General features: G+C 67.5%; 51 protein-coding genes and 1 tRNA gene (2 of these 52 cut by a window edge). 25 read left to right on the forward strand and 27 right to left on the reverse strand.

Going from position 1 to position 57,671, the window contains the following annotated elements; genetic code table 11:
- The 3 genes in view from nhaA to IU448_RS12650 are tightly spaced (at most 48 nt apart) and all read left to right on the forward strand, a layout consistent with a single transcriptional unit that may run on beyond the window.
- Positions 1–957 carry the 3' portion of a Na+/H+ antiporter NhaA gene (gene nhaA, locus IU448_RS12640; protein ID WP_195056276.1) on the forward strand. It extends 255 nt beyond the left edge of the window, so 957 of the gene's 1,212 nt are visible here — the last part of the coding sequence; the start codon falls outside the window, past its left edge; the stop codon is at positions 955–957.
- A 37-nt stretch (positions 958–994) separates the two neighbouring features.
- Entirely contained in the window at positions 995–1,492 is a 498-nt protein-coding gene (locus IU448_RS12645) for a phage holin family protein (protein WP_195055731.1), read from the forward strand.
- 48 nt (positions 1,493–1,540) lie between these two features.
- Positions 1,541–2,533 carry an alpha/beta fold hydrolase gene (locus tag IU448_RS12650; RefSeq protein ID WP_195055732.1) on the forward strand — a complete coding sequence of 331 codons (993 nt, stop codon included), beginning with the start codon at positions 1,541–1,543 and terminating at the stop codon, positions 2,531–2,533.
- Positions 2,534–2,860: 327 nt separating this feature from the next.
- Here the strand turns inward: IU448_RS12650 and IU448_RS12655 are convergent, their stop codons facing one another.
- From IU448_RS12655 to nth, 4 genes are all read right to left on the reverse strand, one after another.
- Positions 2,861–4,054 (reverse strand): MarP family serine protease, encoded by a 1,194-nt coding sequence (locus IU448_RS12655; protein ID WP_195055733.1) that lies wholly within the window; start codon positions 4,052–4,054, stop codon positions 2,861–2,863.
- Positions 4,051–4,683, reverse strand: coding sequence for an NUDIX hydrolase (locus tag IU448_RS12660; protein WP_228813022.1), 633 nt, complete (start codon positions 4,681–4,683; stop codon positions 4,051–4,053). Before IU448_RS12660 ends, IU448_RS12655 begins: the two co-directional genes overlap by 4 nt.
- Positions 4,684–4,819: 136 nt before the next feature.
- The gene (locus IU448_RS12665) at positions 4,820–5,473 is read right to left on the reverse strand and encodes a TlpA family protein disulfide reductase (protein ID WP_195055734.1); all 654 of its coding nucleotides are present in this window, start codon (positions 5,471–5,473) and stop codon (positions 4,820–4,822) included.
- Positions 5,470–6,177, reverse strand: coding sequence for an endonuclease III (gene nth, locus IU448_RS12670; RefSeq protein WP_228813026.1), 708 nt, complete (start codon positions 6,175–6,177; stop codon positions 5,470–5,472). Before nth ends, IU448_RS12665 begins: the two co-directional genes overlap by 4 nt.
- A 232-nt stretch (positions 6,178–6,409) precedes the next feature.
- Here nth and IU448_RS12675 point away from each other — a divergent pair, with 232 nt between their 5' ends.
- Together IU448_RS12675 and IU448_RS12680 are read left to right on the forward strand one after the other, a co-directional pair.
- Positions 6,410–6,649: a hypothetical protein gene (locus tag IU448_RS12675; protein WP_081595241.1), complete on the forward strand. Its 240-nt coding sequence runs from the start codon at positions 6,410–6,412 to the stop codon at positions 6,647–6,649.
- A gap of 154 nt (positions 6,650–6,803) precedes the next feature.
- Positions 6,804–7,478, forward strand: a complete 675-nt coding sequence (locus IU448_RS12680) for a Crp/Fnr family transcriptional regulator (RefSeq protein ID WP_033243926.1) — start codon at positions 6,804–6,806, stop codon at positions 7,476–7,478.
- A gap of 566 nt (positions 7,479–8,044) precedes the next feature.
- Here IU448_RS12680 and IU448_RS12685 read toward each other — a convergent pair.
- The 3 genes from IU448_RS12685 to IU448_RS12695 form a co-directional block, all read right to left on the reverse strand.
- The gene (locus IU448_RS12685; protein WP_195055735.1) at positions 8,045–8,839 is read right to left on the reverse strand and encodes an MBL fold metallo-hydrolase; all 795 of its coding nucleotides are present in this window, start codon (positions 8,837–8,839) and stop codon (positions 8,045–8,047) included.
- Between the two features lie 411 nt (positions 8,840–9,250).
- Positions 9,251–9,736 (reverse strand): RidA family protein, encoded by a 486-nt coding sequence (locus tag IU448_RS12690; protein WP_324188579.1) that lies wholly within the window; start codon positions 9,734–9,736, stop codon positions 9,251–9,253.
- 5 nt (positions 9,737–9,741) lie between these two features.
- Positions 9,742–9,906: a DUF4177 domain-containing protein gene (locus IU448_RS12695; protein WP_086007639.1), complete on the reverse strand. Its 165-nt coding sequence runs from the start codon at positions 9,904–9,906 to the stop codon at positions 9,742–9,744.
- Positions 9,907–10,076: 170 nt separating this feature from the next.
- Here IU448_RS12695 and IU448_RS12700 point away from each other — a divergent pair, with 170 nt between their 5' ends.
- Both IU448_RS12700 and IU448_RS12705 read left to right on the forward strand, forming a co-directional pair.
- Positions 10,077–11,096 (forward strand): ArsA-related P-loop ATPase, encoded by a 1,020-nt coding sequence (locus IU448_RS12700; RefSeq protein ID WP_195056280.1) that lies wholly within the window; start codon positions 10,077–10,079, stop codon positions 11,094–11,096.
- Positions 11,093–12,232 (forward strand): ArsA family ATPase, encoded by a 1,140-nt coding sequence (locus tag IU448_RS12705; protein WP_195055736.1) that lies wholly within the window; start codon positions 11,093–11,095, stop codon positions 12,230–12,232. The genes IU448_RS12700 and IU448_RS12705 overlap by 4 nt, the downstream gene beginning before the upstream one ends.
- Before the next feature lie 94 nt (positions 12,233–12,326).
- Here the strand turns inward: IU448_RS12705 and IU448_RS12710 are convergent, their stop codons facing one another.
- Positions 12,327–12,650, reverse strand: coding sequence for a WhiB family transcriptional regulator (locus IU448_RS12710; protein WP_062971942.1), 324 nt, complete (start codon positions 12,648–12,650; stop codon positions 12,327–12,329).
- Between the two features lie 349 nt (positions 12,651–12,999).
- On the opposite strand from IU448_RS12710, the gene IU448_RS12715 reads away from it, so the two are divergent.
- The gene (locus IU448_RS12715; protein WP_280456688.1) at positions 13,000–15,387 is read left to right on the forward strand and encodes a penicillin-binding protein; all 2,388 of its coding nucleotides are present in this window, start codon (positions 13,000–13,002) and stop codon (positions 15,385–15,387) included.
- A gap of 31 nt (positions 15,388–15,418) precedes the next feature.
- Here IU448_RS12715 and IU448_RS12720 read toward each other — a convergent pair whose 3' ends face one another.
- Positions 15,419–15,883: a GatB/YqeY domain-containing protein gene (locus IU448_RS12720; RefSeq protein ID WP_195055738.1), complete on the reverse strand. Its 465-nt coding sequence runs from the start codon at positions 15,881–15,883 to the stop codon at positions 15,419–15,421.
- Between the two features lie 203 nt (positions 15,884–16,086).
- Between IU448_RS12720 and IU448_RS12725 the strand changes: the two genes are divergently transcribed.
- Positions 16,087–17,049, forward strand: coding sequence for a metallophosphoesterase (locus tag IU448_RS12725; protein WP_195055739.1), 963 nt, complete (start codon positions 16,087–16,089; stop codon positions 17,047–17,049).
- An 84-nt stretch (positions 17,050–17,133) separates the two neighbouring features.
- A tRNA-Pro gene (locus IU448_RS12730) sits at positions 17,134–17,207 on the forward strand.
- Between the two features lie 31 nt (positions 17,208–17,238).
- Here the strand turns inward: IU448_RS12730 and IU448_RS12735 are convergent.
- Positions 17,239–17,847 carry a TetR/AcrR family transcriptional regulator gene (locus IU448_RS12735; protein ID WP_195055740.1) on the reverse strand — a complete coding sequence of 203 codons (609 nt, stop codon included), beginning with the start codon at positions 17,845–17,847 and terminating at the stop codon, positions 17,239–17,241.
- Between the two features lie 105 nt (positions 17,848–17,952).
- Between IU448_RS12735 and IU448_RS12740 the strand changes: the two genes are divergently transcribed.
- Positions 17,953–19,212 carry an FAD-dependent monooxygenase gene (locus tag IU448_RS12740; protein ID WP_195055741.1) on the forward strand — a complete coding sequence of 420 codons (1,260 nt, stop codon included), beginning with the start codon at positions 17,953–17,955 and terminating at the stop codon, positions 19,210–19,212.
- A gap of 416 nt (positions 19,213–19,628) precedes the next feature.
- On the opposite strand, the gene IU448_RS12745 is transcribed toward IU448_RS12740, so the two are convergent.
- From IU448_RS12745 to IU448_RS12765, 5 genes are all read right to left on the reverse strand, one after another.
- Positions 19,629–20,927 (reverse strand): glycerate kinase, encoded by a 1,299-nt coding sequence (locus IU448_RS12745; protein WP_195055742.1) that lies wholly within the window; start codon positions 20,925–20,927, stop codon positions 19,629–19,631.
- 33 nt (positions 20,928–20,960) lie between these two features.
- Entirely contained in the window at positions 20,961–22,559 is a 1,599-nt protein-coding gene (locus IU448_RS12750) for an SLC13 family permease (protein WP_324188580.1), read from the reverse strand.
- A 121-nt stretch (positions 22,560–22,680) separates the two neighbouring features.
- A complete protein-coding gene (locus IU448_RS12755) occupies positions 22,681–23,343 on the reverse strand; it encodes a response regulator transcription factor (RefSeq protein ID WP_195055744.1) in 663 nt (220 codons plus the stop codon).
- A gap of 3 nt (positions 23,344–23,346) precedes the next feature.
- Positions 23,347–24,762 carry a sensor histidine kinase gene (locus tag IU448_RS12760; RefSeq protein ID WP_228813031.1) on the reverse strand — a complete coding sequence of 472 codons (1,416 nt, stop codon included), beginning with the start codon at positions 24,760–24,762 and terminating at the stop codon, positions 23,347–23,349.
- Between the two features lie 1,168 nt (positions 24,763–25,930).
- Positions 25,931–26,347, reverse strand: a complete 417-nt coding sequence (locus IU448_RS12765; RefSeq protein ID WP_195055746.1) for a hypothetical protein — start codon at positions 26,345–26,347, stop codon at positions 25,931–25,933.
- A gap of 136 nt (positions 26,348–26,483) precedes the next feature.
- On the opposite strand from IU448_RS12765, the gene IU448_RS12770 reads away from it, so the two are divergent.
- Together IU448_RS12770 and IU448_RS12775 are read left to right on the forward strand one after the other, a co-directional pair.
- On the forward strand, positions 26,484–26,627 hold the full coding sequence (locus tag IU448_RS12770; protein ID WP_195055747.1) for a hypothetical protein: 144 nt from the start codon (positions 26,484–26,486) through the stop codon (positions 26,625–26,627).
- 156 nt (positions 26,628–26,783) lie between these two features.
- Positions 26,784–28,130, forward strand: a complete 1,347-nt coding sequence (locus IU448_RS12775; protein ID WP_195055748.1) for a serine hydrolase domain-containing protein — start codon at positions 26,784–26,786, stop codon at positions 28,128–28,130.
- A gap of 49 nt (positions 28,131–28,179) precedes the next feature.
- Here IU448_RS12775 and IU448_RS12780 read toward each other — a convergent pair whose 3' ends face one another.
- From IU448_RS12780 to IU448_RS12790, 3 genes are all read right to left on the reverse strand, one after another.
- Positions 28,180–29,214 carry an aspartate-semialdehyde dehydrogenase gene (locus tag IU448_RS12780; RefSeq protein WP_195055749.1) on the reverse strand — a complete coding sequence of 345 codons (1,035 nt, stop codon included), beginning with the start codon at positions 29,212–29,214 and terminating at the stop codon, positions 28,180–28,182.
- Positions 29,215–29,217: 3 nt separating this feature from the next.
- Positions 29,218–30,483, reverse strand: a complete 1,266-nt coding sequence (locus tag IU448_RS12785) for an aspartate kinase (protein ID WP_195055750.1) — start codon at positions 30,481–30,483, stop codon at positions 29,218–29,220.
- Positions 30,484–30,661: 178 nt separating this feature from the next.
- A complete protein-coding gene (locus tag IU448_RS12790) occupies positions 30,662–31,246 on the reverse strand; it encodes a dihydrofolate reductase family protein (RefSeq protein ID WP_195056281.1) in 585 nt (194 codons plus the stop codon).
- 230 nt (positions 31,247–31,476) lie between these two features.
- On the opposite strand from IU448_RS12790, the gene IU448_RS12795 reads away from it, so the two are divergent.
- Positions 31,477–31,662: a DUF1918 domain-containing protein gene (locus IU448_RS12795; protein ID WP_195055751.1), complete on the forward strand. Its 186-nt coding sequence runs from the start codon at positions 31,477–31,479 to the stop codon at positions 31,660–31,662.
- A 167-nt stretch (positions 31,663–31,829) separates the two neighbouring features.
- Complete coding sequence (locus IU448_RS12800) at positions 31,830–32,288, forward strand: SRPBCC family protein (RefSeq protein WP_195055752.1); 459 nt, start codon at positions 31,830–31,832, stop codon at positions 32,286–32,288.
- Here the strand turns inward: IU448_RS12800 and IU448_RS12805 are convergent.
- The 3 genes from IU448_RS12805 to IU448_RS12815 all read right to left on the reverse strand — a co-directional run bounded on the left by IU448_RS12805 (position 32,273) and on the right by IU448_RS12815 (position 35,813).
- On the reverse strand, positions 32,273–33,103 hold the full coding sequence (locus IU448_RS12805) for an ion transporter (RefSeq protein ID WP_195055753.1): 831 nt from the start codon (positions 33,101–33,103) through the stop codon (positions 32,273–32,275). The genes IU448_RS12800 and IU448_RS12805 overlap by 16 nt on opposite strands.
- A 181-nt stretch (positions 33,104–33,284) precedes the next feature.
- Positions 33,285–34,919, reverse strand: a complete 1,635-nt coding sequence (locus tag IU448_RS12810; protein ID WP_195055754.1) for a GMC oxidoreductase — start codon at positions 34,917–34,919, stop codon at positions 33,285–33,287.
- Between the two features lie 129 nt (positions 34,920–35,048).
- Positions 35,049–35,813, reverse strand: coding sequence for a sulfite exporter TauE/SafE family protein (locus tag IU448_RS12815; protein WP_195055755.1), 765 nt, complete (start codon positions 35,811–35,813; stop codon positions 35,049–35,051).
- A 455-nt stretch (positions 35,814–36,268) separates the two neighbouring features.
- Between IU448_RS12815 and leuA the strand changes: the two genes are divergently transcribed.
- Positions 36,269–38,068 carry a 2-isopropylmalate synthase gene (gene leuA, locus IU448_RS12820; protein ID WP_195055756.1) on the forward strand — a complete coding sequence of 600 codons (1,800 nt, stop codon included), beginning with the start codon at positions 36,269–36,271 and terminating at the stop codon, positions 38,066–38,068.
- 164 nt (positions 38,069–38,232) lie between these two features.
- Positions 38,233–40,542 (forward strand): AAA family ATPase, encoded by a 2,310-nt coding sequence (locus tag IU448_RS29720; RefSeq protein WP_416382992.1) that lies wholly within the window; start codon positions 38,233–38,235, stop codon positions 40,540–40,542.
- On the opposite strand, the gene IU448_RS12830 is transcribed toward IU448_RS29720, so the two are convergent.
- Complete coding sequence (locus IU448_RS12830) at positions 40,536–41,456, reverse strand: LysR family transcriptional regulator (protein WP_195056283.1); 921 nt, start codon at positions 41,454–41,456, stop codon at positions 40,536–40,538. The genes IU448_RS29720 and IU448_RS12830 overlap by 7 nt on opposite strands.
- A gap of 92 nt (positions 41,457–41,548) precedes the next feature.
- On the opposite strand from IU448_RS12830, the gene IU448_RS12835 reads away from it, so the two are divergent.
- From IU448_RS12835 to IU448_RS12855, 5 genes are all read left to right on the forward strand, one after another.
- On the forward strand, positions 41,549–42,625 hold the full coding sequence (locus tag IU448_RS12835; RefSeq protein ID WP_195055757.1) for an EamA family transporter: 1,077 nt from the start codon (positions 41,549–41,551) through the stop codon (positions 42,623–42,625).
- Positions 42,626–42,718: 93 nt separating this feature from the next.
- Positions 42,719–44,527 (forward strand): hydroxysqualene dehydroxylase, encoded by a 1,809-nt coding sequence (locus IU448_RS12840; protein WP_195055758.1) that lies wholly within the window; start codon positions 42,719–42,721, stop codon positions 44,525–44,527.
- A 315-nt stretch (positions 44,528–44,842) separates the two neighbouring features.
- Positions 44,843–46,081 carry a MurT ligase domain-containing protein gene (locus IU448_RS12845; protein ID WP_195055759.1) on the forward strand — a complete coding sequence of 413 codons (1,239 nt, stop codon included), beginning with the start codon at positions 44,843–44,845 and terminating at the stop codon, positions 46,079–46,081.
- Positions 46,078–46,788, forward strand: coding sequence for a type 1 glutamine amidotransferase (locus IU448_RS12850; RefSeq protein ID WP_195055760.1), 711 nt, complete (start codon positions 46,078–46,080; stop codon positions 46,786–46,788). The genes IU448_RS12845 and IU448_RS12850 overlap by 4 nt, the downstream gene beginning before the upstream one ends.
- Positions 46,789–46,954: 166 nt before the next feature.
- On the forward strand, positions 46,955–47,596 hold the full coding sequence (locus tag IU448_RS12855; RefSeq protein WP_195055761.1) for a hypothetical protein: 642 nt from the start codon (positions 46,955–46,957) through the stop codon (positions 47,594–47,596).
- Between the two features lie 95 nt (positions 47,597–47,691).
- Here IU448_RS12855 and recR read toward each other — a convergent pair whose 3' ends face one another.
- Positions 47,692–48,300 carry a recombination mediator RecR gene (recR, locus tag IU448_RS12860; protein ID WP_195055762.1) on the reverse strand — a complete coding sequence of 203 codons (609 nt, stop codon included), beginning with the start codon at positions 48,298–48,300 and terminating at the stop codon, positions 47,692–47,694.
- A gap of 18 nt (positions 48,301–48,318) precedes the next feature.
- The gene (locus tag IU448_RS12865; protein WP_195055763.1) at positions 48,319–48,651 is read right to left on the reverse strand and encodes a YbaB/EbfC family nucleoid-associated protein; all 333 of its coding nucleotides are present in this window, start codon (positions 48,649–48,651) and stop codon (positions 48,319–48,321) included.
- 167 nt (positions 48,652–48,818) lie between these two features.
- Here IU448_RS12865 and IU448_RS12870 point away from each other — a divergent pair, with 167 nt between their 5' ends.
- The gene (locus tag IU448_RS12870; RefSeq protein WP_195055764.1) at positions 48,819–49,172 is read left to right on the forward strand and encodes a VOC family protein; all 354 of its coding nucleotides are present in this window, start codon (positions 48,819–48,821) and stop codon (positions 49,170–49,172) included.
- A gap of 116 nt (positions 49,173–49,288) precedes the next feature.
- Here the strand turns inward: IU448_RS12870 and IU448_RS12875 are convergent, their stop codons facing one another.
- Positions 49,289–49,723, reverse strand: coding sequence for an SRPBCC family protein (locus IU448_RS12875; RefSeq protein ID WP_195055765.1), 435 nt, complete (start codon positions 49,721–49,723; stop codon positions 49,289–49,291).
- Between the two features lie 237 nt (positions 49,724–49,960).
- Here IU448_RS12875 and IU448_RS12880 point away from each other — a divergent pair, with 237 nt between their 5' ends.
- Complete coding sequence (locus IU448_RS12880; RefSeq protein WP_195056284.1) at positions 49,961–51,397, forward strand: FAD-binding oxidoreductase; 1,437 nt, start codon at positions 49,961–49,963, stop codon at positions 51,395–51,397.
- Complete coding sequence (locus tag IU448_RS12885; RefSeq protein WP_195055766.1) at positions 51,394–52,710, forward strand: class I SAM-dependent methyltransferase; 1,317 nt, start codon at positions 51,394–51,396, stop codon at positions 52,708–52,710. The genes IU448_RS12880 and IU448_RS12885 overlap by 4 nt, the downstream gene beginning before the upstream one ends.
- 16 nt (positions 52,711–52,726) lie before the next feature.
- Here the strand turns inward: IU448_RS12885 and IU448_RS12890 are convergent, their stop codons facing one another.
- Both IU448_RS12890 and IU448_RS12895 read right to left on the reverse strand, forming a co-directional pair.
- Positions 52,727–56,359 (reverse strand): serine/threonine-protein kinase, encoded by a 3,633-nt coding sequence (locus tag IU448_RS12890; RefSeq protein WP_228813041.1) that lies wholly within the window; start codon positions 56,357–56,359, stop codon positions 52,727–52,729.
- A 956-nt stretch (positions 56,360–57,315) separates the two neighbouring features.
- A protein-coding gene (locus IU448_RS12895) for a 3-hydroxyacyl-CoA dehydrogenase NAD-binding domain-containing protein (RefSeq protein ID WP_324188610.1) crosses the window boundary here: on the reverse strand, positions 57,316–57,671 show its end. It continues 1,795 nt past the right edge of the window; only the last 356 of its 2,151 coding nucleotides appear in the window; its start codon lies beyond the right edge, outside the window; it ends in the stop codon at positions 57,316–57,318.

Genomic DNA, 57,671 nt, shown 5'->3' on the forward strand with positions numbered 1-57,671 from the left:
GTCGGTGAACTGGCCGACCCCAAACGGGCCGCACTGCCGATCATCGCGGCCGTGGGCGGTGTGGTGACCCCCGCGCTGATCGCCTACGGCATCGGTTTCGGAGTCGACGGTATGGATCGCGGCTGGGCCATCCCGGTGGCCACCGATATCGCCTTCGCGCTTGCGGTGCTGGCGATGACCGGGTCCCGGATTCCCGCCAGCGCCCGGGTGTTCCTGCTCAGCCTGGCGGTGGTGGACGACCTGATGGCGATCGTGCTGATCGCGATCCTGTTCACCGCCGGACTGGCGTTCACCTGGCTGCTGGTAGCGCTCGCCTGCTGCGGTGCCTGGTGGTTCGCCCAGCACCGGCGCTGGACCTCGCCGCTGATCTATATCCCGCTGGCGCTGCTGTGCTGGTACGCGCTGCACGAAGCACATATTCATCCAACCCTCGCCGGTGTCGCGTGCGGTCTGCTCACTCGCGTCCGCGCCGACGAAGATGAGGACGAAGCGCCCGCCACCCGCTGGGAACACACCTTCCAGCCGATATCGGCCGGTCTGTGTGTACCGCTGTTCGCGCTGTTCGCCTCGGGTGTCCCGATCAACGGGGAAGTCCTGGGTGATCTGTTCACCGAACGGCTGTCCCTGGCGATCATTCTCGGCCTGCTGCTGGGCAAGACCGTCGGCATCTTCGGGATCAGCTGGGTCGCGATCCGCACCGGGCTCGCCAAACGTCCCGCGAATCTGGGTTATCGCGATATGTTCGCCCTGTCGGTGCTGGGCGCGATCGGGTTCACCGTTAGCCTGCTCGTGGCGGAACTGGCCTTGGAGGGCTATCCCGCATCCGCCGAATTGGCCAAAGCCGCGGTGCTGGTGACCTCCATGGCCGCATCGCTGATCGGTTCGGCGCTACTGTTGCGGCGTGGGCGTGTCCACCAAGCGCGACGTGACGCGGATGCGCTAGAACCAGAACAGTAAGACCGAGCAGAATCGGGACAGGGAGAGGGTCGACCACGTGAGTGTCACACAGGGCGGTAACGGCGACGGCGCACGAGGCGGCACGGTCACCTCGATTCCGCTGTCCGAGATCGACCCGCATGCCTCGGCCAGTTTCGGCAGCCTGGTCCGCGATGCCTCCGAGCAGGTCTCGACCCTGGTTCGCGCCGAAGTGGCGCTGGCCAAGGCCGAGGTCACCGGTGAGATCAAGAAGGGGTTGCAGGGCAGCGTCTTCTTCATCGGCGCGCTGACGGTGCTGCTGTTCAGCAGTTTCTTCTTCTTCTTCGCGGTCGCCGAAACGCTGGATATCTGGCTCACCCGCTGGGCCGCGTTCTGGATCGTCTTCGCTTTCATGATCTTGGTCACCGCACTGCTCGGATTCCTGGGCTACCGCAAGGTCAAGAAACTGCGGGCGCCGGAGAAGACGATCGATTCGCTCAAGCAGACCCGCACGGTGCTGCCCTCCGGCCTCGGCAGCCACGACAACCCCACCGCGCTGGAGAAGACCGCGCGCTGAGCGGGGCAGACACCGGTGGTTACCGGGCGTTCACTACGCTCGGACGCCGTGGCGTCGAATTTTCCACCGGACCCGTCGAGCGTGCGCTATGACGGGGTCTGGACGCACCGTGATGTGCACGCCAACGGCATAAGGCTGCACGTAGCTTCCGCCGACCCCGGCGACAACCGCGCCGCCGGACCCGACGACCCGGCGGCGCCGCTGGTGGTGCTGCTGCACGGGTTCGCTGATTTCTGGTGGACCTGGCGGCATCAACTCACTGCCCTGGCCGGGCTCGGCTACCACGCCGTCGCGGTCGACCTGCGCGGTTACGGCGACAGCGATAAACCCCCGCGCGGTTACGACGGCTGGACCCTGGCCGGCGATATCGCCGGGCTGATCCGCGCGCTCGGCTACCGCGACGCGACCCTGGTCGGGCATGCCGACGGCGGCCTGGTGTGCTGGGCGACCGCGGTGCTGCATCCGCGGCTGGTGCGCGGTATCGCCGTCGTGTCCTCGCCGCATCCGTCAGCACTGAAGAGCTCGGTGTTGCGCGACAACGCGCAGCGCCGTGCCTTCCTACCGGGTTTGCTGCGCGCCCAGCTACCCCGCTATCCCGAACACCTGCTCACCCGCGAAGACGGCCGCGGCGCCGCCGAAGTGCTGACCGGCCGCAGTTCACCCGCCTGGTCCGAGACCGCGGAATGCACCGATACCGCAGCCCGGATGGCTGCCGCGATCCGGATCCCGGGCGCGGCGCATTGCGCGCTGGAATACAACCGGTGGGCTTTCCGCAGCCAATGGCGTCCCGACGGGCGCCGGTTCATGGCGGTGATGCGCAGCCCCGTCGATATACCGGTGGTCTCGATGCGCGGCGAATCCGATCGCTACATCCTCCCGCATACGGTGCACCGCGCACCGCACCTGTCGCCGCGCCGCCGGGTGGTGACCGTCCGCGACGCCGGCCATTTCGCGCATCAGGAAAACCCCGAAGCGGTCACCGCCGAGATCGCCAAACTCCTCTCCGGCGAAGACCGTGGAAACCGTGACAGCCACGCCTGACCGCCGTTCTGATATCGCAGGCCGGCTTCGCGCCGGTCTGCTCGCCGATCAGACCGCTGAGGCGCAGCAGCGGTCGACAGCGCACAACAGGGGCGCAATCACACAGGACAGACGAGACGAGCTCGCGTCAGCGAATGAAGGTGGCAGCCGGCCGCGCGGGCGGTGCTTGACCGGGATCCCGATATCCTCCGTGCAGGATGCGCCGCCGGGATGTGCCGGTTGCTGCGCCGGCAGACCGGGCCGACACCGGAACAGCTGTCGCCGGGCACGGCCGAGCGCGGGCCGGACCGAGCACCGCGGTCCGGCCCGAGTGACAGTCGGCTGAGCTCAACTCAGCACACAGGGGCCGGTGGCGACCGGCACAGTCGACGAGGGCGCCGCGGTGATCCGTGCACGGATCTCGTTGAGCGTCAGCACATAACCGGTGTCGTCGTCGGTGACGGCGGCACCGAACACCACGCCCAGCACATTGCCCTCGGTATCGACCAGCGGGCCACCGGAGTTACCCGCCCGCACCTGGCCGCGAACGGTGTACACCTCGCGTTCGACGGTCCCGTCGCGGTAGATGGTGGGACCGCTCAGATCCAGGGTTTCCCGGACCCGGGCCGCGCTCGCGGTGTAGCGGCCGCCCCCCGGGTACCCGAGCACGATCGCGCTCTCGCCCGAACCGGCCGCTTCCGGTGCCTGCGGTATCACCGGCGCCGTGAGCCCGGGTACCGACAACACCGCGATATCCATGGACGGATCGAATTCCACCACTGTCGCTTCCAGCGGGCCCACCGCCGAATCCACCGTCACACTGGTGGTTCCGGCCACCACGTGCGCGTTGGTCATCACACGTTCCGGCGCCACCACGAAACCCGAACCTTCCAGCGCGCGCTGGCAACTCGGCGCGACCCCGCGGATACGCAGCACGCTCTGCTGCAGCGATTCGGCCACGGGACTGGCCAGCACGCTCGGGTCCGGGGGCTCCACCGCCGCGATCGGCGCGCGGCCGAACGGCCCGATCACATCCGGCAGACCCGAGGTGTTCAGCAGTTTCGAGAACTCGTTGGGCAGTTTGCGCAGCCAATCCGGCGCGACCCGGTTGACATCGGCGAGCACCCGGGAGCTGTTGATCGCCGTGGCGATGGCCGGCTGCGAGGAGGTGGCCAGCGGTAACGCCAGCAGCCACGCCGTGACCAGTACCGCACCGGCCATCAGCACGGCCCCTACCGTGCTGTCGGCGCCGCGGGCGAAGGGATGCCGCATTCCACTGCGCGCAGCCCGGCCCAGCACCATCCCGGCGATCTCACCGACGATCACGAGCAGGACGATGAGCAGCACACCGGCCAGGACCCGGCTGCGGCCCTCGTCGATGTGCACGAGAATATGCGGGGCGATCAGGATCCCGGCCACGGCGCCCAGCACCACCCCGAGGAAGGCCAGCGCCGAACCCACCGCGCCCTGCCGCCACCCGGAGGAGGCAGCCGCCAGCGCCAGAACGACCACCGCGATATCGAGCCACGTCGAAGAGCTCACAACACCATCCCCACCGCGGCCAGCGCCTGCTCCAGATCACGCACGTCGGTTCGGTCCCATTCCGATTCCCAGCCCAGTGAAGTCATGAGTCCGGCCAGTATGCCGCCGGTGAGCCCCCAGACCAACATTCCGTCCACCTGGAAGGCCGGACTCCGGTAGCCGAGCGCGCTGCGCACCAGGAAACGGTTCGCCGGATCCAGCAGATCCGCCATCGGTACACGGACCACCCGATCGGTTTCCCCGCGGTCCACGACCCGCACCTCACTCGGCGTGCGCCAATAGGCGACCACCGGGGTCACGTCGAAGCGGGAAGGCGGTACGAAGAGCTCGGGCAGGGTTGTCACCGGTACGACGCCCGCACGGTCGAGCCCCGTCTCTTCCCATGCCTCGCGCAGCGCGGTATCGATCGGGCCGTCGTCACCTGGATCGACCGCACCGCCGGGAAAGGCGACCTGACCGCGGTGCTGGCGCATGGTGGAGGCACGCTGCGTGAGCAGAACCTCGGCATCCGCGGGCAGTCCGCCCGGCGCTCGCGGATCGCCGGCGGGGTCACCGGCGAACAACACCAGTACGGCGGCCTTGCGTACTTTGCCCGCCATGGTGCGGCGCAGAACCCGCGTCCGCCCCAGCGTATCGGAGAAATCTGGCTGCCCGGGACCGGCCGCCCTGCTCAACCAGGGCGGCGATTGTTCTTCGGTCACGGAATCTCCCTCGAAACGCTTGCCTTCGATCCGCGGAGACCGTAGCGAAGGCGGAGATATCGCATCATGCGACAACTCCCAAAGCGCCGGCCACGGTATCGGCGATATCGGTGACATCGCGGAACGAGCGGGCGACGTATTCGGCAATCGAACCATCCGGCCGGATCAGCACCGTGATCGGCAGCGCGTTCGGCGCATTCGCCGCCGCGCGCACCAGGGCGCCGGGGTCTTGCAGACCGGGCAGCCGCAGTTCCGGCCGCTGCCTGTTCCGGAGGTCCTCGTTCAGCGCGGCCAGCAGCGATAATGCTTTCGCCTCGTCCGGATCGCTGTGCACGGTCAGTACCCGCACCGCGCCTCCCGCGCGGTCCGCGTATTCCTGGAACAGCGGCAGTTCGGTCCGGCAGGGCTCACACCAGTAGGCCCACAGATTCAGCACCATCGGTACACCCGTCATCCGGCCGGGCGTCGCCGGTGCGCCGTCGGCCAGACAGGACAGGACGATATCCGCCAGCGGTCCGGCCGGTGTGGAATCGGAGCCGGGGGGACAGACCGCGGCGCCCGAAGCCTGCCGCAGCGCGGGATCCACCTCGCGGGTGGGTGCCGGTGTCGCCCCGGTGCCACCGGAATCCGAACCGCCGCGCGGCCACAACGCCACCGCCGCCGCCAACGCCACGATCGTGGCCGTCAACGCCCATTTCCACAGAACCGGCCGGTTCACCGGCCCACCAGTTCGAGCAGATGCGCCGCCTCGGGACCCTTCACCAGCGCGGCGGCGGTATCCGGGTCGGTCGGGCCGGCGCCGAACGAGGGGCAATCCTTGGCCAGGACACAAACTCCGCACGCGGGTTTACGGGCATGACAGACACGACGCCCATGGAAGATCACCCGATGGGACAGCAGTGTCCATTCCTTGCGTTCGATGAGCGCACCCACGGCGTGCTCGACCTTCACCGGGTCTTCCTCGGTGGTCCAGCCCCAGCGACGCACCAGCCGTCCGAAATGGGTGTCGACCGTGATACCCGGAATTCCGAACGCGTTTCCGAGAATGACATTGGCGGTTTTGCGGCCGATCCCGGGCAACCGGACCAGTTCCGTCATCGTGTGAGGTAATTCACCGTCGTGCCGTTCGAGCAGTGCCTGCCCGAGACCGATCAGCGAATTGGCCTTGTTGCGGTAGAAACCCGTCGGCCGGATGAGTTCCTCCAGCTCCGTACGGTTTGCCTCGGCATAGGCCCGCGCGTCCGGATAGGCGGCGAAAAGCGCCGGAGTGGTCATATTCACTCGAACGTCCGTGCACTGCGCGGACAGGATCGTGGCGACCGCCAATTCCAGTGGATTACCGAAATCCAATTCGCAGTGCGCATCCGGAAATGCCCGGGCCAGCATCCGGTTCATACGACGTGCCCGGCGCACCAGACCCAATCGGGTTTCGGCCGGTCGGGAACCGGTTTTCCGATTACGTCCCGCACCGGAAACCGAGCGCGCCGCACCCGCCGCGGCTGTTCCGGAAAGGGGGCTTCCGGCGGTATCGGAGGGGGAGATTCGCACCCGTCCACCATACGGAACCGACCGACAACGTTGCCCTGCCAGTTCTGGTCCCGTATTCCATCTGAGACCTCGACCGTGTTTACTACCCGGCATGCAAGGACTCGCTGTGGCGCTCTTCCCAGTGGTGTTGATGCTGTTCGCCCTCGGTATGGAACGAGTGGAGAACCGTCTTCGCAAACTTGTCGAGCCCGACGAGGAGGTCCAGGCCTACCTGGACAAAGCCAGCAACGCCGAGGTCAACGAGCTCACCAAACTCGGCCTACCGGCGGCGGTGGCGCGTATGCGCCGTCGTCGCAACCGGAGCGAGGAGGCCGAGGAACCCCTCGATATCGCCCGGGCGAGCTGATTCGGCGCGCCCGCTACCGCGGACCGGGCAGCTGCCGGTTAACCTTCCTTTCGTGGTGTCTGTCACTGCGGGTCGATAAGGCCGCGTAGACTGCACTGTCGGCCGAACCGCTTCGGTCCGACGACTACAGCCATTCCCGATAAGGAGCACATTCGTGGACGAGGCCCTCGCCAGAGCCGGCATCTTCCAAGGCGTTGAGCCCACCGCGGTGGCTGCGCTCGCCAAACAGCTGCAGCCCGTGGACTTTCCCCGCGGCCACGTCATCTTCAATGAGGGTGAACCAGGCGATCGGCTGTACATCATCACCGCCGGCAAAGTGAAGCTCGGCCGCCGCTCCCCGGACGGCCGGGAGAACCTGCTGACCATCATGGGGCCGTCGGATATGTTCGGCGAGCTGTCCATCTTCGATCCGGGTCCGCGCACCTCCACCGCCACCACGGTGACCGAGGTCCGCGCCGTCACCATGGACCGGGACGCGCTCAAGTCCTGGATCGATCAGCGCCCGGAGATCGCCGAACAGCTGCTGCGCGTGCTGGCCCGCCGGCTGCGCCGCACCAACAACAACCTCGCGGACCTGATCTTCACCGACGTCCCCGGCCGGGTCGCCAAGGCGCTGCTGCAGCTCGCTCAGCGTTTCGGCACCCAGGAGGCCGGTGCGCTGCGGGTCACCCACGATCTGACCCAGGAGGAGATCGCCCAGCTGGTGGGCGCCTCCCGCGAAACGGTCAACAAGGCACTCGCCGACTTCGCTCACCGCGGCTGGCTGCGTCTCGAGGGCAAGAGTGTGCTGATCTCCGATTCCGAGCGGCTGGCCCGCCGGGCGCGCTGAGCCCCGGGTCGGGTTGCTCAGCCCCGGGTCGGGTTGCTCAGCCCCCGGTCAGGTCGCTGAGCCTGCGGCTGAGTTGCCGAGTGCCGTCGTTCGGTTTGCTTCGGCAGTAGAACCGACGTCCGCGTAACGGGTCGGGTGGTTCACTCGTGGGTACGCGGCGGCAACGTGGTCGGCCGGGTATCGGAGTCCCGCTCGGGCCGTAGCGGCACGGTCACGCAACGGGGCGTGGAGTCGCAACACCCGTCCGCAGCTCCGCCGTGCCGACGTTCGGGGGTGAATTCGATCTCTCGCGCCGGCCGTCTACGGCTGTTTCGCGTGTACCGCACCGAGCCGCGAACCGCCGGCTGGGCAGCCGGAATCACCGGTTGCGGCCGAGCACGCCCACTCGGTCGGCCGGGAACCGGAATTCGTCCTGACCTCGCGGCCGGGTCGACGAGGATCCACCGGGTGAAGTCGGCAAAGGGGCACCCGATACGGTCCGACGAGATCGCCCGCAAGCCGCGCATCATCGTCGACTCCGGGGTCCGCGCCGTGGGGACGACCGGAAACGGATCGCGCGGCAGCGCTCAGGCGTCCGCCTCGGACCGCAGGTAGGTGAGCTGGGATTCGACCGAACTGCGGGCAGCCGGCCACAGGCTCTCGTCCACGTCCGCGTACACCTTGCGCACTACGTCCATGGCGTCGGCGGCCGGACCGAGTTCGTCGAGCGCGGAACGAACCTGCGCGAGTCGCTCGTGCCGGTGGGAGATGTAGTACCGCGCGACCGGTTCCAGATCCGGGTGATCGGGACCGTGCGCGGGTAGCAGGGCCCGTCCGGCCCCCGCGTCCAGCAAGCGGTCCATCGAGCGCAGGTAGTCGCGCAGGGTGCCGTCACGGTCCAGCACGGTGGTGCCGCGGCCCAGGATGGTGTCGCCGGTCAGCACCGCGTCGGCGAGCAGGAAGCTCACCGAATCGGCGGTATGCCCGGGGGTGTGCAGCACGGTGATCCGCAGGCCGGCGATTTCGATGACCTCGCCATCGATCAGGGGCCTGACATCGCCGCGCAGGAACTCCGGTTCCATGGCGCGCACCGGCGCCCCGGTCAGCCGGACCAGTTCGTCGATCCCGCCGGTGTGATCCGGGTGGCGGTGCGTGATCAACGTAAGTGCCACCGCACCGGCGGTCGCCTCGGCGATCGCGGCGATATGCCCGGGATCGTCCGGTCCTGGATCGACGACCACGCAGTCGGTGTGCCCGGGAGCGCGCAGGATCCAGGTGTTGGTCCCGTCCAGGGTCATCGGTCCGGGATTGTTCGCGAGCAGTACCGCCGCGGACGGCGTGACCGCACGCAATTTCCCGTAAGCGGGATGGGCGAGTGTCATCGACGACACCTCCGATCAGAAAGCAACAGAATCGAATCTACGGTCCACCGCGCCATAACGCCGTTGCAGGTCCCGGATCCCGGGACGGTCCGGCGCGCCGGATAGCGCACAGCAGTAGACATCCGGGGGCCGTGGAATCGGGCGGGCTCCACGCGAAGCGGCGTGGTCGACCCGGCCGGAACGGTCGACTGAAGGCGTCGGCTCGTCCGGTGTCCGCACCCGGTCGCGGGCGGAATCGACTATCCGTCTGCGGCCCACGCTCACGACTTCACCGCCACGTTCGCGACCGCCTCCGAAGTATTTCCGGCGTCCGGAAATCCAGCCTGTCCATCCGCGCAATCCGCTGTGGCCCCCCGAGTGTTCTCGCAGCGCAGCAGCGCCCAGTCAGCGGCGCGCAGGAATCAGACCGGCCTATCGGACCTCGGCGATCAGCTCGACCTCCACCGGCGTGTTCTTGGGCAGCTCGAAAACGCCGACCGCCGACCGCGCGTGCGCACCGGCCGGGCCGAACACCTCGCCCAGGAATTCCGAAGCGCCGTTGATCACCAGCGGCTGATCGGTGAATCCGGGCGCGGAAGCCACGAATCCGACGACCTTCACGATCCGCACCACCTCGTCGAGGCCGACCAGAGCGTGCACCGCCGCCAAGGCGTTGAGCGCGCACCACCGGGCCGCGAGCACCGCCTCCGCGAGCGATACCTCGGCGCCGACCTTGCCGACGGCGGTCAGTTCACCCGAGACGAACGGCAACTGCCCAGAGGTGTATACATGCGCGCCGCTCCGCACCGCCGGCAGATAGGCGGCGACAGGGGCCACCACCTCGGGCACTTGCAGTCCCAGCCGGTCGAGGTTCGCCCGCCATCTGGTACCGGGGCCGCTCACGTTGGATTCCGCCACGGCGCTTACTGCTTCGGCCGCTTCAGGTATGCGACATGCTGCTCACCGGTCGGGCCGGGCAGCACGGTCACCAGTTCCCAGCCGTCGGCGCCCCACTGGTCCAAGATCTGTTTGGTCGCATGCGTCAACAGCGGTACGGTCGCGTACTCCCACGAGGTGATATCGCTCATGCGCACCGAGCGTACTGGGTCGCGGAGCGAGCACCCGGTGCAGGACCGGGTGTGGCCGAACAGGTGTCGGGGTCCCCGGTGTCTGGTACACCACACCGGGACAATCCGGAGTATGCGGGCATCCGTCCAGTCCGGGTTATAGGCTCGCGACCGTGGCAGAACCAACGACGATGTCGGAATCGGCCCACCCGGACCTGAAAACCGGATGGCCCGAGCGTGCGGCGAACGCCCGGCTGCACTTCGTATCCGGTAAAGGCGGCACCGGTAAGTCCACGGTGGCCGGGGCACTGGCACTGGCGTTGGCCGCGGGTGGACGGCGCGTACTGCTGGTGGAGGTGGAGAACCGGCAGTCGATCGCGCAACTGTTCGACCTCCCGCCACTGCCACCGACCGAGACGAAGATCGCCACGGCCGACGGTGGCGGCGAGGTCGTGGCACTGGCACTCGATATCGAGCACGCCTTCCTCGAATACCTCGAAATGTTTTATAACCTCGGCTTCGCCGGGCGGGCCATGCGCCGGATGGGGGCGGTCGATTTCGTCACCACCATCGCGCCCGGCCTGCGCGATGTCATCCTGACCGGCAAGATCAAGGAATGCGTGGTCCGGGTCGATAAGCACGGTTCGCCGGTCTACGACGAGGTCGTGGTCGACGCCCCGCCGACCGGCCGGATCGCGAGCTTCCTCGACGTCACCAAGGCGATGGCCGAACTCGCCAAGGGCGGTCCGATCGCCGATCAGGCCCAGAGCGTATCCCGGCTCCTGCATTCGGATCAGACGATGATCCACCTGGTCACGCTGCTCGAGGCACTGCCCGTGCAGGAGACCCTCGATGCCGTGGCCGAACTGAGTGCGAACGATCTGCGGATCGGCAGCGTTATCGTCAACCGCGCGGCGCAGAGCCCGCTGAGTGCGCAAACCCGCACGGCCGCGGCGGCCGGTGAACTCGATCCCGAGGCCGTCCGCGCCGGTCTGGAAGCCGCCGGGATCTCCCTGACCGCTGCCGACCTCGCCGGACTGCTCACTGAGACGGCCGAGCATTCGGCCACGTTGAGTGCCCAGGATCAGAGCGCCGCGGATCTGCTGGATCTGGAGATCGCACGATTACAGTTACCCACCCTCGACGAGGGTATGGATCTGGGCGGCCTGTACGAACTGGCCTCCTACCTGACCGAACAGGGAGTCCGATGAGCACCCGACCGGCCGGTCCGGCACCCCTGGACGTCTCCGGAATTCTTGCCGACCCGAATGCCCGGGTCGTAGTGTGTTGCGGTTCCGGCGGCGTGGGCAAGACCACCACGGCGGCGGCGATCGCGCTGCGCGCGGCCGAACAGGGCCGCAAGGTCGTGGTACTCACCATCGACCCGGCCCGGCGACTGGCCCAGTCGCTGGGCGTCGCGGATCTGGACAACAGCCCGCAACGGGTGGAGCTGGGGCCCGAGGTCGAGGGCGAACTCCACGCCATGATGCTGAACATGCGGCGCACATTCGACGAGATGGTGCTGGAACACACCACGCCGGAGAAGGCCGAACAGATTTTCGCCAATCCCTTCTACCAAGCGGTGGCCTCGTCGTTCGGCGGCACCCAGGAATACATGGCGATGGAGAAACTGGGCCAGCTGGCGGGGCGCAAGGAATGGGACCTCATCGTCGTGGACACCCCGCCGTCGCGGAACGCGCTGGATTTCCTCGACGCCCCGAAACGGCTGGGGACCTTCCTCGAAGGCCGCATGATCCGCGTCATCATGGCGCCCGGCCGGGGGGTCGGGCGGTTCGTCACCGGCGCGATGAGCCTGGCGGTACGCGGAGTGTCGACCATTGTGGGCGGCCAGATGCTCAAGGATGCCTCGAATTTCCTGCAATCGCTGGAATCGCTGTTCGGCGGCTTCCAGGAGCGGGCGAATCGCACCTTCGCGATGCTGGCCAAACCCGGCACGCATTTCCTGGTTGTCGCCGCCCCGGAACCCGATGCGCTGCGGGAGGCATCGTTTTTCGTGGACCGGTTGTCCACCGAGAAGATGCCGCTGGCCGGACTGGTGCTCAACCGGACGCATCCGGTGCTGTGCTCACTACCGGCCGACCATGCCCTGACCGCGGCGGACCGGATCGGTGAATCCGATCCGCTGACCGCCGGGGTGCTGCGGGTCCACGCCCACCGGGTGGCGACCGCCCGGCGCGAACAACATCTGCTGTACCGGTTCACCGGCGCGCATCCGCGGGTGCCGATGGTTTCGGTGACCGCGCTGCCGTTCGACGTCACCGATCTGGCCGCGCTGCGTGCGGTGGGCGCCCAACTGGCGGGCGCGGATACCGCGGCCGTCGGCTGACCGGCCCACGCCGGCGTATTCCGGCCGATCGATCAGCCGCCGGGCACTCGGCGATACGAGTGCCCGGCGGCCGGTCTTCCAATGGGAAATTCGGCTACATTGCCATCTGGTGCTGGCGCTGGGCGTGGAAGAAATCCGCCCAGGAGGTCACCTCGGGATGCTGTTTGAGCAGCGCCCGCCGCTGCCGCTCGGTCATACCGCCCCACACTCCGAACTCGACCCTGTTGTCGAGTGCGTCCGCCCCGCACTCCATCAGGACCGGGCAGTGCCGGCAGATCGTCGCCGCCTTGCGCTGCGCCGCGCCGCGTACGAACAACTGATCGGGATCGACTTCCTTGCATCGGGCCTGGGAAACCCAGGCGATCCTTGCTTCGGCCTGCTCTACATCCAAGCGAGCGACGGGGGTTGTCATATGCATTTGGTGTGCCCCTTTGCCAGTCCGAACACCGGGTCACGGCGCTCCGGAATCGCGTGTACTCCGCAGCAACCCGAACCCCGCTGCGAAGTGCACCACATTCCACATTGAGTGTTAGCTCTATCACACTGAGCTCTCAATCTAGGTAAAGGTATGCCGCGAGCGCAAGACCGGATGATGACTTTTTGGTACGTCCGTCCCTGCGACCCCACGGCCGTCGCCCGCCCACACGGCCGAATACGCACGTCAGGCAGCTTCGCTCGAGTCAGGCCCGTTATCGCCGAATCCGGATCCACAACGCCGGATGTCCACACTCCACGGAGGCCGGAGGGCCACCCTCTACCCTGGTGCTGTGCCGATCACACGTGCGCTCCTCAAGCTGGCGGGCAGCTGTGTACTCGCCTCCGTACTCGTTGCCGGAATGTTGTTCCCGGTCGCCGGAGGTTTCGGATTCGTCTCGAACCGCGCCGCCGACGCTGTCGACAACGTGTCGGCGGAACTGGTCGAGGGAACCGTGCCGGCCGTCTCCACCATGGTGGACGCGGCCGGTAACCCCATCGCCTATCTGTACGAGCAGCGCCGCTTCGAAGTGCCCAGCGACCAGATCTCCAACGATATGAAGCTGGCCATCGTCTCCATCGAGGACAAACGCTTCGCCGACCATCACGGTGTCGACTGGCAGGGCACCATCCGCGCCTTCCTCACCAACACCAGCAGCGGTGAGGTGCAGCAGGGCGCCTCCACTCTCGACCAGCAGTACGTGAAGAACTTCAACCTGCTGGTGGTCGCGAAAACCGATGCCGAACGCCGGGCCGCCATCGAGACCACACCCGCGCGCAAGATCCGCGAGATCCGCATGGCGCTCACCCTGGACAAGGAGCTCAGCAAGGACGAGATCCTCACCCGGTACCTGAACCTGGTCCCGTTCGGCAACTCCTCCTACGGCATCCAGGACGCCGCCCAGACCTACTTCGGTATCGACGCGAAAGACCTGAACGTCGCGCAATCGGCGATGCTCGCGGGGATGGTGCAGAGCAGTTCGAAGCTGAACCCCTACACCAACCCGGAGGGCGTCACCGCGCGCCGCAACACCGTCCTGGACACCATGATCCAGAACATTCCCAGCCGGGCGGAGGAGTTCCGGGCCGCGAAGACCCAGCCGCTGGGTGTGCTGCCGGAACCCAAGGGGTTGCCGCAGGGCTGTATCGCGGCCGGCGACCGTGGCTTCTTCTGCGATTACGCGCTGCAGTACCTGGCCGATGCCGGACTGAGCCAGGAACAGATCCAGAAGGGCGGATACCTCATCCGCACCACCCTGGACCCCGCCGTGCAGGACGCGGTGAAACGTTCGGTCACCGAGCACGCCGATCCGCATCTGCCGAACATCGCCGAGGTCATGTCGCTGATCGGCCCCGGTAAGGACAAACATCCATTGCTGGCGATGGCCAGCAGCCGCACCTACGGTCTCGACCGCGAGGCGCACGAAACCCTGCTCCCGCAGCCGTACTCCATGGTGGGCGACGGCGCGGGATCGGTGTTCAAACTGTTCACCACGGCCGCGGCGATGGAGAAGGGTATGGGCATCAACGCCCAGCTCGACGTTCCGTCCCGGTTCGATGCCCGTGGGATGGGTAACGGCGGCGCGCCCGGCTGCCCGCCCGCCACGTATTGCGTCGAGAACGCCGGTAACTACAAATCGCCGATGTCGGTGACCGAAGCACTGGCCACCTCCCCGAACACCGCCTTCGTGAAACTCATCCAGGCCGTCGGCGTGACCCCGACCGTCGATATGGCGGTCCGGCTGGGCCTGCGCTCCTACACCGAACCGGGGACGTCCGGCTTCGACAACCAGAGCCTGGCCGACATGATCAAGGGCCAGAACCTCGGTTCGTTCACCCTCGGCCCGGTTGCCGTGAATCCGCTGGAGTTGTCGAATGTGGCGGCCACCCTCGCCTCCGGCGGCACATGGTGCCCGCCTTCGCCCATCGCGGAGGTGATCGACCGGTACGGCAAGCCGGTACCGCTCACCGAACAGGCCTGCGAACAGGTCGTCGAACCGGGACTGGCCAATACCCTCGCCAACGCGATGGGCAAAGACCACGATCCGGGCGGTACCGCCGGCGCCGCCGCTGCCGCGACCGGCTGGCAAGGGCCCGTCGCCGCGAAAACCGGGACCACCGAAAGCCACCGCTCCTCGGCATTCCTCGGTTTCACCAATTCGATGGCGGGCGCCGCCTACATCTACGGCGACAGCCCGACCCCCGGCGAGATCTGCTCCTTCCCGCTGCGCAACTGCCCGGCCAGCGATGCCAACGGCCTGTTCGGCGGTAACGAACCGGCCCGTAGCTGGTTCAAAGCCGTGAAGGAGGCCTCGGTGAACTTCCCGCCGCCGGCCCTGCCGCCGGTGGACGAGAAGTATGTCCGCGGGGCGGAGAACGCCCAGGTTCCCGACGTGGTCGGGATGACGGCCGGCGAGGCGACCGCCGCCCTCACCGGCGCCGGTTTCAAGGTCACCTCGGTCACTTCGCCCGGTTCGGCGCCGAAGGGCACCGTCACCGGGTCGACCCCGAACGGTTCGGCTATCCCGGGCTCGCAGGTCACCATCTATCTCAGTGACGGCACCATCCGGCACGCACCGGAGCCGGGACGTCCGCCCGCCTCGGCGCCGAACAACCCCGGGCTGCCGCCACTGCCGCCGTTCCTGCCCCCGCTCCCCATCCCGATACCGATACCCCGGTGACCTCCGGCGGTGACGGCGCGGCGCCCGGCGCCTACAGCCGCGCCTTCACCGCCGCCGAAATCCGGGAACCGTCGGCTTTACCGGCGGCCAGCCCGGTCGCAACCTTCATGACCTGACCCATCTGCCGCTTACCGGGCCGCTCGCCCAGTTCCTCCGCGACCTGGGCGATAGCGGTGTCGGCGAGATCGGCGACCTCCGCGTCGGTCAACTGGGTGGGCAGGTATTCGTCGATGATCCGCGCCTCGGCGTGCTCGTTGGCCGCCAGTTCGCCACGCCCGGCCTGGGTGTACACCTCCGCGGCTTCGTTGCGTTTCTTCGATTCCTTGGTCAGCACCGCGACGATCTCCGCATCGGAGAGTTCCCGGGCTTCCTTGCCGGCCACCTCGGCCGTCTGCACGGCGGCGAGCAGCATCCGCAGCGTATTGAGCCGAAGCGTGTCCTTCGCCTTCATCGCGGCGGTCATATCGGCGCGTAGCCTCGTTTTCAGTTCCGACATGGACGCAACGGTAGCCGCTGCACCACGCCACGCCCATCGGATTATCCCGGTGCGCCGGGCGTGTCCACATGCGGCCATCGCATTGTTTTCCAAGGCCACAGGCCGGCGAAGGCGAGCGTGAGCAGGTGATCCGCCTGCTACGGCGCCGTAACTGTGGCTCAACACGCTGCGCACTGCGCCTGCTGGTCACCTATGCTGGGCAAATGCCCGTGATCTCGACGTCGGCCCTGCGCCGGACCGCGTTCGGCGCTGCCGGAGCCGCGGCTGCCGGAGTCGGCTACGCCTCACTGATCGAACGCAATGCCTTCGTTCTCCGCGAAGCCACCATGCCGGTACTGCGGCCGGGTTCCGCTCCGCTGCGGGTACTGCATATCAGCGATCTGCACATGACCCCCGGGCAGAAGCTCAAACAGCAGTGGTTGCGGGAACTGGACCGCCTGGAACCGGACCTGGTGATCAACACCGGTGACAACCTGTCCCACCAGAAGGCCGTACCTGCGGTGGTGCAGTCGCTGGGCCCGCTGTTGTCGCGCCCCGGTCTCTTCGTGTTCGGCAGCAACGACTATTTCGCGCCGGTGCCGAAGAACCCGTTGAAATACTTCGACAAGAACCACAAGCGGGTTCACGGCGCCCCACTGCCGTGGAAGGACCTGCGCGCGGCGTTCACCGAACGCGGCTGGCTCGATCTCACCCACATCCGCCGCGATATCGAGGTGGGCGGGATCCGGATCGCCAGCGCGGGCGTCGACGACCCGCATATGCAGCGCGACCGCTACGACACCATCGCCGGCGCTCCCAACCCGCTGGCGGATCTGCGGCTCGGCCTGACGCATTCACCGGAGCCCCGCGTACTGGATCGCTTCGCCGAGGACGGCTACGACCTGGTTCTCGCCGGTCATACGCACGGCGGTCAACTGTGCCTGCCCGGTTACGGCGCCCTGGTGACCAACTGCGATATCGACCGCTCCCGCGTGAAGGGCCCGTCCAAGTGGGGCGTCCATACCCGACTGCATGTATCCGCCGGTATCGGCACCTCACCGTGGGCCCCTTACCGCTTCTGCTGCCGCCCCGAAGCGACGCTGCTCACCTTGGTGGCGGTGCCGCCGAAGAAGCCGGTCACCGATTCCGGCCACGGTATCTCGACCTCACAGGCGGTGGCCAGATAAGCTCCACCGCCCGGAAAACCGGCCTCGAGCTGCCGGTTTCTTTTCCGGACCGGACCTGGGGTAAGCTACCTCAGGTCCGCTTCACGGGGTGTGGCGCAGCTTGGTAGCGCGCTTCGTTCGGGACGAAGAGGTCGTGGGTTCAAATCCCGCCACCCCGACTCGTGTGGTCGAGACACGATAGGCCCCTGATCAGTTCTTCTGGTCAGGGGTTTTCTCGTGCGTGGACCCGTTTCCCCCGGCCAGGGCAGAAATTGCCGTGGCGAGGTCCGCGCCGGTGGGCAGAGTACCGGCGGGATGGCTCATCCAGTGCATGACCAATCCGTTGAGCAGAATCATGTAGAGCCCGCCGATTGCGCGGGCCTGTGCGGGATCCAGTTCCGGATGCGTTTCGGCCAGCGTGGTCGCGATTTCGGTGGCCCCGGTTTCGCTCAACTCTCCCATGCGAGCTTGTTCGCTGGGTGTCCGATGCACCCTGACCAAGTTCTCCACACTCGCTACCAGGACCTCCCTGTTGCGTTCGAACAACTCGGCGATCCCCTCCCAGACCTGCGGAAAAGCCGCTGTGGGCGACTGCCCCACGGTCGCCCGGATCCGGGATTCGAGATCGTCACCGATAACCCGGCCGGTCTCGTCGGTGAAGGCTTCGGTGAGGAGCCGGTCTTTCGACCCGAAGTGGTATCCGATGGCGGCGAGACTCACGCCGGCTTCGGTGGCGATATCCCTGGCTGTGGTCGCGGCGAAGCCACGCTCGTAGATGCAGGTGCGCGCGGCGGCCAGCAGGTCCTCCTTGTTTCCCATGACAACAGCCTAACCGCTCGTCTTAGACATTTGTCCTAGACATCTGTTCTACGGTTGTGTTAGACATTTGTCTAAGACATCCGAACAAGTACTCAGCGAGGACCGATGACCACACACGCCGACGCCACCAACCTCAAAGTGCTGATCTCCGGTGGCGGAATCGCCGGTAACGCCGCCGCTCTGCAACTGTCGCGCGCCGGTATCCGGCCGACCCTGATCGAACGCGCCCCCGCTCCCCGCCCGGGCGGCCAGGCCGTCGATCTGCGCGGTCCCAGCCGAACCGTCGCCGAACGGATGGGGTTGATGCCCGGGATCCGCCGGTATCAGCTCGACGAACGCGGCATGGTCCACGTCGATACGGCCGGACGCGAGATAGTCCGGATGCCCGCGGACCTCTTCGGCGGCAACGGCGCGGTCGCCGAGATCGAGATAACGCGCGGTGATCTGAACCAGGTCCTCCTCGACGCAATCTCCGCCGCCGCCGGTGAACCAGGCAATCCAGGTGTCGACTATCGGTACGGGGACTGGGTTCGCGATCTGCGCGAACACAGCGGCGGCGTCCGGGTGGACTTCGCCTCGGGCGCGTCGGCGGAGTTCGACCTGGTGATCGGCGCCGACGGATTGCATTCGGCGACCCGCCGGCTGGCATTCGGACCGGAAGAACAGTTCAGCACCTACCTCGGCGCCTACATGTCGTATTTCACGATGCCTACTCCGGCGCAGGTCGAACCGCATTGGATGACCATGCATTCGATGCCCGGCGGAATCGTGGCCGGGCTGCGCCCAGATGCCGATCCGGCGACCGCCAAGGCGATGATCGCCATCCGGACCGCCCCGGACCCGGCACTCCGGCGCAATATCGCGGCCCAGCAAGAACTCATCCGCGCAAGCCTCGCCGGCGGTGGATGGCAGACTGCCGCCATCCTCGACGCGATGGGGCAGGCCGAGGACTTCTACTTCGACGAGCTCGCGCGGATCACCATGCCGGAGTGGACCACCGGACGGATCGCGCTGGTAGGCGACGCCGGCTATTGCGGATCGCCACTGAGCGGACAGGGCACGGCGATGGCGCTGGTGGGTGCCTACGTGCTGGCCGGGGAGATCACGCGCACACCGCACGACCCGGCCGCCGCCCTCGCCCGCTACACCGAAACCCTGCGACCGTTCGTCGAAACCGCACAGCAGCTGCCGCCCGGCGGCGTGCAGGGAATGGCCCCGCGCACCAAGACCGGTATCCGGGCCGCGCACACCTTCCTCCGCCTCGCGACATCACGGATGATGCAGCCCCTGATGACCCGCATGCTGTCGGAAACCGAGAGCTACGCCCTTCCGGACTACCCGGCGGCGCAATCGGCCACCCACTGAGCTCACGCTCGCCGCAGTACAACGGGACCCGCGGTGCCCGAACCACGCCGGCCCCGCGACCCTCGCGATCCGATCCGGCGGAGTTGCAGTCCGGGCCGTAAAGCGGGCGTTCGGCGGAGCCGGTATTCCACACCGCACCAGCGCACTCACGCTCATCGACGACGCCTCTGGCAGGCGCTGCCGGCCGGGTCGGTGATACCTGGCGGTGACGGGTCGATGACGACACGGGATATGGAACTGGCCGGCCCCTCGCCGGAACGGTGTGTGGCCCGAAGGTCGGCACATGCAACCGGCCGGTGGTGCGCCCGAGCCCGGCCACCCGGCGCATATCTGTCGCACGGGCAGCGGGATGGAAGTGATCACCGCGCCACGCCGCTCGGATCAGGCGGGAGATGCACCGGGCCCGCGCCCGCCTTTCAGCGATGCTGCCCACGGGCGCGGCCGCGGGCGGCGGGGATACGTGGTCCGGTGGTGCGGCGGGCGCCGACGGCGGCGGGACGGACCGGACGGTTCACCCCGCGACTCATCCGCACCGAGAGGGCTCCGCCGACCAGCAGCATCCGTATCATGCGTTCGGCGGCATCGGTGAGCAGGCGTTCGGCGTCGGCCACCGCGTCGGCCAGGGCCATCGGCACGGGGATGATCGAGGCGATGGCACCGATACCGACCTCGTGCACCGAGGGCGCCCCCTCCCCCAGCGATCCGGCCAGCGCGACTACCGGAACGCCCTGGGCGCGCGCTCTGCGGGCGATCTCGGCAGGTACCTTGCCGTGCGGCGTCTGCAGGTCGATCGCACCTTCCGCGGTGATCACCAGGTCCGCCCGGGCGATCCGGCGGTCCAGATCCGCCCCGGTCAGACCGGAGTCCAGCAGTGCGTCGAATCGGGAGCGCAGGGCCGCGCCCACCCCGCCGGCCAGCCCCGCGCCGAGCCCGCCGGATGCGCCGGTCACCGGGCCGGTGCGCAGGTCTGCCGATACCCGGCCATCGCGTTCGAGGATCGCCGCCCAGTTGTCCAGCGCGCGCGACAGCGTTTCGACCTGCGCCGGTGTGGCCCCCTTCTGAGGGCCGAATACCCGTGCGACACCGCGCGGCCCGCAGAGCAGGTTGTGCGGATTGCCCGCCACCACGATTTCGGCGCGGGACAGCCGAGGGTGCAGACCGGAGCGGTCGAGGCGATCGGCCCGCGCGAGTTCGTAGCCTCCGCCGCCTATTTCGCTGCCGGAACGGTCGAGTATGCGGGCGCCGAGTGCCTGGAGCGCACCCGCGCCACCGTCGCAGGTCCCGGAATCACCACAGCCCACCACGATTCGCTGCGCACCGGATTCCAGTGCCGCGGCGATGAGCTGCCCCACCCCGTATGTCGTGGTGGCGCCGGGGTCACGGCAGTCGCGCGGTACCTGCCGCAGGCCCGCGGCGGCGGCCACCTCGACCACGGCCGTTTTCGCTGCCGGGCTGCCGAGTCGGGCCCACTGTGCCCGCACCGGGCTGTGCACCGGCCCGGTGACATCGAGGTGATGCAAGGTGCCACCGGTCGCGGCGGCGAGCATGGCTGCGGTGCCCTCACCACCGTCGGCGATCGGAGCGAGATCGACATGCACGCCGGGCAGGACCCGGCGTAGACCGGCGGCGATGGACAGCGCCACGGACTCTGCCCCGAGACTTTCCTTGAAACCGCTGGGTGCCACGAGAATACGCTGCGGAACGGTTACCGACATGGTGGTGCCTTTCGAGAGAGCCTGCCACTCGGGTCAGGGGGTGAGGCCGAGTCCCAGCTGCGGCCATATCCAGACCGCGAACGCGAGAAGTAGTGCCACCGACAACGGGGCGAGGACGGCGGAGTAACGCAGCAGATGTTCGGGCCGGAACCCCGCAACGGTGTCGGATGCGGCGAAAACCGCCATCGGTTTCGCCGAACTGGTCATGGTGTGGCAGAAACCGGCCGCCGCTGTCGAGACGAAGGCCGCGGTCGCGGCATCCACGCCGACCGCCGGGGCGGTGGCGACGATGATCGGCACGAGCACGGCCGAACGAGCCGAACGGGATTGGATCATCAGATGCGCCGACAGGGATACGACCACGGTCAGCACCAGGAAAACCGCGCCGGCCGCGGATCCCAGTGAACGCACCGGGCCGAAGACGAGTCCGGCGAGCCACGCGGATGCGCCGCTGGTGGTGAGTGCGATACCCAGGCAGAGGGTGGCGGCCATGAACAACAACAACGTCCATGGAATGGTCTTCGCGGCCGCCGGCAGCGTGGTTGCGCCGATCTTCGGTGCGGTGGCGAGCAGGGCGCCGAGCACCGCGACGATCGCCGGGTCCACACCGTGCAGTCCCTCGGTGCACCACAACACCACTACGACCGCGAGGATGCCGAGCACCCGGCGCTGGGGTGCGGACAGCGGGCCCCGCACATCCGACCCCGCTGCTTCGGCGAAGGCGCTCGCGGGCACGGTGAGCGGTGTTCGGCGCTCGGTACGGTCGGCGAACAATGTGAGCGCGATCTCCGCGGCCAAATGCGACCACACCACCGCGAGCGGAAGACCGAGGATCAGCCATTGCGCGAAGTGGTAGCCCGTTCCGGTGGCCGCCGCGACGATCTCGCTGGTGATCAGATGTGCGCCCGCGCCGAGCAGCGAACCCACCGCGGAGAACAAGATGACCGAGGGGATTCCCACCGCGAGCGCCAGCACCAGTTGGGGCCGGTGCCGCAGTACCGCGGCGAGGGCGAGGAAGACCGGGAGGGCCAGCGCGGCCCGGCCGGAGGTCGCCGGAATCGCGAAAGTCGTCACCAGCAGGACAGCGGTGAGCAGATGCATCAGTTGCCGCGGAGTCCGGGCGAAAGTGAGAACCCGCGCGGCGATCCGTGCCGACAATCCCGTTGCGGTGACCGCCGCGGCGATCACGAACGATCCCACCAGCAGCCAGATCACCGAATCACCGAGGGTTCCGGTGAACGTCTCGGTATCGATCGGACCGGTGACGACGAGGGCCACTGCCGCGCCGAGTGCGATATAGGTGTCGGGGACCGGTGCGAAAATCCACATCCAGATCGCGGCGACGAACACTACGAGCGTGATCAGCGCTTCGTGGCCGAGGTCACCGGCTGCCGCCGCGGCGAGAAAACCCAGGCATACGAGGATTCCCGCGGCCGCGGCCAGCATGGGCGCCCGGGCCGGCTCGCGTCCGGCCGGACCGGCCACCGGGCGTCGGCGCGGTACGGTCCGGAATTCGGTCGCTTTCCCGGCTTCCCGGCCGGAAACAACCGGGATTGCTGCCGTGTCCTTGCGCGGTGTCTCGATGGGGTCCTGCTTCACCGGCCACCGCCGGAAAACATCGGTGTCCTGCACGGCCGCCACAGGCATTCTTGCGCGCCCGCGCGGCAGCGGGAATGCCGCGCGACGTACCGCCTTGTCCGGCAAGGCGCTGCCCCGCCCCCGGGCGGCCGGGCCTGCGCATTGTGTTCCGCTGTCACGAGAGCCGGTATCCCATCCCGCGTACTGTCTGCAGGCGCTGGGCGCCGATCTTGCCCCGCAGCGCCCGCACATAGACATCGACCACGTTGGATGCGGGGTCGAAATCGTAGCCCCAGACCTGGCCGAGGATCTGCTCGCGGCTCAGCACCTGGTCGGGATGCCGCAGGAACACCTCGAGCAGGCCGAATTCCCGGGCTGTGAGGTCAACGGTCCGGCCGTCGACATGTACCCGCCGGGAGCGCAGGTCGAGGCCGAGACCGTTGTACGACAGGGCAGCCGACGGTGCGCCCGCGGCCGTATCGTCCTGGAGGCGCAGCCGGACCCTGGCGAGAAGTTCGGCGAACTGGAACGGTTTGGTCATGTAGTCGTTCGCGCCGCCTTCCAGCCCCGCGACCGTGTCGTCGACGCTGTCGCGGGCGGTGAGCACCACGACCGGGGTCCGCACCCCCTCCCCGCGCAGCCGGCGCAGCACGGTGAACCCGTCCATCGAAGGCAACCCGATATCGAGGATCACCATGTCGAAGGCACCGGAACGGGCCATCAGCAACGCGGTTTCGCCGTCGCTGACCTGCTCGGTGGTGTATCCGGCGGCCCGCAGACCTTTGCCGACGAACGACACGATGTGCACATCGTCCTCGGCGATCAGGATCCGGCTCATCTGCTACCCCTTGCGTTCGTTCGGTTCGGCGTTGTCACGGTGTGCGGGATATGCCGGGTCGGCCGGCAGATCGAGACCGAAGGTGGCGCCGTCACCGGGCACGCTGCGTACCCAGGCCGACCCGTGGTGTGCGTCGGCGATCGCCCGTACGATGGCCAGGCCGAGCCCCGCGCCGGACCGCCGGTCCGCCCCGGAACTATCGGCCGGCCGGCCCCGCCGGAACCGCTCGAAGATCACCGGCGCATCCTCCGGCGCAACCCCCGGCCCCTGATCGGAGATCCACACCGACAGAGTGCGCTCCGGTTCGGCACCGGTGAGCCGGGATCCCAGCTGCACAGTGGTCCCGTCCGCCGAATGCGCGACAGCGTTGGCCGCGAGCTGCAACATCGCCTGGGTGACCCGCTGCGCATCGATCCACGCGGTCCCCTCGGCCACTTCCATCAGATGCCAGCGTCGCTCCCCGAGTGGTTGCACCTTGGATTCGATATCCAGCATGGTCTGCGCGATATCGACCGGACGGCGGACCACGAAATCCGGCTGTTCGGCCTTGGCCAGCATCAGCAGATCGGAGACCAGCCGCCCCATCCGGTTCAGTTCCGAATCGACGAGGGCCAGGGTGCGGCGCCGTTCCTCCGGATCCTCGGAGAGCAGTTCGAGATGCCCCCGGACCACCGTGATCGGGGTACGCAGTTCGTGACCCGCATCGTCGACGAACTGCCGCTGGGTCGTATAGGCGTGTTCGAGGCGGTCGAGCATATCGTTGAAGGTTTCCGCCAGCGCCGCGATATCGTCGCGTCCCTCCACCGGAACGCGGGCGGTGAGGTCCGTTTCGCCGATATCGGCGGCCACTGCCCGCACGGTGCGTACCGGCAGCAGGATGCGGCCGGCCACCAGATAGGCGACCCCGGTGGTCAGGGCCAGCCCGGCCAGCGAGACCGCGGCGATGGTGCGCATGGTCCGGTCGACACCCGCGCGGCCGATTTCGGTGAACGCGGCCACCACGAACGATCCCCGGTCGGCCGCGGATTCGACGTCGACCCGGCCCCACCGCATCTCACCGGCCGGGGAGTCGACGACCCCGGAGGTTCGTTCCGTCGCCGCGGTCGCGGTGAACAGGCCCGGATCACCGGCTACGGGCGCGGGCAGATTACCCCGGATACCGCCGAGCTGTCTGCCGTCCACGATCCCCACCATCACCTCGCCCTCGATCGGCGACTGACGCAGCAGATAGGTCTCCAGCAGCCTTTCCACCGATGTGAACGGTTGCGTGGTGGTCGGATCCACCCCCTCGGCGGCGAAGGTCCGGAATTCGTCGGCTTCCTGAGCGATATCGGCGTTCGCCCGGGTGTTCACATCGCGCAGTAGCAGATTGCGGGCGGTCACCAGCACCACGACCAGCAACAGGAAGGTCGTGAGCATGATCCAGGCGGTGATCTTCCATCGGGCCGGCAACCGGGAGCCACGCCGACGGAGGATCCGCGGGCCGGCGGCTGCCGGGCGGTCGGCGGCGGTGATGGGCTCGGGTGTTGGTTGCCGCAGGGTCGGCTCCGTGGTGTCGGCGGGACGCGCGGGGTCGAGATCAATCATCGTCGTCGGACGGCCCGTCCGTGTCCGGCTGGTCGTCCGCGTCGTCGTCGAATCCGTCGTCGGCATCGTCATCGCCCTGTTGCGGCGCGGGTGCCGGAGCCGCCGGGGCGGGGGCCGGTGCAGGAGTCGCAGCCTCCGGGGCAGGAACGCCCGGAGCAAGCACGGCTGGGCCAGGTGCTGCAGGACCAGGCGCTGGGCCCGGGGACACGGGCACGGGCACAGTGCCGCCCGGCGCCGGCGGATCACCGGCCGAGCTCGGCCCCGCCGTCGGTACCGCGTCATCCGGCGCATCAGAGTTCTGTTGCTTCGGATCCGATCCGGCGTCCGGCGACTCCGGCCCGTCCGGCGCCACACTCACCGAAACCGAGGACGGATCCAGATCCGGCTCCGGTGAACGGGTCAGGGCAAAGCTCACCAGCACCACGGCGGCGGCGCCCGCAAGCACAAGAGCGGCGGCGAAAGAACGAGAACCGGACATAACAGCCACTATGCCCAACCCTGATGACCCCGCCGTGAGGCGCAGATGAGGATTTCTTCATCACGGACGCGAAGCGGCCGGCCGGACGATTCGACACTGTCTCGTCCGGCCGGCCGTTGTTCGTGGGCGCTGCCGTACCGATTCTCGAACGGTTACCTTTCGCGGTGCCGGACCGGCGGACTGTTCGCCCGGTCCGGCACTGAGCCGCCGGAAGAGCCGTACGGTGCGACGGCTGCCGACCGGACCGGTCACCCCGCGAGACCGGTCCGATCGACGACGCCCTGCCCGTGGGCCGGTCTGCCACCCCGCGAGACAGACCGGCCCACCCGGTCGACCGGCTCCCCCGCCGCGCCGACCGGCCCCGTTCCCCCGTGGTGGTGCCGGATCCCCTCCCCGGTCACCGGACCACCACACCCCCGCGGATCCCCCACGTTTCCCCCGGATCCGTACTTTCCGGGATGCGTACCGGGTCCTCCCCAGGCACCGGTTCGCATCCCGCCCCCTCCTTCAACGGCGTCGCGACTACTGGCAGGAGTCGAAAACGCCGAGCTCGGTGCGACCGTCCTTGATCAGGTATCCGGTCGCGTACAGTTCGGTGCTCGCCACCGGGTTCTCCCCGTCCGGCGCCAGCCATTGCACCTCCTGGGCCACCAGGTAGGCATTCGGGTCGTTGCGCAGGACGTCCGTTTCGGTGCCGTCCATCTCGGCGGGCTCGGTATCACCGGCCCGGCCCGTCTCCCATTCGCCCGCGCCGGCCAGGGCGCCCTGGGCAGAGTCGACGATCATCGTGCGGTACCGGATCTGCTGCTGTTCCCCGGGCCGGTAGCCGGGCTGCGCGTAGACGACGGGCGCGTCGATTTCGATCACGATCTCGTCGCCCGAATGGGTGCAGGTGGCCTGGCCTGCGAGGGCGAGTGCGGTGGACAGCTGGGTGATCATCTTCGGGGTTCCTGTTCGCGGTGTGAGTGCCGGTGTGCTCTCCGGCATGACTCAACAATGCGACCCCGTACTTGGCGCACCCTTAACGTGAACTTATAACGCTGGGAACACGATCCGTCACAGTGCAATCAAGGTCGTGGCACGGGTTGTGCGGGTGTCCCGCCGGCCGGGTATCTGGGGCATCATGGAGGCATCCGCTACGACAAGAGTGGGAGTGTCGATGGATACGTTGGTCCTCTGGGCGCTGGCCTGTGTGGTCTATTGGTTCGGCCTCCTGTAGCCGCGCCCGCACCGGCATCGTGACGGCACGGTACGAGTGCCGAAGGGTGGGGCGCCCCTGACCGGTCCCGAGACCGATCAGGGGCGCCACATTTCCGCGGCCGGTGCCCGCCCGGCGATACCGGCACTGCCGGCAACGCGGCGATAGTGTGTGCGCATGGCGCGTTTCGGTGGGCTCCTGGCGGGGGTCGCGGCGGTAACACTGGTGGTGGGACACGTTTTCGCGGCTCAGGCATACGCCGCGCCGGCGCAGGTCGAATGCGCGGTGAGTTCCGGCCGGCAACCGGAGCGGGCGCAACCGCAACAGGTGGGCCTGGACGCGCAGCGGCTGGCGGACGCATTGACCTTCGCCGGCAGCCGGAATCGCTTGAATGTGCAGGTATTCCGGCACAACTGCCTGGTGGGTGAGGGGCCTGCCAACGACCGGACCGGGCACATCCCGTGGAATGTGTGGAGCGTGACCAAGAGTGTGGTCTCGCTGCTCACCGGGATCGCCGCCGATCGCGGACTGGTGGATATCGCGGCCCCGATCGACCGCTATTTGCCGCCGGGACTGGGTGATGCCCGGCGGCGCGCGATCACGGTCGAGAACCTGCTCACCGAAACATCCGGTATGCGCACCGGCGTGGTGACCGAGGGCATCACCGGAGCTGTCCCCATCGATCCCAACAGCGCTGTCCAGGCGTTGGGCGTACCGCTGGATCACGAGCCCGGCACCGTGTTCACCTACAGCCAGCGCACCGTGGACCTGCTCTCTTACGTGGTGGAGCTGGCCGTCGGCGAACCGCTGCAGGAGTTCGCGCAGCGAGAACTGTTCACACCGTTGGGGATCGAACGCAGTGATTGGTACTGGGCCCGGGACCGCAGCGGCCACACCTACGGATACGCGCATCTGCTGATCCCGCCGGACGATCTGGCCAAGCTCGGGCTGCTGGTGGCGAACAACGGCGACTGGGGCGGGCGGCAGATCGTCTCCGCGCAGTATCTGTCCCGTGCGACCACACCGTCACAGGCCAACCCGTGCTACGGCTATCTGTTCTGGCTCGGAGCGACCTGCGCGGAGAACCCGTCGTTCCTGCCACCGGATACCTACGCGATGTCCGGGATGGGATTGCAGAACGTTTTCGTCGTGCCGAGTCTGGACCTCGTGGTGGTGTGGACCGGCGTGTTCGGCAATGTCAGCAAGTACGGTCCGGCCGGGATCATCCAGAACTTCGAGGAATTGCCGCACGAGTTCTTCCGGCGATTGATGGCCGCGTTCCAGCAACCACCGGTCGCCGATCCGGGTCCTTACGCGGAACCACCGGTACAAGCGAACCCTGACGCCTACATCGACACCGATATCCTGCTGGCGGTCTTCGGGATCGGCGATTCGGCCTATCCGGGCTGCGACGTATTCGCCTGCCTGAACGAACCGCTGGCGACCCCGTTCACCGACGCGCCGCCGGACTGCGTGCTGCTGGCCTGCCTCGGAACAGATCCCCGAACCCCGGGAATCCACTGAGCCGCACTCCCCTCCCCGGCACGTCGGCCGCGCCGGGGAGGCAGATCCGTCACCGATCGGCGAGCAGGACTTCCGCGATCTGGATGGTGTTGAGCGCGGCGCCCTTACGCAGGTTGTCGCCGGAGAGGAACAGCGCCAGACCGCGCCCGTCCGGCACGCCGGGATCCTGACGGATACGGCCGACCAGGGATTCGTCCTTGCCCGCGGCGGCCAGCGGTGTCGGCACATCGACCAGCTGCACACCGGGCGCCTTCGCCAGGATCTCCTGAGCCCGCTGCACCGACAGCGGATCGGCGAATTCGGCGTTGATCGACAGCGAGTGGCCGGTGAACACCGGGACCCGCACACAGGTGCCGCTCACCAGCAGCTCCGGCAGCCCGAGAATTTTGCGGCTCTCGTTGCGCAGCTTCTGATCCTCGTCGGTCTCACCGGAACCGTCGTCCACCAGCGAACCCGCGAGCGCGAGCACGTTGAACGCGATGGGCGCCACATACTTGTTCGGGGCCGGGAAGTCCACGGCGCTGCCGTCGTGGGTGAGTTTCTCGGCGTCGCCGATCACCGCGCGGGTCTGCGAAGCCAGTTCCTCGACACCGGCCAGCCCACTACCCGAGACCGCCTGATAGCTGGACACGATCAGCCGCTGCAACCCGGCCGCGTCGTGTAGCGGTTTGAGCACCGGCATCGCGGCCATCGTGGTGCAGTTGGGATTGGCGATGATGCCCTTGGTGAGATTGCGGGTCTGTTCCGGGTTGACCTCGCTCACCACCAGCGGGACGTCCGGATCCTTGCGCCACGCCGACGAGTTGTCGATCACCGTGACCCCGGCCGCCGCGAACCGCGGCGCCTGCACGCGCGACATGGTCGCGCCGGCGGAGAACAGGGCGATATCCAGGCCGGCCGGATCGGCGGTTTCGGTGTCCTCCACGACGATCTCGCCATCGCGCCACGGCAGTTTCTTACCGGCCGAACGGGCGGAGGCGAAGAACCGCACCTCGTCGGCGGGGAAATCGCGTTCTTCCAGCAGTTTGCGCATCACGGCGCCGACCTGCCCGGTCGCGCCGACAACGCCAACACGTACACCCATCGGTTATCGCCCCGTTCCGGCATGTACGACGGCGACCTCGTCGCCGCCGAGATCGAACGCGCGGTGCAGCACCTGCACGGCGTCGTCGAGTTCGGTGTCCTTGACCAGTACCGAGATACGGATCTCGGAGGTCGAGATGAGGTCGATATTGATACCGGCCTCGGCCAGCGCCTCACAGAAGGTGGCGGTGACCCCGGGGTGGCTCTTCATACCTGCGCCGACCAGCGACACCTTGCCGATGTGATCGTCGTAGAGCACCTGCGAGAAGCCGATCTCCTCCTGGTGCCCGGCGAGCATCTCCACCGCCCGCTGACCGTCGGAACGGGGCAGGGTGAAGGTGATATCGGTCTTACCGGTCTCCACCTTGGAGATGTTCTGCAGGACCATATCGATGTTGATCTCGGAATCGGCGACCGCGCGGAACACCTTGGCGGCGTATCCGGGAACGTCCGGTAGCCCGACCACGGTCACCTTGGCCTCGCTGCGGTCGTGCGCGACGCCCGTGAGGATTGCTTGTTCCAAGGGGATGTCCTCCATCGATCCGTATACGTAGGTGCCCGGCTTGTCGGTATAGGACGAGCGCACATGCACGGGCACGTTGTAGCGGCGCGCGTATTCGACGCAGCGCAGCATCAGCACTTTGGACCCGCAGGCCGCCATCTCCAGCATCTCCTCGTAGGAGACCTGCTCGAGCTTCTGCGCATCGTTGACTATGCGCGGATCGGCGGTGAAGACTCCGTCCACGTCGGTGTAGATCTCGCAGACATCGGCCTCGAGCGCGGCCGCCAGCGCGACGGCGGTGGTATCCGAACCGCCACGGCCCAGCGTGGTGACGTCCTTGCTGTCCTGGCTGACGCCCTGGAAACCCGCGACGAGCACGATCGTGCCCTCATCGAGAGCTTCCTGGACGCGACTGGGCGTCACGTCGATGATCTTGGCCTTACCGTGCACCGATGTGGTGATGACGCCGGCCTGGGAGCCGGTGAACGACCGCGCCTCGGCGCCGAGAGTGTGGATAGCCATGGCCACCAGTGCGTTGGAGATGCGTTCACCGGAGGTGAGCAACATATCCATCTCCCGCGCGGGCGGCGCGGGAGCGACCTGTTCGGCCAGGTCGAGCAGTTCGTCGGTGGTGTCGCCCATGGCCGAGCAGACCACGACCACATCGTGGCCTTGCTTCTTCGTCTCGACGATCCGTTCGGCGACGCGCCGGATCCGGTCGGCCGAGGAGACCGAGGATCCTCCGTACTTCTGGACAACGAGTGCCACGAGGGGTCCTCCAATGTCGGCGAACAGGCGATCAGTGCATAAGCGTACCGAGCCCGGCGGGCTTGTTCCGGCAGTATCCGCCCTGGCTGTGGAATAACACACAGCCGCGTGACGTCACGTTTACCGATGCGGGCAGCCGTCCGACGCGCGGTCGCCCGGACCTGCGCGGTCGCGGGTCTCAGCCGCGTTCGAACCAGGTGACCTGCGCCCCGTTGCCGAACTCCTTGCGCTGCACGGGGATGAACGATGTCGGCCGGAAGGCCCCGCTGATGATCGGGATGCCGGTCCCGGCCGATACCGGATAGCTCTTGACGATCAGCTCGTCGATCTCGTCGATCAGCGCGCCGGCGAGTTTGCCGCCCCCGGCGAGCCAGATGTCCTTGCCCTCCGGGCCTTCTTCCCGCTTGAGACGCCGCACCAGTTCGACCGGGTCGGAACGGACGAGTTCGATCTCGGGATCGTCGATCCGCTCGAGCGTCGTCGAGACGACGTACTGCTTCATATGCGGGTAGGGACTGGCGATTCCGATCTCGAGGGCCGGATCGTAGGTTCCGCGTCCCATGACCAGGGTGTCCCAGCGCTGATTGGGCGTATCGACAGGCAGGCCGACGTGTTCCCGGATGTGGCGCGGGAGTGTTTCCGGGTAACGGGCATTGATCCACTGCACCATATCGTCGGCGACGGGATAGAAATCGAACTCGCCGCCCGGGCCGGCTATATAGCCGTCGAGGGATGCGCCCACGTAGTAGACCAGCTTTCGCATGAGGTACCGCCTATCCATAGCACTATAAGTGAAGTGGTATCACCATAGTACTACGATTGAAGTGGTGTCAATCCGGTAGCTCGGCAACCGCGGAACCCGATAGAAAATCCGGCCGACTACGGAGCGACTCCCCCGCACGGCGCTCACCGCCGAGGACCGTTCGGCAGCGACCGGCAATAGCAATCCAATCGTGGTTGTGATTCCCGACACGGTCGCCGAATAATGGAATCATGATGGCGAACGTCGGAGACCGCTTGCACGTGCACGGGCACACCGTCGGGCAAAGTGATCACGAAGGGGAGATCGTCGAAGTACGCGGCCCACAGGGATCGCCGCCGTATATCGTGCGTTTCGACGACGGCCACGAGTCCCTGGTCTTCCCCGGGCCGGATGCCACGGTAGAGCGTCCACACTGAGCCCACCCCACCCCGCGAACCGAGCCCCGTGAACACCCCCAGTTATTCGCGGGTCGCATCCCCACGGGCGGGGCACCTTAATCTCTGCGGGCGGCGTGTTGACGATCACGCGCCGACCGGGCGACAATCGTGGCCTATTCGTAATAACCGGGGGTGCGAGGGACCATATGCGTACGAAGACCGATATCAGTTTCGACGTCCAAGCGGAGCCGTCTCAGGTAATGGACGCACTGATGGCAGTCGAGATGTTCGCCGAATGGTCACCCGATTTCACCGATGCCAGGGTCGCCACCCGCGACGACGCCGGGCGCCCGCGGCGGGTATTCGTTCAGGTCGAGATCTCGAACACGCCCGATATGCAGGTGTGGGAGTTCAGCTGGTCGGACCACCGGATGTCCTGGGAGGTCGCCGACAGCACCCGGGGGATCAGAGGCGGCGGCTCCTTCGAAGTCACCGGCGGCGCGGACGGTAGCCGGGTGCTGCTGCGCGTCGAACAGCACACCCCGATCCCGCTACCGGGCTTCCTGGCCAAACGCACGGTCCGCAAGACCTACGAGACGCTGGTGGAGAATTTCACCTACTACGCCGAACAGTTCGGCGAATCCGAAGCCTACGACCTCGTCTGATCCCGCTGCCCGTTGAGATACCGGGCGGTGAGGTGGTGCGGAGTCGGGCCGTACGCCGAGGGCGCGACCTTGACCCCGGAGCGCACCGAATCGCGGATCTGGTCCACGTTCTCCCGGATCATGTCCGAAACGAGCTCATCGGTGCGCGGATCGGCCAGTACCTGGAACAGGATGCGGAAAACGGTATCGGCGACCAACCGGATGATCTCGTCGTGGAACGGGATGTAGCGCACCCGCCCGGTCTGCGGATCGTTCTTGATCATCTCGACGATCATCTCGTCCAGTTCGCCGCGATTCTCCTCCAACGCGTTGGCGATATTGCGGGTGTAGTGACCGGTGCGCAGTACCGCGGTGACCTCCTCCATGATCGCGATGGTCATCGGCCGTTTGATGACCTCCACGATCGTGCCCACGGAATGGTTGATCACCGCCGCGGTGACCCGGTCACCGAAGACCCGATCGGCCACCCGGGCCAGGCGAACGAGGATCACCACGATTCGCAGCAGCCGGAACGCCCGGAAGAACGGGCTGGTCACCGGGATCATGCCGAGAACTTCGTACCAGTAGACGAACGGATAGGTCCACGGCCAGCCGGCCCGCCGCCAGCGCCACAGGAACTCGACCGCGAAAACGCCGCAGATGGCGTAGTCCGCGATGACGATGTAGCGGTAAGTATCGGGATCCACCTCGAAGAAGGTGATCCAGCACACCAGCACCACGGATGCGACGGCCAGCGCCAGCATGACGAAATCGGTCCACAGGGCGGGCGGCTTCCGCGGGAATTCGTCCGGCTCGGCCGCTGCGGCTACGGCCATCGGCCCAGACTCCGTGGACGACGGTGTTGACACCTACATTCCCTTCGACGCCGAAAGATCGTAGTCAAGTATTACCCGCTCACCACCTGCTCCAGCCGCCGAATACGCAAGCGTTCGGGGCGACGGCCGCGGAGCGCGGACGGTGCCGGCCGTCCCCGGCACCCCGCAGATTCCGGCGTGTTCAGTGGCCTTCGCGAATGATCGCCTCGATATTGCGCTCGGCCAGCGCGGTGATGGTGAGCGACGGGTTCGCCGTCGCCGTACTGCCGGGGATCGCTGCACCGTCCATTACGTAGAGACCGCGGTAACCGTGCACGCGGCCGTGCGAATCGGTTGCCTTGCCGAGCACCGCACCGCCCAGCGGGTGGGCGGTGAACAGGGCGTTCGCGTCGTACCCCAGCGCACTGTATTCGGCGAGCGCACCGGCCCGCTCCGCGATCCGCTGATCCACCGCGCGTGCTGCCGCCGTCACCTCGTCCTGCGCCCGGGTCGGCCAGGACAGCCCGACCGCGCCGGTGGCCCGGTCGAAACCGAAACGGGCCCGGGTGGGGTCGAGGACCACGGCGAGCGAGGCCAGCGCTCCCGTTTCGAACGGGATGCCCGGGATGTACCAGTTCTCCAGCGTCAGCGCGGTACCGCTGTCGTCGAAGATCCGGCTGGCACTGGGCACACCCTGTCCGTTCCCGGCGACCGAACTGGCGCCGCGGGCCAGCACCACATCGCCGTTGGTGCCCCAGCCGTCGCCGATATGCTCGTTCAGCCGCGGCAGCGCACCGGTCTCGCGGGCCCGGACCAGCAGTTCCGAGGTCCCGATCGAACCGGCACCGAGGAACAACTTGTCGCAGGTGAGAGTGCGGGTGCCGATCACCACACCGGTGGGATGGAGTTTGGATACCGTGACCGCGAACCGGCCGCCCGGTTCTTCGGCGATCGCGTCCACCCGGTGCCCCGGAAAGATCCGCGCCTTACCGGTGGCCTGAGCGTCCTTCAGATAGTTCTGATTGAGGTCGAATTTGGCGCCGTTGGAATTGCCGAGGTTGCTGCGCCCCGCCGTCGCCGAGGGGCGGGTGGAACCGTTCAGTTCGCCACGCAGCACATCCCAGGTGAAGATCGAATCGTTCGGGACGGGCCGGTAGCCGGCCTTGCGGACCTGGTCGTCCCACGCACGCGAATGGCTGAACGGTGGCGAGTGATAGATATCGGCCGGCATCGTGTCCAGCCGCAGCATGGACCGGACCCGCGGGTAGTAGACGCGCTCCAGCTCCCCGTAGTCGACCACTCCGCCGAAGACATGGTCGAAGAGCCCGCGTTCCGGGGCGATCATCGCGCCGGTGAAAACCACCGATCCGCCGCCGACCGCGGCCCCGCGCCAGACATCGATACCGGGGTAGCACGTGCAGTCCAGTACGCCGCCGAAATCGGCGAACTGCATCGGCACCTTGGTGACGCCGGTGAAGCTGGTGGCGTGCCAGAAACCGCGGCCGTCGGGCAGATCGTCGCCGGTGAAGATCTCGCGCCACGGGTCGTTGGGCCAGCGTGACCCACGTTCCAGCACAGTGGTCCCGACGCCGGCCTGCGCCAGCCGCAACGCGGTGACGGCCGCGCCGAAGCCGGAGCCGATGACAATGGCTTCGGTATGCTGCGGCGCATCGGGTATCGGCTCGAAGATCTCCGGAACCCAGCGGGCGAACAGTTCGTGCCAGATCGGCTGTGCCGAGGCCCGCGGCAGCACCGGGCCGGATTTCACGACGCCCGTTCCCACCGCCCCCACGAGCGCAGCAACCCCTGCGGCCTTGAAAAGGGATCGCCTATCCACCCCGGTACCTCTTTCGTAACGCAACAAGCGCAGGGATGGTACCGATATTCACCGGCATTGAACAGCGGTAGCGGCGAACGGCGGTGAGCGCGAGCCGGATTCATACTGGTCAGACGTACAACAGGGTGGTCAGGCGAATACCAGGCGAACCACCGCGATCGTGCCCACCACCACGATCACCGCGCGCAATACATTCGGCGACAGTCGCCGGCCCACTCGCGCGCCCAATTGGCCCCCGATGATCGAACCGGCCGCGATCAACGCGACCGCCCGCCAATCGATCTCGGCGACCACGATGAAAACGGCCGCGGCCAGCGCGTTCACCAGCAGCGCCAGCACGTTCTTCACCGCATTCAGGCGCTGGAGTTCGTCCTGCACGAAGACACCGAGCAGACCCACCAGGAGCACGCCCTGCGCGGCGCCGAAATAACCGCCGTAGATCCCGGTGGCGAAGATCGCGGCCAGCAGGACCGGGCCGCCGTGCGCGGGCGCGGCCGCTTTATCGCGCTGACGTTCGCGGACCCACGCCGAAAGCCGTGGTTGCAGTACCACCAGCACCAGCGCAACGATGATGAGCGCCGGAACGATCGCGGCGAACGCGTCTTCGGGCAGGTTGAGCAGCAGTACCGCGCCGACCACCGCACCGAGCAGCGACGCCGAGCCGTATCGCAACAGCCGGGTCCGCTGGCCGGCCAGTTCCCGGCGATAGCCGATCACACCGCTGAGCGAACCGGGCACCAGACCGACGGTGTTGGAAACATTCGCCGTCACCGGCGGCAGGCCGACGGCGAGCAGCACCGGGAAAGTGATCAACGTGCCGGATCCCACCACCGCGTTGATCCCGCCCGCGGCGATACCCGCGGCGAAAACGGCCAGCACTTCCAGCCAACTCATGCTCGACCTCTCGACCTCGCCGGAACAGTCCGGTCACTCGCACTGCCCTCAGGCACGCTAGCTGTCGCGTTCCCGCCGTTGGCGACGACCCCGCAGACCGCCGCGGCACCGATGCGGAGGCATCGGCTGCCTCACTCCGAGAATCCGGGAACCCGGCGGCCGCGTTTCGGCGGGAGCGAGACATCTCCCGGGGCCGTTTCCCGGCCTCGCGCGTGGCCGGCGGCGGCCGTAATTTCGGCTCGGGCGGGTTCGGCACCTGGGAGGTTGTGAGATATCAACCCGCCGCACCGGCTTGTCAGGGGTGGTGGAGCAAGGGGTAGACTCCAACGAGTCATGCAGCGGGCACTTCTTCTCAGCCGCCGCGACGGGGTCTGATCGGACCGGCTTCCCGTCGCGGGGTTCCGCCGCGCCGGTCGACCCATTTCGGGAAACAATCTCACCCACGGAGAAATCGCATGTCACCCGCTGACGCCTTCGTATCGAGCACGCGCACCATCACCGCGCCTGCCAAGCCCGCGCCCGCCGACCAGCCCGCGTGGAACCAGCAGAAGAATTCGTCCATGCCGGTGTTCCGCTACCGGCCGTTCGCCGAAGAAGTCGAACCCGTCACCTTGCCCGACCGGACCTGGCCGGACAAGGTGATCGACCGCGCCCCCGCCTGGTGCGCCGTCGACCTGCGCGACGGTAACCAGGCGCTGATCGACCCGATGAGTCCAGCCCGCAAACGCCGCATGTTCGATCTGCTGGTGCGGATGGGTTACAAGGAGATCGAGGTCGGTTTTCCCTCGGCCAGCCAGACCGATTTCGATTTCGTGCGCGAGATCATCGAAGACGGCGCGATTCCCGACGATGTCACCATTCAGGTGCTCACCCAGTGCCGTCCCGAACTGATCGAGCGAACCTTCGAGGCCTGCTCCGGCGCCGGGAACGTGATCGTGCACTTCTACAACTCGACCTCCATCCTGCAGCGGCGGGTGGTGTTCCGGGCCGATCGCGACGCGGTCCGCAAAATCGCCACCGATGCCGCGCGGCTGTGCCTGGAGATCGAGCAGCGCTACCCGGACACGGCTTGGCGCTACGAGTACAGCCCGGAGTCCTACACCGGCACCGAGCTGGAATACGCGAAGGAGGTCTGCGACGCGGTCTCCGAGATCATCGCGCCGACCCCGGACAAACCGCTGATCATCAACTTGCCCGCGACCGTGGAGATGGCGACCCCGAACGTCTACGCCGACTCCATCGAATGGATGCACCGCAACCTGGCGCGGCGCGATTCGATCGTGCTGTCGCTGCATCCGCACAATGACCGGGGTACCGCCGTGGCCGCCGCGGAACTCGGCTACCAGGCCGGTGCCGACCGGATCGAGGGCTGCCTGTTCGGTAACGGCGAACGCACCGGCAACGTCTGCCTGGTGACGCTGGGGATGAATATGTTCTCCCAAGGTGTGGACCCGCAGATCAACTTCTCCGATATCGACGAGATCCGCCGGACGGTGGAGTACTGCAACCAGCTGCCCGTGCACGAACGCCACCCGTACGGCGGCGATCTGGTGTACACCGCGTTCTCCGGCAGCCATCAGGACGCCATCAACAAGGGCCTGGATGCGATGAAGGCGGCCGCAGACGCCGCCGAAACCGATATCGACGATATGTCGTGGGAGGTGCCCTACCTGCCGATCGACCCGAAGGACGTCGGCCGTACCTACGAAGCCGTTATCCGGGTCAACTCGCAGTCGGGTAAGGGCGGCGTGGCCTACATCATGAAAACCGATCACGGCCTGTCGCTGCCGCGGCGGCTGCAGATCGAGTTCTCCCAGGCCGTCCAGCAGATCACCGACGGTGAGGGCGGGGAGGTCACGCCGAAGGAGATGTGGGACGCCTTCGCCGACGAGTACCTGACCCCCATCCGCCCCTTGGAGCGGATGCGGCAGAAGGTCACCGCTTCGGAAACCGACGGTGGTACCGACAGCATCACCGCAGTGGTCAAGGTGGACGGTGTCGAGCAGGAGATCTCCGGTAGCGGTAACGGCCCGCTCGCGGCCTTCGTCGACGCCATCGCCACGGTCGGCTACCAGGTCGAGGTGCTCGACTACTCCGAGCACGCGCTGTCGGCGGGTGACGATGCCCAAGCCGCGGCCTACGTGGAATGCGCGATCGGCGACCGGATCGTCTGGGGTGTCGGAATCGCCACCTCGATCACTACCGCCTCGCTGCGCGCGGTGGTCTCGGCGGTGAACCGGGCCGCCAGGCAATAACTCCGAGCTCTTCGCGTTCGCGGCCGTCGTACCCACCACCGGTGGGTACGACGGCCGCGGTCGGGAATCCACCGGCGTGCGATACGCTCCGCACCTGCTAGCGTTGGTGCCGACTCCACGCCGCCGAGCTCTCTGCTCGAAAAACCCGAGCAGATGGGGGAACTGTGACTACTGACGACCACAACCCGACTTCCCAGCCCTGGCCCCCGAGTCAACCGGCGGATACCGCCGTCGGCGGTGAGCCGGAGAAGACCTCCACCGATCCGGCGAACGGTTCGGAATCGGATACCGACACGAATGCGCTTACCGGCGAGACCGACAACCCCACCACCGCGGTGAACGAGACCGCAGCCGGAAGCGACGCGGAACCGTCCACCGCCGGTCACTCCCAGAACCCGGCTCCCGAGGCCGGTGCGCCCGCACCGTGGCCCGCCGATCCCGCCGCGGGCCCGTGGGGCGGCGAGAACGGGTTCGCCCCACCCGGCGCGGACGGACAGGTACCCGGCGGCAACGGTGCGGCGCCGATCGATTCTTTCGCGCCGCCGGGCACCGGCGGCCAGTTCACCGCGCCCGGAGCCGAATCCTTCGCACCCGGCAGCGGCCAGTTCGCCCAACCGGATCCGAACCAGGTCGCCCCCATGAACACCGGCTACCCGAGTGGCCAGTTCGCCCAACCTGATCCCGGCCCCTACTCCCCGCCGAATCCAGCATCGGGCAGCGGCCAATTCCCGCAACCCGATCCGAATCAGTTCGCGCCCGCCGACACCGGATATCCGAGCGGCCAGTTCGCACCGCCGGACCCCAGCCAGTTCCAGGCCACGAACTTCGCACCGGGTACCGGCGGTCCGTTCGATCAGCCCAACCAGTACCAAGCCCCCGGTCCCGGTGGTTTCGAGCCACCGCACCCCGGCGGATACCAGGCACCCGGTCCGGGCGGTTTCGAGCCACCGCACCCCGGCGGATACCAGGCACCGGGCCCCGGCGGTTTCGAACCACCGCAACCCGGTTTCCAGGCACCTGAGGCCGGCAACCCGCACAGTAGCGGGCAGTTCGCACAGCAGTCGGGGTTCGCGGCCCCCGGAGCCGAAAGCGCTGGTCCCCACGGAAGCGGGCAGTTCCCGACAGCCGACCCGAATCTTCATCCCGGACAGCTTTCCCCGGCGCAGCCGCCCTATGCCGCTCCCGGTGCGGGCGAGCCGGGGCCGGGCGGCGGCAACCAATTCGACCAGAGCGCGGGCGGTTACGCCCCGAGCGGTTCCCCTGATCCCGCCGGTCCCGGACCGCAGGGGGAGACGCCGGGTGGCCCGGTCTACGGCTGGGCCCCGCCGCCGATGCCGACCGTGCCGCCTCAACAGCAGTTCCAGCATGCCCCGCCGCCGGCGGCCGATCCGTCGTCCGGACAGTTCGGGACACCGGGCTGGGGTGCCAACCCGGCACAGCAAACCCCAGGCGGACAGCAACCACCACAGCAGCAGCCGGGCCAACCGCCGCAGGGCCAGTTCCAGCCACGGCATATGCCCGAACCTGGCCAGCCGGGACATTCGGTCAACGATCTGAACCTGCTCAAGCGTGCGCGTAAAGCGCCCCGGGGCGGCTGGCGCCGGGCGGTGCACAAGGTTTCCCGCGGTGTGATCAACCCGGGCGAATCCGCCGCCGATATCGTCCACCGCGATCTGGTGAGCCGGGTGAACGCGCCGGTGCACGGCGATTTCCGGATCGCGATCCTCTCGCTCAAGGGCGGCGTCGGAAAAACCACCACAACGGTCGGCCTGGGCGCCACCTTCGCTTCGCTTCGCGGCGATCGGGTGATCGCCATCGATGCCAACCCCGACCTGGGCACGCTCGCCCACCGGGTGCCGCGGCAGACCCGTTCCACGGTGCGCAATCTGCTGGAAGACCAGAACATCACCCGGTACTCGGATGTGCGCGCGCATACCTCGCAATCGCCGAGCCGGCTGGAAGTACTGGCCAGCGAGCAGGATCCGGCGGTTTCCGAAGCGTTCAGCGAGGCCGACTACCGGCGCGCAATCGGAATCCTGCAGTCGTTCTACAACATCATCCTCACCGATTGCGGCACCGGGCTGATGCATTCGGCGATGTCCGGGGTGCTCGATATGGCGAGTTCGCTCGTCCTGGTGACCTCACCCGCCATCGACGGTGCACGCAGCGCGTCGGCCACACTGGACTGGCTGGACTACCACGGGTATTCGCATCTGGTGCGGCAGACGGTGGTCGTGGTGAACGCCTCCCGGCGCGGTTCCACCTCGGTGAACCTGGACCATCTGCGCCGGTTGTTCCTGGACCGCACCCGCGCGGTACAGGTGGTTCCGTTCGACGATCATCTCGCCGAGGGTGCGGAGATCGACCTGGAACTGGTGAGCAAGCCGACCCGGCTGGCGTTGCTGGAATTGGCCGCGATGGTCGCCGACGATTTCGCCAATGTGGACGGATATCCGTACGGCAACCGTTACTGACCGGGCACCGCGGGCAGGGGTTCCGCGGTCGCCAGGCGGGCCGCCGCCGCAAAGGAGTCCAGTACGGCCGCGATGGCCGGGCGGGTATCGGCGCGCGGCCGGGTGACCAGGTCGTAGAGCCGGGCGGCGCGGACGCCGGACAGCCGGAGCTGGGACAGGCCGGTGTGGGTCACCACGTAGCGAGGCATGAGCGCCACCCCGTATCCGGCGGCGACCAAGGTTTCGATCATACGGAAATCGTTGAGTCGCTGAACGATTCGCGGCGCCACTCCCGTTACGGTGGCGATCGACCGCAGGACATCGTCCACCGGGAAACCACCACGCACGCTCAACCATGCCTCTTCGGCCAGTTCAGCGGGGGTCACCGCGGATTTTTCCGCCAGTGGATGGCCGGGTGGTACGAGCACATCGATCGGCTCGCGCATGAGCACCCGGGAGTGGATCCGGGGGCCGGAGACCGGGGCGGCACGTTCGTCGCGGTGGGTCAGCACGATGTCGTAATCGGCGAGCAGTCGTGGTGTCTCCGTGGGGGGTACGTCCTCATCACCGGCGATGATCTCCACCCCGCTGCCCGCCATGGCCGGAAGAACATGCGGTAGCAGCAGTGCCCCACCGGACGGGAACACCGCCACCCGGACCTGCCCCCGGGGAGAGCCGCGGTAGTGGGCCATTTCGGCGACCGCGCGGTCGAGTGCGGCCAGCACCTCGTCGGCGCGGACAACCAGGGCGTGACCTGCATCGGTGAGCCGTACCCGGCGACCGCTCGGTTCCAGCAGGGTGACGCCCGCCTCGCGGGTGAGCACCTTCAATTGCTGTGATACCGCCGACGGTGTCATCGACAGGGCCGCGGCCGCGGCACCGATCGTGCCGCGATCGGCGAATTCCCGCAGGATACGCAACCGCTCCACGGACAAGTTGGGCCCCGGTGACACCATTAAGCAATTCTAAATCGTTCATCCACAACAATTCGATTGTGCTCACTGATCAAACATCCCACGATTGAACGGTGACCTCCCGTGACCGCCTCCTCGCCGCGACCGTCGTCCTGCTGTGGGGCGTGAACTTCCTGGCCATCCGCGTAGGACTCGACCACCTGCCCCCGTTCTTCTTCGCCGCCCTGCGCTTCGCGGTCATCGCCGTACCCGCCGTACTGCTCATCCCGCGGCCACAGGTGCGATGGCGCTGGATCCTGCTCTACGGCACCGGGTTCGGCATCCTGCAATTCGCGTTCCTGTTCACCGCGATGCGAATCGGGATGCCCACCGGGCTCGCCTCCCTGGTGCTGCAGTCCTCGGCACCGTTCACGGTGGTCCTGGGCGCGCTGTTGCTGCGGGAACGGTTGCGGCCGGTGCAGATTGCCGGGCTACTGGTCGCGGTGGCGGGGATGGCGGTGATCGGCTGGAATCAGTTCGCGCACGCCACCCTGCTGCCCGTGCTGCTCACCCTGGCCGCCGGATTCGGCTGGGCGCTGGGCAATATCGGGGCGCGTCAGGCGAGTGTCGAGGCACCCGGGAGCAATCCACTGCATCTGACCCTGTGGATCACCACGGTGCCGGTACTGCCGCTGCTGGCGATATCCGCCGTCTGGGAGGGCCCCACGACGGGTCTACAGGCCCTGCGGGAAACCTTCACCGCGGACGGCTGGCCGGCGCTGGCTGCCCTGGGCTATACGGCCGTACTGGCGACAGTGGTCGGGTCGGGTCTGTGGACCTATCTGATGAGCCGGTACCCGGCCGGAAGTGTCGCGCCGCTGTCACTGCTGGTCCCCGTGGTCGGGTTCACCACGGCATGGATATTCCTGGGCGAGACGCCCACAGTCGCGAGCCTGATCGGCGGCGCAGTGGTCATCGCCGGCGCGTTCGCGGCCACCGCCGGCGCCCGCAAACCGAGCGCCTCGCGCCGGGAAGCCCCGGAAGTCGTAACCGGCCTCGTGGACACTGCACCGCGCGACGAGACCCCACCGGGGCATCGAGCCGGCGCCGTACCACGACCGGATGGCCTCGCGATCCGATATGCCGCCCGGGAGACCGGGGCGATCCTCACCACGGACACCGGGCGTCCCGCCGAGCCCGCGGTCCGGTAGCGCCGGTTTCCGCGCCGTCGCTGCGCCGTGGACAGCGGATCCCGTTAGAGTATGGCGCAATCGTGACAGCTATCCGGATCGAGTAGTGGACACATGGCACAGCATCGGTGGCCCGCCAGGGGTACCGCAACGGTTTCTGATCAGCGGACCACCGGTTTCGGGCGCTTTTCCCGGCGCACCGTGCTCCGCGCGGCCGCCGCTGGCGCCGGGATCGCCGCCGCGGCCGCACTACCGGTAGCGTCGGCCGGCGCCGCGAAAACCCGGGTCGCGGTGCTGGGCGGCGGGGTCGCCGGCCTCACCGCGGCACACGAGCTAGCCGAACGTGGGTACGAAGTCACCGTCTACGAACGCCGGGCGCTGGGCGGAAAAGCCCGCAGTATGGGCGTACCCGGAACGGGTACCGGCGGGCGGCCCGATCTGCCGGGCGAACACGGCTTCCGCTTCTTTCCCGGTTTCTACCAGCACGTCCCCGACACCATGCGGCGGATCCCGTTCGCCGCCAATCCGAACGGCGTATGGGACAACCTGGTGGCGTCCCCCGACGCCCGCTTCTCCCGGGCCGGCGGCGACGATATCCGCGCGCCGATGAAATTCGGGGATCTTTCCACGCTGACCGCGGAAGGTATGCGGGAAAGCCTCGCCTCGGTGATCTCCACCATGCTGAAGATGCCGCCCCGGGAAGGGCTGTTCTTCGCAAACCGGCTGCTGGTGTTCAACACCAGTTGCGATGCGCGCCGCCTGGGCCAGTGGGAACGGACCTCCTGGCTCGATTTCGTGGGCGGGCACGAACGGTCACACGAATTCCGGGCGCTGGTATCCCGCACTCTGACCAGCCTGCTGGTCGCGGCCAAGGACGAACTGGCCAGTGTGCGGACCATCGGCACGATGGGTGAGCAGTTCCTCGGCAACCCGCTGCAGATCGGCTTCGACGGAGCCCTGGACCGGGTGCTCAACGGCCCCACCAACAGCGTCTGGATCGACCCCTGGGTCACGCTGCTGCGGGACCTGGGGGTGCGGTTCGAGGTCGGCGCCGAGGTCCGCGGACTCGATATCGCCGGCCGGCGGATCACCGGTGCCCGGATCGGCACCGCCGACGGCGGCGCCGAGACCGTGACAGCGGACCATTTCGTGGTCGCACTCCCCGCGGAACGCGCCCGCGACCTCTGGAACGCCGATATCCTCACCGCCTGGCCCGAGCTGGCGAAGATGAACCGGTTGTACACCGACTGGATGACCGGTATCCAGTTCTACCTGCGCCGCGGCGCCGCGCTCGGCAGCGGTCACAGCGCCTATATCGACTCGCCCTGGTCGCTCACCTCGATCGCCCAGAATGCCCTGTGGACGCGCAAACTGCCCGAATACGGCGACGGCACGGTCCAGGACTGCCTCTCGGTCGATATCTCCGACTGGAACACTCCGGGGATCCTGTTCGGCAAAACCGCCAAGGAATGCACCCACGAGGAAATCGCGCAGGAAACATGGGCGCAGATCCTCGCCCACCTCAACGATCGCGAAGAACTGCTCCGCGATACCGATCTGCATTCCTGGTTCCTCGACCCGGGTGTCACCTGGCACACCGATCGCGGCACGAACAGCAACGCCGACCCGCTGCTGATCAACACCGCCGGTTCCTGGGACGCACGCCCCGAACCCCATGGCGGGATCGAGAACCTTTTCCTGGCCGGCGACTACGTGCGCACGAATATCGACCTGGCGACCATGGAAGGCGCCAACGAATCCGCCCGGGCGGCGGTGAACGCCCTGCTCGACGCCACCGGATCGGATGCGCCGCGCTGCCGTACCTACACCCTCTACCGGGCCGTCGAACTCGAACCGCTGCGGCAAGCCGACGCCGCCGACTACGCCGCCGGGCGCTCGAACCGCTTCGATATCCAGTTCTGAATCAGCGGCTACATTCGCTACCGCCGCGCGGCCGACGGAGGCAGTCCGGACATCCGGTGGCGGGGCGCAGCGGTCCGGCAGATCGGCGCCGAACGGCCCGGACCTGCGTCCGCGGCGATATCCGGACAGCTTCGTGCGCACTCGGCTCCCTGCGCTCGAATCCCCGGGGCCGAGACGGCGCGAGGCAGGTCACGGCAGGTCGTACCGGATCGTCCCGGCCGGATACCGGCTCCCCGCGGGCGCACGATGTCACCAGGATGTGAACTCAACCGCGCCGAATGAGAGCGGGCGCCGCGGATCATTAGACTGCCCGGCGTGGCAGATATCTCGGTGCGGGGGCGACTAGCCCTCGGAGTGGCCGACGCGGCGGCGTGGGCATCGCGCAAGGCGGGCCGTGGCAATGGTTCGATGATCGGCGGCCTGCTCGCCCTGCGCATCGACCCCAAGATCATGAAGCAGCTCGGCCGCGGGCGGCGCACCGTGCTGATCACCGGCACCAACGGAAAGTCCACCACCACCCGGATGACCACCGCCGCGCTGAGCACGCTCGGTGACATCGCCACCCAAGCCGACGGCGCCAATATGGACGCCGGGATCGTCTCGGCGCTCAATGCGCACCGCGACGCAGCGCTGGCCGCCATCGAAGTGGACGAACTGCACCTGCCGCATATCACCGATTCGCTGAAACCCGAGGCGGTCGTGCTGCTCAACCTCAGCCGCGACCAGCTGGACCGGGTCGGCGAGATCAACATGATCGAACGCCGGCTGCGCTCGGGCCTGGCCCGGCACCCGGACACCGTCGTCATCGCCAACTGCGACGATGTACTGGTCACCTCGATCGCCTACGACCACCCCAATGTCATCTGGGTCGCGGCGGGCGGCGGCTGGGCAATGGACGCCACCAGCTGCCCGCGCAGCGGGGAACCCATCCTGTGGGATGGCCCGCACTGGCACAGCACCGGCACCGATTTCGCCCGGCCCCAACCGGATTGGTGGCTCGACGGTGACAAACTCTGCGGACCCGACGGTGTCCGGATGCCGCTGCGGTTGGCGCTGCCCGGCCGCGCCAACCGAGGCAACGCCGCACAGGCGGTGGCCGCCGCCGTCGCCATGGGCGCCGACGCGGAACAGGCATGCGCCGCCACCGGCACCGTGCAGGAGATCGCGGGCCGGTACCGCACCGTGCAGGTCGGCGAACATGCCGCCCGGCTGCTACTCGCCAAGAACCCGGCCGGCTGGCAGGAAGCGCTGTCGATGATCGACCACAGCGCCGCGGGCCTGGTGATCGCGGTGAACGGCCAGGTCCCCGACGGCGAGGATCTCTCCTGGCTCTGGGATGTGCGATTCGAACATTTCGAAGACGTCCATGTGGTGGCCGCCGGCGAACGCGCCACCGATCTGGCAGTGCGCCTGACCTACGCCGGGGTCGCCCACACCACCGTGCCGGACCCGGTCCGCGCGATCGCCTCCTGCCCGGCCGGGCAGGTCGAAGTACTGGCCAACTACACGGCATTCCGCGATCTGAACCGTGACCTCCGGGAGCGCAACCGATGAGCGAATCGACCGTCCGGATCGGGCTGGTACTGCCCGACGTGATGGGCACCTACGGCGACGGCGGCAACGCCGTGGTACTGCGGCAGCGGCTGCGCTGGCGCGATATCGACGCCGAAATCGTGGAGATCACCCTGCCCGACCCCGTACCGGACTCCCTGGACATCTACACCCTGGGCGGCGCCGAAGATTCCGCGCAGCGCCTGGCCACTCGTCACCTGCTGCGCTACCCCGGCCTGCAGACCGCGGCCGGCCGCGGCGCCCCGGTACTGGCGATCTGCGCGGCGATCCAGGTACTCGGCCGGTGGTACGAAACCTCCAGCGGCGAACGCGTAGAGGGAGTCGGCCTGCTGGACGCCACCACCACCCCGCAGCAAACCCGCGCGATCGGCGAGGTGACCACCGCGCCACTGCTGTCCGGGCTGTCCGCCCCGCTCACCGGCTTCGAGAACCACCGCGGCGGTACCGCCCTGGGCCCCGACGCCACCGGTCTGGCGCGAGTGACCCGCGGCGTGGGCAACGGGGTCGGAGACGGCCTGGAAGGTGTGGTGCAGGGGGCGGTGCTCGGCACCTACATGCACGGCCCCGCTCTGGCCCGCAACCCCGAACTCGCCGATCACCTGCTCTGCCGGGCCCTCGGTGTGGACTCGTTACCACCCTTGGATCTCCCCGAAGTGGAGCAGCTCCGCCGGGAACGCCTGCGTGTTTGATTGCCTCCGCTTCGGGTGGAGCAGCGAAACCCCGACGAGTTACGGCCAACGCGAACGGATGCAACCAACGGCGCCGAGTTCAGCGAGGTCCTGAAAGGTTTCGGCCCGCGTGGTCGCCGAGGGGGCCGAAACCCGCGCGCGCCGGCGCGCCATACACACTGTGTGGGTGAGCTACGACCATATGCTGCTGCCGTCCGGTGTTGCCGCTACACCTGCCGAGGTCGATGCGTACTTCGCTACACAGGAGGGGCGAGCGGAAACCGCCGCGGTGACGGCGCTGGCGGCCGAGTTGACCGACCGTAATGCCGAACTTCCCGAGGCGGACAGTTTTCTGAGCGCGCCCGTGGGCGGGGTGCCGTACGGGGCGGCGCTGCATATCGCCAGCCCTTACGATGCGATCGGTTTCGTCCGTAATCTGGTTTTCGAACTGGCGACACCACGCGATTACGCGGTATACGACCCACAGCTGGCCTGGCTGATGGACCCGGCGGGCCATATCCCCGTCACCGTTACGCACGGTGGCGCGGGGGAATTCCCTTATCTGACCGAAACCCTGGCCTATTTCTGGATCCGCGAACTGGCCGACCCGAACCCGTATCTGATCGTGGAACGGGAGCCGCAGGTCTATATCCAGACCTACCGCAGTTCGGAGCAGGATTTCACCCTCGAATACCGCGACGGCGGCCCGGACCGGCATTTCACCACACAAGTCCAGGGACCGGACACCGTCGCCCAGCTGATCTGGGGCTGGACCCGCGGCAACCGGGAACGGCTCGACCAGCTGTCCTGGGAACGGCTGGATATATAAAGCCGGCGACCCGCCGCAACCGCCGGCTCGGTTCGCGCCGAGCCCCTCGATGCAGCGAGGCCCGAAAACCCGCGATGCCGCAGGCTCCGCAAATATTACAGCTTGCGGCGGCCGGAGAATGCCCGGCCGAGAGTCAATTCGTCGGCGAATTCCAGGTCGCCGCCCATGGGTAGCCCGGAGGCGAGGCGGGTGACAGTGAGTCCTGGGAAGTCGCGCAGCATGCGCACCAGGTAGGTCGCGGTTGCCTCGCCTTCGGTGTTCGGGTCGGTGGCGATGATGACCTCGGTGACATCCACCCCGTCGTCCTGGTTACCGATCCGGGTCAGCAGTTCCCGGATCCGCAACTGTTCGGGGCCCACACCGCTCAACGGGTCCAGTGCGCCGCCCAGCACGTGGTAGCGGCCGCGGAATTCGCGGGTGCGCTCGATCGCCGGAACGTCTTTGGGCTCTTCGACCACGCAGATCATGCTGCGGTCCCGGCGCGGGTCCGCGCAGATCCGGCAGAGTTCACCGTCGGCGACGGTGCCGCACTGTGCGCAGAACCGCACCCCGTCGCGGATCTTCTGCAACACCGCCTGGAGCCGGTCGATCTCCGGCGGTTCCACCTGCAGCAGGTGGAAGGCGATCCGCTGGGCGCTCTTGGGGCCGACGCCCGGCAGTTTGCCCAGTTCGTCGATGAGATCCTGAACCGGACCCTCGTACACCGCGATCCTCGCTACGGCTCAGAAGCCGGGCAGGCCCGGCGCACCGCCGCCGCCGGCCAGCGGGCCCAGCCGCTCGGCGGCCAACTGCTGGGCGTTGGCCATCGCCTGGTTGATCGCACCGATCACCAGATCCTGCAGCGTCTCCACATCCTCGGGATCCACCGCCTTGGGGTCGATATTCAGCGACACGATCTCACCGGTCGCCTTGATCACTACCTTGACCAGGCCATTTCCTGCCTGCCCCTCGACTTCGGCAGCAGCGATTTCGGCCTGCGCCGCCATCATCTGCTCCTGCATCTGCTGGGCCTGCTGGAGCAACTGCTGCATATCGAACTGACCATCGGGCTGCACGGCATTCCTCTCTACGGACGAGTCGTGATTCAGCCTAGTAGTCCCGGCCATCCGCCCACACCACCCCGCGCCGACTGCGCCACGCCGTACGCCACGGGAGAGCCGATTCTTGTCGGTGGGTCGTTGGATGATGCGCGCGACCACTCGTTCGAGGACAGGAAGAGAACATGGCCCCGACCATCGCCGCTACCACTTACGACTGTGCGGACGCCGCCGCGCTGGCGGGTTTCTACGCGCGGCTACTGGACCAGCCGCTGGACCCGGATGCCAGCGAGTTCGTCGCCACCGTCGGGGCCGGATCCGGGATGACCCCGGCGTTGATGTTCCTGCAGGTCCCGGATCGAACCCCGGGCAAGAATTCGGTCCACCTGGATCTCGCGGCCACCGATTTGGCGGCCGAGGTCGAGCGGGCGGTGGCGCTGGGGGCGAAGCATATCGGCGATTTCGACGAGCACGGCTTCCGCTGGGCCACGCTGGCCGATCCGGAGGGCAATCTCTTCGATATCGCCGTTCACTCCTGAGCGGGAGGTATCCGGCTGCGGCTGCCACGGTGGCCGGAACTGCTCGGTAGCGGCCGGCCCGCCGCGGGTGACCGTCACGCGGTTGCGTGCCCGTCACCCGCGGCCGGATAGGCGTCTCAGGCGAGTTCGCGTTTCAGGTTGGCCAGCACCTCGGCCTGGATCTTGCGCAGGCCCAGCGGGGCGAAAATGCCCTCGAAGATGCCGGCGATCCCGCCGGCGCCCTGCCAGGTGGTTTCCAGGGTCACGGTCGAACCGGAACCGGCCGGGGTGACTTTCCAGGTGTTGACCAGTGTGGAGTTGGCGTCCTTCTCGGTGACCACGGTATCGGCCACGGAAACATGGGCGCGGATATTGCGGACTCGTTTTTCGGTGGCCTGCAGGGTCCATTCGGCCACGGTGCCGTCACCCTGGCCGCCCTCCACCACCTTGTAGTCGCGGTAGTTCGCGGAATGAATCTTCGGCCGCATCTCCGTGTAGTCGGCGATGGCCGCCAGCGTGCGCTGCGGATCCGCCCCGACCTCGATCGAACTGCCGGCCTTGACCTGTCCCACTTGAACACTCCTTATACGGATGGGTTCTGACAGCCCCATCCTGCCCTGTTCCGCCCGCAGCCGCCCCGTCGCCCCGGAAATTACGGACAAACGTCATAAAGCCGACCAAATAACGAACTCGCCCGAAATACTCGCGCGCGCCGGCTGCCAACAACACAGATTTGTGACATTTCAATCGTGATGATCCCCCCGCGCTGGCCGACCAAGACCATGTAGGGCTAGCGTCTAGACGTGGCTATGAGTCTGTTGGGGAAGGCCGGCCACGGTCCGGCCGCATATGAATCCGGGTTCGCCGCATATCGGGCAGGTGTCGACCGCCTGCTCGCGAGCTACCGTGCGATCCCCGCCGATGCCGATGTGCGTCTGGCCAAGAAGACCTCGAATCTGTTCCGCGCACGGGCGAAGAACACCGCACCCGGACTGGACGTCTCGGGACTGACCCGGGTGATCGAGGTGGATCCGCAGGCGAAAACCGCCGAGGTCGCGGGGATGACCACCTACGAGGACCTGGTGGCCGCCACCCTTCCCTACGGGTTGGCCCCGCTGGTGGTGCCGCAGCTCAAGACGATCACCCTGGGCGGCGCGGTGACCGGGCTCGGTATCGAATCCAGTTCCTTCCGCAGCGGCCTGCCGCACGAATCGGTGCTGGAAATGGAGGTGCTCACCGGAGCGGGCGATATCGTCACCATCACCCCGGACGGACCGGACGCCGATCTGTTCCGCGGTTTCCCGAACTCCTACGGAACCCTGGGCTACACCACTCGCTTGAAGATCGAATTGGAATCGGTGCTGCCCTACGTGGCGTTGCGGCATCTGCGATTCCACGATCTGCGCGAGCTCGAAGCCACCCTGGACCGGATCGTGCTGGAGCGCAGCTACGACGGCGAAGCCGTCGATTACCTCGACGGTGTGGTGTTCAGCGCCGGGGAAAGCTATCTGACGCTGGGGCGGCAGACCGATGAACCCGGTCCCGTCAGCGATTACACCGATATGGATATCTACTACCGGTCCATCCAGCACAACGGCCGGGAGCCGAAACGGGACCGTCTCACCATCCACGATTACCTGTGGCGCTGGGATACCGACTGGTTCTGGTGTTCGCGCGCCTTCGGTACGCAGAATCCGAATATCCGCCGTTTCTGGCCGAAACGCTACCGTCGCAGCAGCTTCTACTGGAAACTCATCGCCCTCGATCACCGCTACAACATCGGCGACAAACTCGAGGCGCGTAAAGGCAATCCACCGCAGGAGCGTGTGGTTCAAGATATCGAGGTCCCGGTGGAGCGCACCGCGGATTTCATGGAATGGTTTCTGCGCGAAATCCCTATCGAACCCGTGTGGCTGTGCCCGCTGCGGCTGCGCGATACCGGCGCCGCGGCCGGCACCCAGCCGTGGCCGCTGTATCCGCTGCGGACCGGCCGCACCTACGTGAACATAGGCTTCTGGTCGGCGGTTCCGAAATCGCCCGGCCGGATAGACGGCGCGGCAAATCGCGCCATCGAGAAAACCGTCACCGATTTCGACGGACACAAATCCCTGTACTCGGATTCCTATTATGAACCCGAGGAGTTTGCCGCCCGCTACGGCGGTGAGAGATACAAAGAATTGAAGAAACGCTACGATCCCGACCAGCGTCTGCTGGATCTGTATTCGAAGGCGGTGCAACGCAGATGACCACATTCAAGGACAGATCCGATGCTTTCGCGGATCTGGGTACCCGGCTCAGTATCGCCGAAGTCGTCGAGACCTTGGTCGACGGCGATGTTCCCATCAAGCTGACCGCCTACGACGGCAGCACCACCGGCCCGGTGGACTCCGATTTCGCGCTCGATATCCGTAACCCGCGCGGCATCAACTATCTCGCCAACGCGCCGGGCGATCTCGGTCTGGCGCGCGCCTACATCGCCGGGGATATGGAAGCGGCGGGTGTGCATCCCGGCGATCCCTACGAGATCCTCGCGGCGATGACGGACCTGAAGTTCAAACGTCCGTCGGCGCTGTCGCTGGTGGCGATCGCCCGCTCGCTGGGCTGGGAGCGGCTGCGCCCGGTACCGCCACCGCCGCAGGAGACGGTGCCCCGCTGGCGCCGGATCGCCATGGAGGGCCTACGGCATTCCAAGGCCCGCGATGCCGAGGTCATCCACCATCACTACGACGTCTCGAACACCTTCTACGAGTATGTGCTGGGTCCTTCCATGACCTACACCTGCGCGTGTTACGGCGAGCGGGACTGGACGCTGGAGCAGGCGCAGGAGAACAAGTACCGGCTGGTCTTCGAGAAGCTCCGGTTGTCCGAAGGCGACCGACTGCTCGATATCGGCTGCGGTTGGGGCGGCATGGTGCGCTACGCCGCCAAACGCGGAGTCCGCGTCATCGGCGCGACCCTCTCGGCCGAACAGGCCGCATGGGCGCAGAAGAAGATCGCGGAGGAAGGGCTGAGCGATCTCGCCGAGGTCCGGCATTCGGATTACCGCGATGTGCCCGAGGGGCAGTTCGACGCGCTGTCCTCGATCGGGCTCACCGAACATATCGGGGTCCACAACTACCCGTCCTATTTCCGGTTCATCCAGAGCAAACTGCGCGACGGCGGTTTGTTCCTGAACCACTGCATCACCCGGCCGGACAACACCCGCGCGACGAAGGCAGGCGATTTCATCGACCGCTATGTCTTCCCCGACGGTGAACTCATCGGCTCGGGCCGCATCATCAGCGATATCCAGAACGTCGGACTCGAGGTCCTGCACGAGGAGAACCTGCGCGAACACTATGCGCTGACACTCACGGAATGGTGCAAGAACCTGGTGGCCAACTGGGATGCCTGTGTCGCCGAAGCCGGTGAGGGCACCGCGAAGGTGTGGGGTCTGTACATGGCGGGCAGCCGGCTGGGTTTCGAGCGCAATGTGGTGCAGCTGCACCAGGTGCTCGGAGTGAAGCTGGGCAGCTCCGGGAAGCCGGAGGTGCCGCTGCGGCCCTGGTGGCAGCCCTAGGCCCACCCGCGCCGGATCAGCTCAGCAGCTCATCCAGGAAACGGATCTGGACACGGTTCTCACCCAGCGTGCGGACCGTGTCCGTTCCGTCCGGGGTGGACAGTGGCAGATCGTCCCGCAGGACCCGCAGGATCTCCAGTACCGCCGGTCCCGCATCGAGCAGCGGCCGGGTCCAGCCGAGTTCGCCGCAGGTGGTGACCACCGGCGCCAGTAGCGCGGCCGCCTCCCCGACCCAGCCCGCGGCGGCCAGGGATTCGGCGAGCAGCAGCGAGATGTCCAGGTCGGCTCGGGGCCGGCCCTGGTCCCGCGTGCGGCCCTGGAGCGCCCGCGCATGCCGGGCCGCGCGTTCGTGCTCCTGCTGGGAACCGCCGGCCAGCAGCGCCCGGATGGTGGCGATCTCGCCTGCCTCCATATCCAGGACCGAGGGTGCGACCAGCGGCTCGGATGCCCGGCGGGATTCGACGATGCTCCCGGCAACGGCCGCGGTGCTCTCCGGACCGCGATCGGGTGCCACCAGGCCCAGCCGGAACTGCTCGGCCCGGATCTGGGCGGCCAGCCGGGTCAGTTGATGGTCGGCGGCGATTCGCGCGCCCTCTCCCAGCCGCACCGCAGCCGCCGGTAGATCACCGCGTAGTGCCTTCACCCGGGCGCCGGTAACGATGGTGGCGATCAAGGATTCGATCGGCCCGACCCGGGCAACCAGCTGGTAGGACTCGTCGAACAGTTCCTCGGCCGCGGCCAGCTCGCCGCGCCGGTATTCGAGTTCACCCAGCAGTCCGGCGGCCGCCCGGACCCCGTGCGAACGCGGGCCCGCCCGCATCTGAGCCGTTTTGTATGCCTGCTGGTAGGCACTCAACGCGACCGCGATATCGAGCTGCTCGTAGGCGATGAGACCCCGGCCGCACCAGGCGAAGATCTCTCCGAGCGGCTCCCGGGACCGTTCCTGATACGGTCGCGCCCACTCCAGCATTTCGCTCGCCGCCCGGAAGTCGAATTCGCAGATTCGCACGTAGGCGTGGATATTGGCGGCTGTGGCGACCGTCCAGGCAGGCAGTTCGTCGGGATGGCCCAGTGATTCGGCGACCTGCTCGAGTACCCCCGCGGAGCGGTCGTGCGAGATCTCGTCGGCGGCGGCGAGCACATCGGCCTGGCAACGCTGTTTCCGCACCTCCCCGTCGCCATCCGGGCTCCGGGACAGCACATTCGACAGCCGATTCAGCGCCGAGCGGGCGGCGGCGGACTGTTGCAGATTGACATTGGCCCGTGCGACCGCCATCAACAACTTCGAACGCGACGCCACCTGCTGGACGGGAAGTTTGGACACCGATCCGAGCAGCGTCGCAACCCGCGAGCCGTCGATCAGATCCATACCGCCGTTCTCGAGCAGATCCAGCGCCGTTTTGAAATCGGTTCCGGCCAGCGAATGGTCCACCGCGCGGCGCAACAGCTGGTGTTCGGCGTACCAGCGCGCCGCCCGGCGATGCAGGGTTTTCACCCGGCCCGGATCCGTTCGGTCCAGCCGGGCACGCAGATACTCGGCGAACAGCGGCTGCATCTGGAACCACTCCGGTTCGTCATCGGCGCGCCGCAGGAACAGCTCCCGTCGCTCGGCCTGTTCCAGCAGCCGCGGCGCTTCGGAATTCCCGGTGAGCGCGATGGCCAGCGAACCGTTCGCCTGTTCGGCCACCGCGATCACGGCGAGAAAGTCGAGCATTTCGGGTTCGAGGGCGTCCAGCACGTTCTCGGCCAGATATTCACGAATACCGTGTCCGCCCTCGGACAGCCGTTCCACCAGGCTCGCCGGGTCCGGATCGTCGCGCAGCGCGAGACTGATCAACTGGATCGCGGCCGGCCAGCCGTCGGTGGCGGTGTACAGCCGGTCCAGCTGCTCGTCGTCGAGAGCGAAACCGTTGCGGCGGACCAGGATTTCCCCTGCCTCGGCCCGGGTGAACCGCAGCTGCGCGGAATCGACTTGCACCAGTTCGTCGTTCATCCGCATCCGGCCGACCGGAAGTTCCGAGGGATCACGACTGGTCACCACGAGCCGCAGATGGTGGCAGCCACTGCCCAGCAGACTCGACAGCACCTTTTTCGCACCGGGGTCGGTCAGCCGATGCCAATCGTCGATGATCACCACCACCGGTTCCCCGCTGGTATGCAGTTCGGTGATCAGGCTGGAGACCGCGATGGTGACCGAATCCGCGGGCCGCTCCTCGAGCATCTGCCCCAGCCCGGCGCCGATATCGGGCCGCACCCGGTGAATGGCCTCGATGAGGTGGGCAAGGAACCAGACCTCGTGGTCGTCACCGCTGTCGATGCCGATCCAGGCGACCGGCAGACCGAATCCCTCGAGTTCGTCGCGCCACTGCGCCGCAAGCACGCTCTTGCCGAAACCGGCGGGAGCGTGGATCACGGTGAGCCGGCGTTCCACACCGGTGCGCAGCACTTCCAGCAGCCGTGGCCGGCGCACCGGCTCGCGGGGCGGCGTCGGCGGCCGGAACTTCGTGGCCGGGCTCGGCGGCAGGGTGGTCGGGGAGCGCGGACGCGTACCGTCGGCAATCGCCTGCCGCCCGGAGGTGCTGCCGCGGGGCCCGGTCTCGCCGGTGGACTTGCGCGGGCCCGAGCCGGTGGCGCTCATCCAACCGGAAGCCGTCGGCGGCAGCAGGGGCCAGCTGCGGCGGGCGGTCACCGCGGGCGGCTGCCGGTCGTGTGCCGGCGGTCCCGTCTCCACGGCGGTGATCTCGGGGTCCAGTAACGCCATATCATCCGGGACCTGTCCGTGCGCTATCTGCACCTCCCGCAACATCTCACCGAACTCGTAGGCAGAGGCCGGACGATCCCGCGGATCCTGCGCCATCGCCTGTTCGATCGCGTCGGCCACATCGGCGGGTATGTCCTGTTCACGCAGATCGGGCACGGGTTGTGTGGTGATCCGCAGGAATTGCGCGACCACCCGCTCGCCGGCCTGCCGCTCGAATGCCGCATGGCCGGTGAGCAGGGCGAACAGAGTCGCGCCCAGACCGTAGACATCGGACCGTACGGTGGGCTCGTCGCCCTTGAGTACCTCGGGCGCGGTGAACGCCGGCGACCCGGTGATCTGGCTGTCGGAAGTACGGAAACCGCCGGGCATCCGGGCGATCCCGAAATCGGTGAGTTGCGGTTCGCCGTACGAACTGAGCAGCACATTGGCCGGTTTCACATCGCGGTGCAGAATCCTGGTCCGGTGCGCGCTCTCGATCGCCCCGGCCAGCTTCACCCCGGCGCGCAGGGTATCGGCCCAGCTCAACGGTCCGAGATCGTGCACGAGACGTTCCAGCGATCCGTGGGTGGCGAACGGCATCACAATGAACGGCAGGCCCCCGGCGGTCACATCCACCTGCAGGATGTCGACAATATTCGGATGCCCGGACAGCCGGCCCATGGCGTGCTCCTCGCGCAGGAATCGTTCCCGGCTCTCCGGGTCCAGATCCGACGAGAGCACCTTCACCGCGACCACCCGGTCCAGTGCCCGTTGCACACACCGGTATACGACGCCGAACCCGCCGCGGCCGATCTCCTGGGCCTCGGTGAGCCCCATAGCGGCCAGATCTTCCACGATATGCTCCGGTTCGGCACCCGCGGCCTCCGGACCCGGCCCGGGAACCGCCATGGTGGGCTCGGGGCCACCGGAATCGGAACCACCGAGATCGGGGTCGGCCACTGGTTCGGGGCCACCGAGACGCGGCTCGGCCACAGGCTCGGCACCGTTACGAACGGCACTACCGGATTCCTGGAGTTCCCGGGCGCCGGGCCGCGCCGCCGACTGCTCGGGCGTACCGCTTTCCGACCCAGCGCTTTCCGGCTCCGCGGCCGGCGTGGCGTAAGCGTCCTCCGATTCGCGGCCCGGCGGGCCCGAACGCGTTCGTGGAATCATCTCACCACCTCGCACTCGTAACGAACCGGCTGCGGTGGAGTACGCCGCCGCGGCGCCGTTCCGGTGTCCACTTCCAACGTAGCGCGCGCAGTACCCGGATGCGCGGCTTTCCTTCTTGCTCGCGTGTTGAGTTCTCAGCAGGGGCCTTCACCGCCCCGCGCAACAACTGAACATGCTGGTCGGCGAAGGTCTGTGTGCAGTTCTGAAACGAGCCCGCACCGTCGCGATCGGCCTTCTCCGGTACATCTGACGGACGGCCCCCGGGCAAACCGGTTGATAAAGGTATATCCCCGGTATCCGACAACAAACAGGCATCACCATCCCGCGTACCTTCTGGCCCCACATTGGTTTATCGGCCGGGCCCGCCCCGCCGTTGCCGATTCCGGGCAGAACTCGCGAACGATTTCGACGCACCGCCAACCGGACCGATGTAACAACATGCCGCGCGCACCGAGGCGCTCGTAGGCGTGCCGTCCGCCGATCCCCGTCCCGAACGCTCCCGGCGACTGTGCCGAACGCAGCGAGGCATAGTTGCTCGGCCCACTTCGAACCGGGCGCGGCCTCCTGCGGCGGTACCTAGTTCAGCGAGGTGCTTTCGAGGTGCCGACGACACAAAAGACACAGCCCGCCCCACATCGATGCGGGGCGGGCTGTGCCGACCGAACGGCCCGGACTGTTCGTCCGGTCCGCGGCTACTTACGCAGCGAAGCCGGGACCTCGAAACGCTTGCCGTACTTCTTCGCCAGTTCGTCGGCCCGGGCCACGAAGGCTTCCTGGCCGCCGGGGTAGCCGACGATGAACTGGTGCACGCCACCGGTCCAGGCCGGGTACCCGATACCGAAGATCGAGCCGATATTCGCGTCCGCAGTGGACTCGAGCACGCCTTCGTCGAAGCACTTCTGGGTTTCGATGGCCTCGATGAACAGCATGCGGTCGATCAGGTCCTGCAGCGGCACGCCGAAACCCGAGGTGGTCTTGAAGTGCTCGCGCAGCTGCGGCCAGATGTTGAGACGCTTGCCGTTTTCGTCGTACTCGTAGAAACCGGCCT

Origin of the sequence: Nocardia flavorosea, from assembly GCF_015477805.1 — a bacterium.
GTDB lineage: Bacteria > Actinomycetota > Actinomycetes > Mycobacteriales > Mycobacteriaceae > Nocardia > Nocardia flavorosea_A.

Coding starts and splice junctions, on each gene's coding strand:
- IU448_RS12700 (WP_195056280.1), top strand. CDS start 10,077: ATGTCGGAATCGGCCCACCCGGACCTGAAAACCGGATGGCCCGAGCGT.
- IU448_RS12755 (WP_195055744.1), bottom strand. CDS start 23,343: ATGAGCCGGATCCTGATCGCCGAGGACGATGTGCACATCGTGTCGTTC.
- IU448_RS12695 (WP_086007639.1), bottom strand. CDS start 9,906: ATGAGCGATATCACCTCGTGGGAGTACGCGACCGTACCGCTGTTGACG.
- IU448_RS12790 (WP_195056281.1), bottom strand. CDS start 31,246: ATGCGAAAGCTGGTCTACTACGTGGGCGCATCCCTCGACGGCTATATA.
- IU448_RS12720 (WP_195055738.1), bottom strand. CDS start 15,883: ATGTCGGAACTGAAAACGAGGCTACGCGCCGATATGACCGCCGCGATG.
- IU448_RS12805 (WP_195055753.1), bottom strand. CDS start 33,103: ATGGCCGTAGCCGCAGCGGCCGAGCCGGACGAATTCCCGCGGAAGCCG.
- IU448_RS12765 (WP_195055746.1), bottom strand. CDS start 26,347: ATGATCACCCAGCTGTCCACCGCACTCGCCCTCGCAGGCCAGGCCACC.
- IU448_RS12780 (WP_195055749.1), bottom strand. CDS start 29,214: ATGGGTGTACGTGTTGGCGTTGTCGGCGCGACCGGGCAGGTCGGCGCC.
- IU448_RS12815 (WP_195055755.1), bottom strand. CDS start 35,813: ATGAGTTGGCTGGAAGTGCTGGCCGTTTTCGCCGCGGGTATCGCCGCG.
- IU448_RS12710 (WP_062971942.1), bottom strand. CDS start 12,650: ATGCATATGACAACCCCCGTCGCTCGCTTGGATGTAGAGCAGGCCGAA.
- IU448_RS12745 (WP_195055742.1), bottom strand. CDS start 20,927: ATGTCGGTAACCGTTCCGCAGCGTATTCTCGTGGCACCCAGCGGTTTC.
- IU448_RS12740 (WP_195055741.1), top strand. CDS start 17,953: ATGACCACACACGCCGACGCCACCAACCTCAAAGTGCTGATCTCCGGT.
- IU448_RS12880 (WP_195056284.1), top strand. CDS start 49,961: ATGAGTCTGTTGGGGAAGGCCGGCCACGGTCCGGCCGCATATGAATCC.
- IU448_RS12840 (WP_195055758.1), top strand. CDS start 42,719: ATGGCACAGCATCGGTGGCCCGCCAGGGGTACCGCAACGGTTTCTGAT.
- IU448_RS12685 (WP_195055735.1), bottom strand. CDS start 8,839: ATGACACTCGCCCATCCCGCTTACGGGAAATTGCGTGCGGTCACGCCG.
- IU448_RS12795 (WP_195055751.1), top strand. CDS start 31,477: ATGATGGCGAACGTCGGAGACCGCTTGCACGTGCACGGGCACACCGTC.
- IU448_RS12735 (WP_195055740.1), bottom strand. CDS start 17,847: ATGGGAAACAAGGAGGACCTGCTGGCCGCCGCGCGCACCTGCATCTAC.
- IU448_RS12890 (WP_228813041.1), bottom strand. CDS start 56,359: ATGGCGGTTCCCGGGCCGGGTCCGGAGGCCGCGGGTGCCGAACCGGAG.
- IU448_RS12800 (WP_195055752.1), top strand. CDS start 31,830: ATGCGTACGAAGACCGATATCAGTTTCGACGTCCAAGCGGAGCCGTCT.
- IU448_RS12885 (WP_195055766.1), top strand. CDS start 51,394: ATGACCACATTCAAGGACAGATCCGATGCTTTCGCGGATCTGGGTACC.
- leuA (WP_195055756.1), top strand. CDS start 36,269: ATGTCACCCGCTGACGCCTTCGTATCGAGCACGCGCACCATCACCGCG.
- IU448_RS12870 (WP_195055764.1), top strand. CDS start 48,819: ATGGCCCCGACCATCGCCGCTACCACTTACGACTGTGCGGACGCCGCC.
- IU448_RS12850 (WP_195055760.1), top strand. CDS start 46,078: ATGAGCGAATCGACCGTCCGGATCGGGCTGGTACTGCCCGACGTGATG.
- IU448_RS12760 (WP_228813031.1), bottom strand. CDS start 24,762: ATGCTCACGACCTTCCTGTTGCTGGTCGTGGTGCTGGTGACCGCCCGC.
- IU448_RS12775 (WP_195055748.1), top strand. CDS start 26,784: ATGGCGCGTTTCGGTGGGCTCCTGGCGGGGGTCGCGGCGGTAACACTG.
- IU448_RS12705 (WP_195055736.1), top strand. CDS start 11,093: ATGAGCACCCGACCGGCCGGTCCGGCACCCCTGGACGTCTCCGGAATT.
- IU448_RS12725 (WP_195055739.1), top strand. CDS start 16,087: ATGCCCGTGATCTCGACGTCGGCCCTGCGCCGGACCGCGTTCGGCGCT.